General features: G+C 73.4%; 40 protein-coding genes. 33 read left to right on the forward strand and 7 right to left on the reverse strand.

Annotated features, from left to right (window positions below; genetic code table 11):
- The first annotated feature begins 244 nt into the window (after nt 1-244).
- From VM324_13600 to VM324_13675, 16 genes are all read left to right on the forward strand, one after another.
- Entirely contained in the window at nt 245-1,438 is a 1,194-nt protein-coding gene (locus tag VM324_13600) for an ATP-binding protein (GenBank protein ID HVM00321.1), read from the forward strand.
- A 32-nt stretch (nt 1,439-1,470) separates the two neighbouring features.
- Nucleotides 1,471-2,472, forward strand: coding sequence for an aldo/keto reductase (locus VM324_13605; GenBank protein ID HVM00322.1), 1,002 nt, complete (start codon nt 1,471-1,473; stop codon nt 2,470-2,472).
- Between the two features lie 19 nt (nt 2,473-2,491).
- Nucleotides 2,492-3,829: a glutamate-1-semialdehyde 2,1-aminomutase gene (hemL, locus tag VM324_13610; GenBank protein ID HVM00323.1), complete on the forward strand. Its 1,338-nt coding sequence runs from the start codon at nt 2,492-2,494 to the stop codon at nt 3,827-3,829.
- A gap of 71 nt (nt 3,830-3,900) precedes the next feature.
- Entirely contained in the window at nt 3,901-4,518 is a 618-nt protein-coding gene (locus VM324_13615) for a TlpA disulfide reductase family protein (GenBank protein HVM00324.1), read from the forward strand.
- A gap of 104 nt (nt 4,519-4,622) precedes the next feature.
- Nucleotides 4,623-5,087 (forward strand): hypothetical protein, encoded by a 465-nt coding sequence (locus VM324_13620; protein ID HVM00325.1) that lies wholly within the window; start codon nt 4,623-4,625, stop codon nt 5,085-5,087.
- Between the two features lie 105 nt (nt 5,088-5,192).
- The gene (locus VM324_13625) at nt 5,193-5,540 is read left to right on the forward strand and encodes a 4Fe-4S binding protein (protein HVM00326.1); all 348 of its coding nucleotides are present in this window, start codon (nt 5,193-5,195) and stop codon (nt 5,538-5,540) included.
- 21 nt (nt 5,541-5,561) lie between these two features.
- A complete protein-coding gene (gene extP, locus VM324_13630; protein HVM00327.1) occupies nt 5,562-6,329 on the forward strand; it encodes a selenite/tellurite reduction operon b-type cytochrome ExtP in 768 nt (255 codons plus the stop codon).
- Between the two features lie 52 nt (nt 6,330-6,381).
- A complete protein-coding gene (locus tag VM324_13635) occupies nt 6,382-7,224 on the forward strand; it encodes a hypothetical protein (GenBank protein ID HVM00328.1) in 843 nt (280 codons plus the stop codon).
- Nucleotides 7,225-7,234: 10 nt separating this feature from the next.
- Entirely contained in the window at nt 7,235-8,035 is an 801-nt protein-coding gene (locus VM324_13640; protein HVM00329.1) for a Rieske 2Fe-2S domain-containing protein, read from the forward strand.
- Between the two features lie 43 nt (nt 8,036-8,078).
- The gene (locus VM324_13645) at nt 8,079-9,029 is read left to right on the forward strand and encodes a c-type cytochrome (GenBank protein ID HVM00330.1); all 951 of its coding nucleotides are present in this window, start codon (nt 8,079-8,081) and stop codon (nt 9,027-9,029) included.
- Between the two features lie 27 nt (nt 9,030-9,056).
- Nucleotides 9,057-9,926 carry a hypothetical protein gene (locus VM324_13650; protein HVM00331.1) on the forward strand — a complete coding sequence of 290 codons (870 nt, stop codon included), beginning with the start codon at nt 9,057-9,059 and terminating at the stop codon, nt 9,924-9,926.
- Nucleotides 9,927-9,986: 60 nt separating this feature from the next.
- Entirely contained in the window at nt 9,987-10,568 is a 582-nt protein-coding gene (locus VM324_13655) for a TlpA disulfide reductase family protein (protein HVM00332.1), read from the forward strand.
- Nucleotides 10,561-11,340 (forward strand): cytochrome c biogenesis protein CcdA, encoded by a 780-nt coding sequence (locus VM324_13660; protein HVM00333.1) that lies wholly within the window; start codon nt 10,561-10,563, stop codon nt 11,338-11,340. The genes VM324_13655 and VM324_13660 overlap by 8 nt, the downstream gene beginning before the upstream one ends.
- A 34-nt stretch (nt 11,341-11,374) precedes the next feature.
- Nucleotides 11,375-13,000: a cytochrome c biogenesis protein ResB gene (locus VM324_13665; GenBank protein HVM00334.1), complete on the forward strand. Its 1,626-nt coding sequence runs from the start codon at nt 11,375-11,377 to the stop codon at nt 12,998-13,000.
- Nucleotides 13,000-14,148, forward strand: a complete 1,149-nt coding sequence (ccsB, locus tag VM324_13670; GenBank protein ID HVM00335.1) for a c-type cytochrome biogenesis protein CcsB — start codon at nt 13,000-13,002, stop codon at nt 14,146-14,148. The genes VM324_13665 and ccsB overlap by 1 nt, the downstream gene beginning before the upstream one ends.
- 6 nt (nt 14,149-14,154) lie before the next feature.
- The gene (locus VM324_13675; protein ID HVM00336.1) at nt 14,155-15,090 is read left to right on the forward strand and encodes a DMT family transporter; all 936 of its coding nucleotides are present in this window, start codon (nt 14,155-14,157) and stop codon (nt 15,088-15,090) included.
- A gap of 40 nt (nt 15,091-15,130) precedes the next feature.
- On the opposite strand, the gene VM324_13680 is transcribed toward VM324_13675, so the two are convergent.
- The 3 genes from VM324_13680 to VM324_13690 form a co-directional block, all read right to left on the reverse strand.
- The gene (locus VM324_13680) at nt 15,131-15,349 is read right to left on the reverse strand and encodes a hypothetical protein (protein HVM00337.1); all 219 of its coding nucleotides are present in this window, start codon (nt 15,347-15,349) and stop codon (nt 15,131-15,133) included.
- A 28-nt stretch (nt 15,350-15,377) separates the two neighbouring features.
- Nucleotides 15,378-16,712 carry an ATP-binding protein gene (locus VM324_13685; GenBank protein HVM00338.1) on the reverse strand — a complete coding sequence of 445 codons (1,335 nt, stop codon included), beginning with the start codon at nt 16,710-16,712 and terminating at the stop codon, nt 15,378-15,380.
- A 68-nt stretch (nt 16,713-16,780) separates the two neighbouring features.
- Nucleotides 16,781-17,131, reverse strand: a complete 351-nt coding sequence (locus tag VM324_13690; GenBank protein HVM00339.1) for a hypothetical protein — start codon at nt 17,129-17,131, stop codon at nt 16,781-16,783.
- 162 nt (nt 17,132-17,293) lie between these two features.
- On the opposite strand from VM324_13690, the gene VM324_13695 reads away from it, so the two are divergent.
- Entirely contained in the window at nt 17,294-18,181 is an 888-nt protein-coding gene (locus VM324_13695; GenBank protein ID HVM00340.1) for a hypothetical protein, read from the forward strand.
- Nucleotides 18,182-18,234: 53 nt separating this feature from the next.
- Here the strand turns inward: VM324_13695 and VM324_13700 are convergent, their stop codons facing one another.
- A complete protein-coding gene (locus tag VM324_13700) occupies nt 18,235-19,389 on the reverse strand; it encodes an AMP-binding protein (GenBank protein HVM00341.1) in 1,155 nt (384 codons plus the stop codon).
- A gap of 44 nt (nt 19,390-19,433) precedes the next feature.
- Here VM324_13700 and menB point away from each other — a divergent pair, with 44 nt between their 5' ends.
- The 6 genes from menB (at nt 19,434) to VM324_13730 (ending at nt 27,120) form a co-directional block, all read left to right on the forward strand.
- Entirely contained in the window at nt 19,434-20,249 is an 816-nt protein-coding gene (gene menB / locus VM324_13705; protein HVM00342.1) for a 1,4-dihydroxy-2-naphthoyl-CoA synthase, read from the forward strand.
- 19 nt (nt 20,250-20,268) lie between these two features.
- Nucleotides 20,269-21,129: a 1,4-dihydroxy-2-naphthoate polyprenyltransferase gene (locus VM324_13710; GenBank protein ID HVM00343.1), complete on the forward strand. Its 861-nt coding sequence runs from the start codon at nt 20,269-20,271 to the stop codon at nt 21,127-21,129.
- A gap of 102 nt (nt 21,130-21,231) precedes the next feature.
- Nucleotides 21,232-22,221: an o-succinylbenzoate synthase gene (locus VM324_13715; GenBank protein HVM00344.1), complete on the forward strand. Its 990-nt coding sequence runs from the start codon at nt 21,232-21,234 to the stop codon at nt 22,219-22,221.
- The gene (gene menD, locus VM324_13720) at nt 22,218-23,933 is read left to right on the forward strand and encodes a 2-succinyl-5-enolpyruvyl-6-hydroxy-3-cyclohexene-1-carboxylic-acid synthase (protein ID HVM00345.1); all 1,716 of its coding nucleotides are present in this window, start codon (nt 22,218-22,220) and stop codon (nt 23,931-23,933) included. The genes VM324_13715 and menD overlap by 4 nt, the downstream gene beginning before the upstream one ends.
- Nucleotides 23,930-25,003 (forward strand): GNAT family N-acetyltransferase, encoded by a 1,074-nt coding sequence (locus VM324_13725; GenBank protein ID HVM00346.1) that lies wholly within the window; start codon nt 23,930-23,932, stop codon nt 25,001-25,003. Before menD ends, VM324_13725 begins: the two co-directional genes overlap by 4 nt.
- 80 nt (nt 25,004-25,083) lie before the next feature.
- The gene (locus tag VM324_13730; GenBank protein HVM00347.1) at nt 25,084-27,120 is read left to right on the forward strand and encodes a beta-propeller domain-containing protein; all 2,037 of its coding nucleotides are present in this window, start codon (nt 25,084-25,086) and stop codon (nt 27,118-27,120) included.
- A gap of 31 nt (nt 27,121-27,151) precedes the next feature.
- Here the strand turns inward: VM324_13730 and VM324_13735 are convergent, their stop codons facing one another.
- From VM324_13735 to VM324_13745, 3 genes are all read right to left on the reverse strand, one after another.
- Nucleotides 27,152-28,381, reverse strand: a complete 1,230-nt coding sequence (locus tag VM324_13735; protein HVM00348.1) for an isochorismate synthase — start codon at nt 28,379-28,381, stop codon at nt 27,152-27,154.
- Entirely contained in the window at nt 28,381-29,142 is a 762-nt protein-coding gene (locus tag VM324_13740) for a MerR family transcriptional regulator (protein HVM00349.1), read from the reverse strand. The genes VM324_13735 and VM324_13740 overlap by 1 nt, the downstream gene beginning before the upstream one ends.
- A 95-nt stretch (nt 29,143-29,237) precedes the next feature.
- Nucleotides 29,238-29,957 carry a hypothetical protein gene (locus tag VM324_13745; GenBank protein ID HVM00350.1) on the reverse strand — a complete coding sequence of 240 codons (720 nt, stop codon included), beginning with the start codon at nt 29,955-29,957 and terminating at the stop codon, nt 29,238-29,240.
- Between the two features lie 184 nt (nt 29,958-30,141).
- Here VM324_13745 and VM324_13750 point away from each other — a divergent pair, with 184 nt between their 5' ends.
- The 10 genes from VM324_13750 to nuoH all read left to right on the forward strand — a co-directional run.
- A complete protein-coding gene (locus VM324_13750; GenBank protein HVM00351.1) occupies nt 30,142-30,858 on the forward strand; it encodes a class I SAM-dependent methyltransferase in 717 nt (238 codons plus the stop codon).
- 138 nt (nt 30,859-30,996) lie between these two features.
- Complete coding sequence (locus VM324_13755) at nt 30,997-32,319, forward strand: geranylgeranyl reductase family protein (protein HVM00352.1); 1,323 nt, start codon at nt 30,997-30,999, stop codon at nt 32,317-32,319.
- Nucleotides 32,320-32,405: 86 nt separating this feature from the next.
- Complete coding sequence (gene ndhC, locus VM324_13760; protein HVM00353.1) at nt 32,406-32,774, forward strand: NADH-quinone oxidoreductase subunit A; 369 nt, start codon at nt 32,406-32,408, stop codon at nt 32,772-32,774.
- Nucleotides 32,765-33,352, forward strand: a complete 588-nt coding sequence (locus VM324_13765) for an NADH-quinone oxidoreductase subunit B family protein (GenBank protein HVM00354.1) — start codon at nt 32,765-32,767, stop codon at nt 33,350-33,352. Before ndhC ends, VM324_13765 begins: the two co-directional genes overlap by 10 nt.
- A complete protein-coding gene (locus VM324_13770; protein HVM00355.1) occupies nt 33,349-34,002 on the forward strand; it encodes an NADH-quinone oxidoreductase subunit C in 654 nt (217 codons plus the stop codon). The genes VM324_13765 and VM324_13770 overlap by 4 nt, the downstream gene beginning before the upstream one ends.
- A 46-nt stretch (nt 34,003-34,048) precedes the next feature.
- On the forward strand, nt 34,049-35,362 hold the full coding sequence (locus VM324_13775) for an NADH-quinone oxidoreductase subunit D (protein ID HVM00356.1): 1,314 nt from the start codon (nt 34,049-34,051) through the stop codon (nt 35,360-35,362).
- Nucleotides 35,359-36,204, forward strand: coding sequence for an NAD(P)H-dependent oxidoreductase subunit E (locus tag VM324_13780; protein HVM00357.1), 846 nt, complete (start codon nt 35,359-35,361; stop codon nt 36,202-36,204). The genes VM324_13775 and VM324_13780 overlap by 4 nt, the downstream gene beginning before the upstream one ends.
- A gap of 192 nt (nt 36,205-36,396) precedes the next feature.
- Entirely contained in the window at nt 36,397-37,737 is a 1,341-nt protein-coding gene (gene nuoF / locus VM324_13785; GenBank protein ID HVM00358.1) for an NADH-quinone oxidoreductase subunit NuoF, read from the forward strand.
- 3 nt (nt 37,738-37,740) lie between these two features.
- Nucleotides 37,741-40,416 carry an NADH-quinone oxidoreductase subunit G gene (locus tag VM324_13790; protein ID HVM00359.1) on the forward strand — a complete coding sequence of 892 codons (2,676 nt, stop codon included), beginning with the start codon at nt 37,741-37,743 and terminating at the stop codon, nt 40,414-40,416.
- A partial coding sequence (nuoH, locus tag VM324_13795) for an NADH-quinone oxidoreductase subunit NuoH (protein ID HVM00360.1) occupies nt 40,416-41,587 on the forward strand: 1,172 nt, incomplete at its 3' end. The genes VM324_13790 and nuoH, both read left to right, overlap by 1 nt.

Below are 41,587 nucleotides of genomic sequence, written 5' to 3' on the forward strand. Positions count from 1 at the left end.
ATCGCCGCCGGGCAAGCCTGCTACGACCGCCAAGCAGCCGCCGGCGTTCAGCCTGAATCCGCCGGGGCACCCCCCGGCAAGAACCCGTGTATGCGCGGGAATCCTGGCTCTGCAAGCCAGCGCCGGACCGCCGGGGCCAACCCCTGGCAAAGAAATCCGCGTATGCGCGGAACCTCGGGTGGAAGCCGCGACATGAGCCCTACCATCCCAACCAACCCTTACCGCAGGATGGTAAAGTTTGGTCATGGCGGTAAACCGCGCACCCGCCGGGGGGCTCGAGCCGGCGGCGAACCCCTACGCCCCCGGGGCGGGGATCCGCCCGCCGCTGCTGGCCGGCCGGGACGCCGAGCTGAACGAGGCGGCCCGGCTCATCGGTCGGGCGGGACTGGGCTACGTGGACCAGCCCCGGCTCGCCGTCGGCGTCAGGGGCGTCGGCAAGACCGTGCTCCTCCTCGCGATCCGCGACGAGGCCCGACGCCACGACGCGGTGACCGTCCACGCCCAGGCGCGGGCCGGCGAGGGGTTCCTCCCGGCGCTGCTGCGCGAGCTCGACATCGAGCTCCGCCGCCGCCGCGGGCCCCGGGGCAGGATCGAGCAGGCGCTCGGGCTCGTGGCCTCGCTCGCGGTCACCGTAGGGGGTGTCCGGGTGACCGCCCGACCGGCGAAGGGGCGCGGTGACTCGGGCGACCTCGCCGTCGACCTCGTCGAGCTGTTCGCCGCGGTGTGCGACGCGGCGGGGACCCCGCTCGTCGTCACCGTCGACGAGCTCGGCGAGCTGAGCGACGCGCAGCTGTCGGCGCTGCTCGTCGCCCTCCAACGCGCCGGCAGCGAGCAGGTGCCCCTCGTCATGCTCGCCGCGGGGCTTCCGGGGGTCCTGCGGCGGGCCGCGGAGGTCGAGTCGTTCGCCGAGCGTCTGTTCGCGGTGTGGGACCTCGGCCCGCTGGCGGACGAGGCTGCCACCGCCGCCGTCGTCGACCCGGCGCGCGACGCCGGCGGGGTCGCGTGGGAGCCCGCCGCCGTGGCGCATCTCGTCGCCGCCGCCGGCGGCTACCCGTTCTACCTCCAGCACTTCGCGGCCACGACGTGGGACACCGCGACGTCCACGCCGATCACCCTCGAGGACACGCGCCTCGGCGTGGAGCGCGCGGAGGCGCGCCTTGCCGACTCCCTGGTCCGCTCACGCCTCGAGCGGCTGTCGGCCAAGGAACGCGAGTACGTCGTCGCGCTCGCCGACCTGGGTCCCGGGGCCCACCGGTCGGGTGCGGTGGCCGCCGCGATGGGCACCGACTCGAGCGCCGTGGCCACGACGCGCAGCAGGCTCATCAGCGCGGGCGTCGTCCACGCCCCCCGCTACGGGCAGGTCGCCTTCACCGTGCCGATGTTCGACCGTTACGTGCGCGAGCAGGGCAGGGAGGGGCGCCCCCGGGCACGGCGATAGGATCGGCAGCACACCCGAGCAGGAGCACCCCCATGCGTTACCGCGAGCTCGCCCCCGGCATCCAGGTCAGCGAGGTCGGCTTCGGCAACTGGACGATGACCACCGGCTGGTGGGGCACCTACACCGAGGAGCAGGCGGTCGACCTGCACCGCGCCGGCTTCGACGCGGGGATCACCTTCTTCGACACGTCGAACGCCTACGCCGAGGGGTACGCCGAGGAGGTCCTCGCCAAGGCGCTCGGCGGCGTGCGCGACGAGATCGTCATCGCGACGAAGTTCGGCTACGACCTCGAGGCGACCGGCGCCCGACGGGGGCAGCAGGAGCGGCCCCACCGCACCGACATCGCGAGCGTGCGCCGCGACCTCGACGACAGCCTGCGGCGTCTGCGCACCGACCGCATCGACCTCTACCAGCTCCACAACCCCCGCATGGGCCATCTCGACGACGACGAGCTGTTCGCCTTCCTCGAAGAGGCCCGCGGCGCGGGAAAGATCCGTGCGTACGGCATCGCCCTCGGGCCGAAGATCGGCTGGCGCGACGAGGGGGTGCACGGCATGAGCACCCGAGACCTCGCGAGCGTCCAGATGATCTACAACCTCCTCGAGCAGGACCCCGGCCGCGACCTGCTCACCGCCGCCCGGGAGCGCGGCACCCGCATGATCGTGCGGGTCCCGCACTCCAGCGGGATGCTCGAGGGCAACCTGACCGCCGACACGGTGTTCCCCGCGGGCGACCACCGCCGCCACCGGCCCCGCAGCTGGCTCGTCGAGGGCGTGAAGAAGGTGGAGCGCCTGCGGTTCCTCGAGGAGCCCGGCCGCACCCTCGGCCAGGCGGCGCTTCGCTGGGTCCTCGCCGACGACCAGGTGGCCTCGACCCTGCCGAACATCTACTCGCGCGCCGAGATCGAGGAGTTCGCCGCCGCCTCGGACGTTCCGGACCTCAGCGAGGACGAGCTCGCCCGCGTCGCCGGGCTCTACGCCGACAACTTCGGGGTCGTGCCGGAGAGCGACCGCACGACGAAGGTCAACGCCTGATGGGGGCGCGACCGGCGCCATGACCACCTCGACGCCGAGCACCGCCCTGAGCGAGGTGCTCTACGCCCGGGCACAGGCGGTGATACCGGGCGGGGTGAACTCGCCGGTGCGCGCCTTCCGCGGCGTCGGCGGCACGCCGCGCTTCATGGCGTCGGGGGCGGGGGCGGTCATCCGCGACGTCGACGGCAACGCCTACCGCGACTACGTGATGAGCTGGGGTCCGCTCATCGCCGGGCACGCTCACCCGGGCGTCCTGGCCGCCGCCCGCGACGCGCTCGAGCGCGGGTCGAGCTTCGGCGCGCCCACCGCCGCGGAGGTGGAGCTCGCCGAGGAGATCCGCGAGCGCTACCCCGCCGCCGAGCGGGTGCGTCTCGTGAGCAGCGGCACCGAGGCCGGCATGAGCGCCGTCCGCGTCGCCCGCGGCGCGACGGGACGGGACAGGATCGTGAAGTTCGCCGGCCACTACCACGGCCACGCGGACGCGCTGCTCGCCGCCGCCGGCAGCGGCGTGGCCACGTTCGGGCTGCCCGACTCGCCGGGGGTCACGAAGGCGGCCGTGGCCGACACGATCGTCGTGGCGTGGAACGACCGTTCCGCGGTCGAAGCCGCCTTCGCCGAGCACGGTGCCGAGGTCGCCGCGCTCGTGTGCGAGCCGGTCGCGGCGAACATGGGCGTCGTGCCTCCCGAACCGGGCTTCCTCGCCTTCCTCCACGACGTCACCACCCGCCACGGGGCGCTGCTGTGCTTCGACGAGGTCATGACGGGCTTCCGGCTGGCCCGCGGCGGGGCTGCGGAGCTCTACGGGGTCAGCCCGGACCTCGTGACGTTCGGGAAGGTCGTCGGCGGTGGCTTCCCCCTCGCGGCCTTCGGTGGCTCCGCCGAGGTGATGGACCACCTCGCCCCGGTCGGCCCCGTCTACCAGGCCGGCACCTTGAGCGGCAACCCCGTCGCCGTCGCCGCCGGCCAGGCACAGCTGGGCCTGCTCGACGGCGACGCCTACGCCCTGATCGACGGGCTCGCCGACCGGCTCGTCACCGGGCTTGCGGCTGCCTTCGCCGCCGCGGGGGTCGCCGCGGTCGTGCAGCGGGCCGGCAACCTCTTCGGGCTCTTCTTCACGCCCCCCGGCGGCGACGGCGGTCCGGTCCGCGACTACGCGGGAGCCCGCGCGGCCGACCACGCCCGCTACGCGGCGTTCTTCACCGGCATGCTCGCGCGGGGCCACTACCTGCCCCCGTCCGGCTACGAGGCGCTGTTCGTGAGCCTCGCCCACACCCCCGAGGACATCGACGCGACGGTCGCCGCCGCGGCCGAGGTCCTCGAAGCCGCCGGGTGGGACCGCGACCCCCCGGACCCGTGAGCGGGAAGGGTCCCCGGCGCGGGCCGGCTGCGGGCGCAACGACGACCGCAACCCGCGTACGCTGAAACCTAATGGACACCAGGTCGGAGGCGGGGCGCACCCCGTCGAGGGGGCGCGCGACCTTTCTGCTCAGCCTCGCCATGGGCATCGCCTTCGTCGTGACCGCGCTCGCCGTCACCGCGCTCGTCAGCGGCCGGCAGAGCGCCGACCCCGGCGTTGGCGCCGCAGAAGAGCCGGGCCTGGGGCCCATCAGCGGCCCGGCGTCCGCGCCCCTGCCCGACGCCACCCTCGAGGCCTTCGACGAGGGCGCCGACCCGGTGGCGCTCGGCGCGTTCCGGGGAAGCCCCCTCGTGGTGAACTTCTGGGCCACATGGTGCGCGCCGTGCGTGGCGGAGATGCCCGACCTCCAGGCGGTCGCGGAGGCGACCGCCGGTCGGGCGGTCTTCCTCGGCGTCAACTACCGCGACCCGGACCGGCAGGCCGCCCGCTCCTTCACCTCCGAGCTCGGCATCACCTACGCGCTCGCCGCCGACCCCCATGGACGGTTCCTCGCCGACGTCGGCGGGGTGGGGATGCCGACCACGTTGTTCGTCGACCCCGACGGCACGGTGGTGTACCGCCACACGGGCGCCCTCGACCGCGAGCAGCTCCAGGCGCTGCTCGCCGAACATCTCGACGTCGATGCCTGACGGTCGCCGGGTAGCCCGGAGGCGCGAGTTGGCGGTCAACCCGCCCCACCGGGTAAAGTTCGGGGCGCGGAGAGGTCGGTCGGACCGCGACAGAAGGGGCAGGCGTGGAGTGGCTGGGTGACTTCTTCCGCGCCCTGCCGCAGGCGCTGCAGGCGCTCTGGCGGTTCGGGGACGGCTTCTACGGTCTTGCGGTCATGCTCGGCTACGCGGGGCTCGCGCTGCTGTTCGTCTTCCTGGCGCTGAAGCTCCGCCCCACGCGCGGGTGGCTCTCGTCCATCTTCGGCATCATGGCGGCCACCATAGGGTTCTTCTGGGGGTTCGGCATCCTGCCGTCCGCATGGGTGTACTTCGCCGACGGCCACCGCGAGCTGCTCGAGGGCACCGTCATCCCCTCGGCCCTGCCGGGAGCGGAGAACTTCTACGAGGTCTTCCGCGACTCCGTCGTCATGGTGCTCACCGGACTGGGCGTCGCCGGCTTCTGCCTGGCGGCCCTCGCCATACAGAGGCGCTACCCGAGGGCACTCGTCGAGGGGGAGGAGGCTGGACCGAGGACGGGTGGCTACAAGTAGGGCAGAGTTGGGGCACCATGGGAGGGGACCGACGACCGCGGTCCCCCGGGACGGACACGGTCCTGCCCGGGACGCCACCAACAGCGATGTGAACAGGACGCCGAGATGGGACTGACCGACCAGGGCCTCCACCCGGAGATCTTCGACGACTACCGGATCGAGACCGTCGACCCGAACTGGTTGCAGGAGCGGGTGAAGCCCAAGCGCCACATCGGGCTCACGCCCGAGCTGTGCATCCTCTGCCGGGCCTGCGAGGACGTGTGCCCCTGGGAGTGCATCTTCATGATGGCGCCCGGCATCATCAAGGAGGCGGAGAACCCCGAGGTGCTCACGCTTGCCAACACCGCCTCCGCCGTCTTCGTCATCGACGACAACGAGTGCACCCGCTGCTCCATCTGCGTGGAGCGCTGCCCGTCCGACGCACTGTGGCTGGGCCGAGTCGCCAACAACTGAACAACTGATAGGAACGGCTGCGTGAGCAGGATCCCGTCGCCCGGCGAGCTGAAGAAGCGCGCGCAGGACAACGTCATATGGAAGTCGATCTTCCGGCCGGGCTCGATCTACCGGAAGGGCTATCGCGACACCTCGCGCGACCGCGCCCTCGCGGCCATGAACAACCTGCTCTACCACCTGCACCCGGTGAAGGTGAAGCGCCACGGGCTCAAGCTCACCTACACCTACTGTCTCGGTGGCCTGAGCTTCTTCCTGTTCATCCTGCTGACGATCACCGGCATCTTCCTCATGTTCTTCTACCGGCCCGCCGCCGGTCCGGGGAACGAGCTCGCCTACATCGACATGCAGAACCTCCGGGACACCGTCGCCTTCGGCGAGCTGGTACGCAACCTCCACCGGTGGGGGGCGCACGCCATGGTCCTCACGGTCTTCCTCCACATGGCGCGGGTCTTCTACCACGGCGCCTACAAGCCGCCGCGGGAGTTCAACTGGGTCGTCGGCATCATCCTGCTCGTGCTCACGCTCCTGCTGTCGTTCACCGGCTACCTGCTCCCGTGGGACCAGCTCGCGCTCTGGGCGGTGCAGGTCGGCACGAACATGGCCGGGTTCACCCCGGTGTTCGGTCAACAGGTGCAGTTCGTGCTCATCGGCGGCGTGGAGGTCGGGCCCGACACCCTGTTGCGCTGGTACGTCCTCCACGTCCTCGCGCTCCCGTTCATCCTCACGATCTTCCTCGCGGTGCACTTCTGGCGCATCCGCAAGGACGGCGGCATCTCCGGTCCCCTGTAGGAACAACTGACCTTCACCCTCCCCGTCACCACCCTCTCCCGAGGAACCCGCGATGGCTGAAGAAGTCGAGATGGACCAGCAGGTCTACGACGACCTGATCGCGCAGGGCAAGAGCGAGCGCATCGCCCGGGCGAAGGCCAAGGCTGCCGCCGTGCGGGCGAAGAAGGGCACCGACGGCGACGGGGCGGGCGCGTCCGAGGGGGCCAAGCCCGCAGCGGCCGCCGCATCCGCCGGGGGCGCCCCGCAGGCGGGCGGCGGCGAGTCCCCGGCCGGGGTGGCGACCCAGCCGCGCACGGGCACGGCGCTCACCCCCGAAGAGCGCCAGGCTCGGGTGAAGGCGGCGCTCGCCCAACGTGGCAACGGCGGAGGTCAGCAGACAGCCAGCCGCCTCGCCGACCAGCAGCACACGCACCGGCTGCTCGCCATGGTGCCGCCCACGGGCATCCAGCAGATCCGCTCCAAGCAGGAGGACAAGGTCTACACCTGGCCCCACCTCATCACCGCGGAGTTCCTGGCGCTCATGGCGGTGACCGCATTCCTCACCGTGTTCTCGCTCTTCATGAGCGCGCCCCTGCTCGAGCTCGCCAACGCCCAGGTCACCCCCGACCCGTCGAAGGCGCCGTGGTACTTCATGGGCCTGCAGGAGATGCTCGCCTACTTCCACCCGATGATCGCCGGCGTCACGATCCCCACGATCGGGATCATCATCGGCATGGCGCTTCCCTACATCGACAAGAACCCGTCGGTGCGCCCCGAGAACCGGAAGACCGCCATCGTGGGCTTCACCTTCGCCCTGATCTTCAACGCGACGCTCGTCACGGTCGGTTCGTTCTTCCGCGGTCCGGGGTTCAACTGGGTGTGGCCGTGGGTGGACGGCATGTGGTTCGTGCTGTAAGGAGTTCGAGATGTCAACCCTCGCGTTCGTGCTCACCGCCATGACGGCCGGTCTGCTCGCGCTCGCGTACTGGTGGATCCGTCGCTGCAACCCCGCGGCGGCCCTCGACGGCCCGCCGTCCCTCGCGCTGCGCCCGCTGTCGACGGACTGCGAGATCGGGCGCCAGCTGCAGATGGCGTCCGCCGCGGGGGCGGCCGGCGCCGGCACCCCGCGCGGGTCGGGCGGCGGCGCGGGTGCCGCCACGGCACCCCAGCGCAAGAAGCCCACGGGGCCGTCCCGGCGGGCGTTCCTGCGGGGCTCGCTCGCGTTCGGCTGGCTCGGCGTCCTCGGCGGCTTCAGCGCGGCGTCACTCGCCTACCTCTGGCCGGACCTGCGCGGCGGGTTCGGCGCGGTGCTCGACGCGGGCGACGAGGAGGAGATCCTCGAGGACATCCGCTCCAACCGCGAGCCTTACGAGTTCGGCCCCGGCCGGACCTACTTCGTCGAGTACAACGAGGCGGAGGACCCTGACGGCGTCTACGCCGACCTGACGAACGGCGCGCGCATCATGGCGCTGTACTGGACGTGCGTGCACCTCGGGTGCAAGGTCCCGTGGTGCGCGAGCGCGCAGTGGCTCGAGTGCGCCTGCCACGGCTCTGCGTACAACCGCTGGGGGGAGTACCAGGACGGACCCGCGCCGCGGGGCCTCGACCGGTTCCGCGTGGAGATCCAGGACGGGGTGGTCATGGTCGACACCTCGGTCGTCGTGAGCGGCCCCTCGCGAGGCGCCGGCGTGCTCGACCAGCCGCGCGAGGGCCCCAGTTGCATATAGCGGCGGCCGGCTCGCCTCCCAAGCTGCGCAAAGGCAGACACCTGTGACCTCAACGACCCTCGCGGTGGCGATCCTCGCCCTCGCCGGCCTTGCGGTGCTCGGCTTCATCGTCGTGAACGCCCGCCGGCCGAAGCGGGCGTTCGAGGACGTGCCGCCGGCCATGCGTCCGGGGTACTCCGACGAGGAGCTCGAGAAGACCGTCATCGAGCGCTACATGGCGTGGGGCGTCGTGCTGACCTTGTTCTTCGCGGTGTTCTTCCCCCTCTACTGGCTGAACGAGACCCGCAGGCTCAACACCGAGCAGCAGAACTTCTACGTGCAGTCGGTGGTGCGCGGCGAGGAGGACTACCTCCTGCTGTGCTCGCAGTGCCACGGCAGCCAGGGCCAGGGCGGCGCCGCGTCCGCCCCGGACGACCCTGCGAGCGTGTGGCCGGCGCCTGCCCTGAACAACATCGTCGCGCGCTACCAGGAAAACTCCAACATCACCGACATCGAGGACTTCATCATCTCCACGATCGAGCGTGGTCGTCCCGGCACCCCGATGCCCGCGTGGGGCCGCGCCTACGACGGCCCCCTCGTCGACGAGCAGATACAGAACATCACGAACTGGATCCTCGCCCACCAGATCGACCCGGAGGAGGACCCGGAGGCGATCACCCAGGCCTCCGACGCCATCGGCGTCGGCGGTGAGGAGCTCTACCAGAACAACTGCGCGAAGTGTCACGGCGCGGCGCTCGAAGGCGGCGTCGCCCCGTCGCTCGTCGGGGTGTTCGAGCGGCACACCGAGGCGCAGGTCCTCGCCATCCTCCGCCACGGCATCTACGTGCCGACTGGGGCGATCATGCCGCCGTGGCAGGAGGGCTACACGTACGAGGGCGCCCGGTACACCGACAGCGCGCTACGGCGCATCGTCGAGTACATCCGGGCCCAGCAGCCGGCTGAGCCCCCCCAAGGTGACGAGGACGCCAGCCCCGGAGCGGTCGCGGCGCGGTAGCGCGCCCAAGGCGGACAGGACGAGACGGTGCAGCTGCTCACAGACCTCACGATCTTCGGCGCGCAGGGCGTCCCGGGGACATCCCCCTCGGCCCGGCTCGCGGTCCCCCTCGGCATCCTCGTCTTCTACGGCAGCATCTACCTCCTGCTGCGCGCGAACCTCGGCACCCGTCGCGCGTACCTCGTCCTCGCCACGTCGTTCTTCGGCTTCATGATCATCATGAGCCTGTTCTGGACGCTCGGCGCACCCGGGACCCCCCAGGCGGCGGGCCCCACGTACCTGCCGACCCAGCCGTCGGATGCCTACCAGCCGACGTGGACGCCGTTCGCCGGCGACAGCCTCGTGGCCGAGCGTCCCGACTATGCGTTCGTGCAGGACTACCCCGACGGGTTCGGTGAGGTTCCCGAGGACTTCGCCCGCACCGGCAACGCCGGTGTGGAGTCCACCCTGAGCTTCTTCGCCGAGAGTGGCCGCCAGCCGGTCAGCGGCTTCGACTCCGACTGGGAGCCCGTGGAGGTTCTCTACGCCGAGGCGCCGAACGGCTTCCCGGTCGTGGCCGTCACCTTCCAGGAGCCGCCTCCGGAGGAGGGTGCCGAGGCGGAGGCCGGGGCGGAGCCGGACGCGGAAGCCGGGGGGGAGGCTGACGTCGAGGCCGCCCCTGAGGCCGAGGCCGAGGGCGACGACCCGGCGGGCGACCCCGCGGAGGAGCCGGAGACGGTTACGCTCTTCGCCTTCTACGACGAGGGGGCGCCGCTCTTCCCCGGGTTCGTGTTCATCGGCCTGTCGCTGCTCGGCTTCCTGCTGCACGCGGCCCTGCTGAACGCCGACGAGGGGCGGGAGCAGCGCGAGCTCGCCGAGCTGGCGCCCGAGGAGGAGAAGGTGCCCGCCGGCGCCTGAGGGTCCCGCCCGCCCCGGCGGCCTGCGCCGGCTGGGGGGGCCACTAAGATGGACGGTGCGATGCGTCTCCTCTCGCTCCGCCGTCTCTTCCTGTGCGTGGCCCTCACCGTGGCGGTGACCGCATGCGGGGTCGGCGGTGGGCAGGAGTCGGCGGCCGGCCGCTTCGTCGAGGGTGCGGGCGCCGCCGTCTTCGCGGTGTCCGACCGCGAGCCGGCGCCGGCCGTGGCGGGGGAGACCCTCGACGGCGAGCACCTCGAACTCAGCGACCTCGAGGGACCCGTGCTCGTCAACTTCTGGGCCTCGTGGTGCGGGCCGTGCGTGCGGGAGGCCCCGCACCTCGCCGCCATCGCCGAGCAGTACGCGTCCCGGGGCCTGCACGTCGTCGGCGTCAACGTGAAGGACCAGTCGGTCGCCAACGCGCGGAGCTTCGAGCGCGACCACGCCATCCCCTACCCGTCCTGGTACGACGAGGCGGCGGTCATCGCCGCGTCGTTCGGGGGGATCGGGCCGGGCGCGCTGCCCTCCACGCTCCTGCTCGACGCCGAGCACCGGGTTGCGGTCCGGCTCTTCGGCGCGGTCACCGCGATGCAGCTCGCGCCGCACCTCGAGGAGCTGCTCGCCGAGGGCACCGGAGATGATTGAGTGCGCGAACGCCGTCTGCGCGCTCGTCACCGACGCGAACGTCCTGCTCGCGGCGGCGGTGGCGTTCGCCGCCGGGGTCGTGTCGTTCGCCTCTCCCTGCGTCGTCCCGCTCGTCCCCGGTTACCTGTCCTACATGACCGGCCTGTCGGGCGCGGAGCTCGCAACGGGGCAGGGCCACAACCGCCTGCGCGTCCTCGGCGGTGGGCTGCTGTTCACGCTCGGGTTCGCGGTGCCGTTCACCCTGCTCGGCCTCGTCGGCGCCACCCTCGCCGTCACCCTCCAGCACCGCCCCTGGCAGATCGCGATGGGCGTGCTCGTCGCGATCCTCGGGCTGGCCTTCACCGGTCTGCTGCCGTTCGACCTCCTCGAACGCGAACGGCGCATCAGCGACGTCGCCATCGACCGGGGGATGCTCGGGGCGATGCCCCTCGGGTTCGTGTTCGGCGTGGGCTGGGTGCCCTGCGTCGGTCCGGCGCTCGGCGCCATCCTCACCCTCGGCGCGGCCACGACGGCGGCCGGCGGCACACCGGTGCGCGGTGCGGTGCTCGCCTTCGTCTACGCGCTCGGCCTCGGACTGCCGTTCGTCCTCTTCGGGCTCGCCTTCCACCATGCCGGCGGCGCGCTCGGCTTTCTGCGCAGGAACGCGCGGGCGTTCCAGGTGGGGGGCGGGCTGATGCTCACGGCGGTGGGCGTGGCGATCGCCACGGGCCTGTGGGACCTGTTCATCGACGCGCTGCGCCCGATGATCCAGGGCTTCGAGCCGCCGATCTGACCGCGCTCATGTACAGCAGCGACAGGCTCCCAAGGTGACCGAGACCACCGCGCCGGCCGAGACGCGCCCGCGCCCGCCGCACCCCGGCGGCGGCGGGCGCCTGCCGGTGATCCCGGGCCCATGGGAGACCGCCGTGCGGGCGTGGCGGCGGCTGCGCCGCATGTCCACGGCGCTCATGCTGCTGTTCGCCCTGGCGGTGACGAGCATCCTCGCCACCTTCATCCCCCAGCAGCCGCTCGTGCCGACGACGGTGGCGGACTGGCGCACCGGTGAGGCGGGGCCCGGCGCGGCGGTGGCGCAGGCGTTCGACGCCCTGGGCCTCTTCGACGTCTTCGGCACGTGGTGGTTCACGGCCCTGACCGTCCTGCTGTTCGTGAGCCTCACCGGCTGCCTCCTGCCCCGATGGCGCGCCTTCGCCCGGGTGGTGCGCCGCCGCCCCGTGGCCGGCCGCAACCTCACGCGCTTGACGAACCACCGCGAGATCGTGTCCGAGGCGACCCCCGACGCGGTGCTCGCCGCGGCAGACCGCCTGCTCGCCCGCAACCGCTTCCGGCGCCGGCGGCTGCCCGCCTCGCAGACCGCCTCGGGACGCCGGCAGGTCGCCGGCGAGCGCGGGCACTGGCGGGAAGGTGGCAGCCTCGTCTTCCACACCTCCTTCTACCTGCTGCTCGCCGGCGCGGTGATCGCCCACACGTACGGCTTCACCGGGCAGCTCAACATCGTCGAGGGCTCGAGCTTCGCCGACACCCGCATCTCCTACGGGCTGGCCCAGCCGGGCCGCTCGTTCGGCCTGGACGACCACCGGGGGTTCGTCGTCACCCTCGACGACTTCACCGTCCGGTACCACGACGCAGAGGTCGCCGGTGGCTGGCTGGCGAGCGACTTCGTGTCGACCATCACCATCAGCGAGGACGGCCGGGCGGTGCGCACCGAGCAGGTGCGCGTCAACCATCCCGTCAAGCACGACGGCATGAAGATCTACCAGGCGCGCTTCGGCATGGCGCCGCGCGTCGTCGTGCGCGCCGGGGACACGGTCGTCTTCGACGAGCGGGTCATGCTCTCCGACGCGGGCTCGGGGGTGTGGACCGGTGTGGCGAAGGTCTCCACCGGCGGGGGCAGCGGCGACGACGCACGCCCGCAGATCGCCCTCGACATGGTGTTCCTCGCCAACGCCGCCGTCGACGACAGCGGGGTGCCCTACAGCCGCTCACCCGAAGCGGACAACCCCCGCCTCATCGCCGACCTCTACGTCGGCGACCTCGGCCTCGAGCGGCCGGTTCCGGCGAGCGAGTTCGACCGGGAGGAGGGCACGCGGCTGGACCCACCGGCGATCCTCGCCGAGGGCGGATCGGCCGCCATGGCCGGGGGCAACCTCACCGTCGAGTTCCCCGAGCTCGCGATGTGGTCGGGTTTCCAGGTGAGCCACGCGCCCGCCCGGTGGCTGCTGCTGCTCGCCGGGATGCTCATGCTCACCGGGCTGCTACCATCCCTCTACAGCTACCGGCGTCGGCTGTGGGTGGAGGCCTGTGAGGCCGACGGCCCCACCCGCGTGACGATCGCGGGGGTGGCCCTCCAGCGAAAGACCGCGTTCGCCGACGAGTTCGCCCGTCTCGCCGGCGAGCTCGAGTTCCAACTCCAGGTGAAGGAGAAGGCCGGCTGATGGTCAACACGGCGCTCGCCGAGACGTCCACCACCCTCTTCCACGCGGCGTTCCTCACCTACATCGTCGCCATGGTCGGGTACTTCTTCCGCCTCGCGTTCACCCACGTGCGGGCCGACGGCACGGCGGCCGGCACCCGTGCCGGCACCCGCGTCGGCCAGCTCGGCACCGCCCTCGCAGTGCTCGGCGTCGCCCTGCACGCGGGCAGCGTCCTCACGCGCGGCTTGTCGGTCATGCGCGTCCCGCTCGGCAACATGTACGAGTACTCCTCGTTCATGGCCCTCGTCGCCATCGCCGTCGGTCTCCTCGTCGTCCAGCGGCGGATGGGCTACGGCCACGTCATGGGCTTCGTGCTCGCTGCCGGGATCCTCATGATGGCCTCGGGCCTGCTGCTGTTCGTCGAGGCCAGCCCGGTCATGCCGGCCCTGCAGAGCTACTGGCTGAAGATCCACGTGTCGTCGATGATGGCCTCCGGCGCGATCTTCATGGTCGCCTTCGCGGTCACGGCGCTCTACCTCGTCAAGGACACGGCCGAGCGCCGGGTCTTCCGCCAGGGGCGCATCGGGGCGTCGTCGGTCGGGGCGGCGAAGGTCGCGCCGCCCGAGGAGGACCGGCCCCCGGGCTACGAGGCGGACGGTGACCTCGACGGTCGTGGTCCGCTCGCGGCCCTCGCGCAACGCGACGTCCTGTCGCCGGTGCTGTTCCCGGTCGTGCCGTTCCTCGTCGTCGGCGTGTTCACCCTCGTGGTATGGCGCGCGCCGGCCGCGGCGCTCATCGCATCGAGCGTGGCGGCGCTGCTCGGCACCGCCGCCTGGTACGCCGTGCCGACGCTGCCGTCGGCCGCCCGGCTCGACAACCTCGCCTACCGCGTCATCGCGTTCGGCTTCCCGATCTTCACCTTCGGGGTCATCGCCGGGGCGATCTGGGCGGAGGAGGCATGGGGCCGCTACTGGGGCTGGGACCCGAAGGAGACCGGCTCGTTCTTCACGTGGACGCTCTACGCGGCCTACCTGCACGCCCGCTCGACGGTGGGTTGGCGCGGCCGGCGGGCCGCCTGGGTGGCGGTGACCGCCTTCGTGGCGCTCATGGTCACCTACTACGCGGTGAACCTCTGGGTCGTCGGCCTGCACTCCTACGCGGGCGTGTAGGTCCCTTTGGCGGCGCTCTTCGGGCTCCTCGCCGCCGCCGGGTACGGGACCGCCGACTTCCTCGGCGGATGGGCGTCCCGGCGTGAGGGCGTCCTACCGGTGGTGCTCGGGTCCCAGGCGGCGGGGCTCGTGGCCCTGCTCGTCGTGCTCGTCCCTTCGACGGCGGGGACACCGACGGCCGCGGCGCTCGGGTGGGGGAGCGCCGCGGGCACGATGGTCGCCCTGGGCCTCGTCGTCTACCTCCGCGCGCTCGCCGGCGCCCGCATGGGTGTCGTGGCGCCGACGACGTCGGTGGTGACGGTGGCCCTGCCCGTGTGCGTCGGCCTGCTGCTCGGCGAGCAGCCCTCGACCCTCCAGCTCGCCGGGATCGCCGTCGCGGTCGCCGCTGTGGCGCTCGTGTCGCTCGCGCCCGCCCCGGCCGGTGACCCTGTCGCCGTCGCGCCCGCGGGCCCCTGCCCCCCCGCGGTCGCACCGGCTGTCCCGCCGGCCGTCCCCTGCTCGCCGGACCAGGCGGGCGGGCGGCGCGGCGCACGTCCTCCCGGAGTCGTCGGCGCGCTCGCGTCCGGTGTGCTGTTCGGCCTCTTCTTCGTCTTCATGGACCGCGCCGGGCCCGGGTCGGCACTGTGGCCGTTGCTCGCCGCCAACGTCGCCTCGTTCGCTGTCGTCGCCGGGGTCGTGGCGGCGAGACGTCGACCGTGGCGCCCGGGGGCGGGCTCCCTGCCCGCGATCGTCGGCGCGGGCGTGATCGGCACCGCCGCGAGCCTCGCGTTCCTGCTCGCCGTGCGCCGGGGCATGCTGTCGCTCGCCAGCGTGCTCGCGTCCCTGTCACCGGCGACGACGGTCGTCCTCGCCCGAATCGTCGTGCGTGAGCGCCTGGCGCCGCTCCAGCTCGCCGGGCTCGGCGCAGCCGTCGCCGGGGTCGCGCTCATCGGGGCCGGCTGACGGGGCGCCGCCCGTCGCCGGGCGGGGGCACCGCCGGCCGCTACTCCTCGTCGAGCAGGTGCGCCGGAGGAGGCGGCAGGTCGGTGCGGGGAAGGCTCGCCCGGTCGACGGCGTCCGCGCCGTCCTCGGGGCACACCGGCTCCCATGGGTGCAGCAGCCGCCGGCAGCGTGGACAGGCGCGCTCGTCGAGGTCGACCTCGAGGCCCGAACCGCCGCCGGGGCGCTCGTCGTTGGTGGGTTTCCTGGCGAAGATGCCCATCGGCCCAGTCTAGGGGGCGGGGCATCCTTCACTCGTAGAGCATCGCGGGCGTCAGCACCCCGCGGCCGTCACGCGCGACGACGTGGAGGTCCGGGGGCACCCCGTAGGGCGATGCGCCGAGCGTCGCGCGGAGCCGCCCGCGTTCGGCGTCCCCGTCGACGCCGGTCGCCCAGAACGCGGCCGCGGCGGCCACGGCGGTGGTGCCGCGCAGGGCGAGGGCGTCGACGCCGACCTCGGAGGCACCCGACGCCCACCACGGGCCGCACGCCGTCCCCTCGCGCGCGCCGAGCCAGTTGCGGGCGATCGTCGCGAGTCCTTTCGCCTGGCTCGCCGCCACGACGTCGCGGCTGGCCGCAAGCACCCCGGCGCCGCGGCCGAGCTCGAACGCTTCGCGGTGGGGCCCGACCACCGCCATCCACAGCCGAAGGAACGGATCGCGGACCTCGTAGCGCACCCGCCGGGTCCGCCGCGGGTCCTCACCGATCGGGGTCAGCCGATCGAGCAGGCTCAGCCGCTCGAGTGCGGTGAGCGCCTCGCTCGTCGTGGCCGGCGCGAGCCCCGCGCGTTCACGCAACGCGGTGAAGGTGTCCGCCCCGAGCGCCACGAGCTCGAGCAGCCGTGAGGGTGCCGACCCCACCGGCAGCTCCTGGAGGACGACGGTCATCTCGTCGCCGAGCGGCGCGCCGGGCCCGTCGAGCAGGTCGGCGAGGTTCGTGAGCGCGTCGTGCCGGGGGTCCCACAGCGCGAGGTAGCGGGGCATCCCACCCACCGTCGTGTACGCCTCGACCCAGGCGGCGGGATCGTCGCCTCCGATCAGCAGGCCGGCCTCGCGCCACCCGAACGGGGCGAGGCGCAGGTGCGCGTCCGCGCGCCCGAACAGCGGCGCGTCCGCGGCGACCAGCTCCTCCATCAACCCCACGTGGCTGCCGGCGAGGACGACCGACAGCCTCGCGTCGCCGCGGTGGTCCCAGCGGGCCTGCAGCGTCGAGGCCAGCGCGGGGTCGGACCCGCAGAGATAGGGGAACTCGTCGAGGACGAGCAGCAGCGCCTCGCTCCGCCCGCGGGCGAGCAGGTAGCCGAGGGCAGCGTCCCACGACTCGAGGTGGCCGAGGTCGAGCAGGTCGCCGGGGGCGGGCGGCACCGCGGCCCGGATGCGCTCCTCGAGCCGGCGCAGCGCCTCGCTGACCGGCGCGCGGGTGCCTGGCAGGAAGATCGCCGGCCGGTCCGACGCCTGGCAGAAGCGGTCGAGCAGCGCGGTCTTGCCGACCCGCCGGCGGCCCGAGACGATCGCGAGCCCCGGCTGCGCGCCACAGGCCCGGTCCAGTGCCGCGAGCTCCCGTTCACGATTAACGAAGTTCGCCATAGGCGAAGTTTGGCACAGCCGAACGGAAATCCGGGGAGGTGGTTCGGGCGCGGGACGGCGGGGCCGGCTCAGGCCTCCGTATCGACCGCCGAGGTGCCGGGGCCGCGCTCGAGACCGCCGCGGCGGGTGTTACCACCGGCCCACACGCCGCCCGCGACGACGAGGCCGATGCCCGCTGCGAGGGCGACGCCGCTTGGGAGCCCGAAACCGAGGATCGCGAGCACGACGCCCACGGCGACCACGACGAGCGGCAGCCGCTGCGGGCCCGCGTCGATGCCACCGTGGGGTCCGCCGCCGGGGCGGGGGATGGCGTCGACCTCCTCGTCGGGCAGGCGCGCGAAGTCCGACTCGTAGCCGCGCTCGAGGATGCGCTCGTTGTTCTCCTGTGCGGGTCCCGGCACCTCGCGCTGCTCGCTCACCGTCGCTCCCTTCGTCCTCCGTGCGCGTTCGTACCCGGTTGGCGTCACGCGCACCCCCTCTGCACCGCTTGCCCGTATCCTTCGACCGGACGCCAGGGGACCCGCCCGCTGGGGAAGCCGGTCCGCATCCAGGCGTCAGCCAGCCGAGGATCTGGAGAGTTCATGCGCGTCAAGGCCCTGCTGCTCGTGCTCGCCCTCGCTCTCGCGGGGACCGGCTGCGACCGCGGCGAGGACAGGCCCGGTAGGCCGGAGGGCACGACCGCGCCGGGCGAGACGTCCCCCGACGGGCCCGCGACCGATGAGGCGCTCGAACGCGTCGCCGAGGCCGCCCAGAACACCCTCGACGAGGGCACGGCGCGGTTCACCCTCGTCGTCCACGCGGACGACATGGGCGCCGCCACGGGACAGCCCACGACGATCGAGGGGGAGGGGGAGGACGACTTCGGCGCGGACCGGCGGCGGCTGAGCGCGGGCGCCGAGGGCGAGCAGGAGATCATCGTCGACGGCGCGGAAGCGTACTTGCTCCTGCCCGCTCGCGGGGTCGAGCAGTGGGGCCGCCTCGACCTCGGTGAACGGTCGGCTGGGGCAGCGGGCGCCCTCGGTGGCGCGGGCCCGCTCGCGCTGCGCAACAGCCGCGGGATCCTCGCGCTGCTCACCGACCAGGCAACGGAGGCGCGGGATGCCGGCGAGGACGACGTCGACGGGCAGGAGGCGACGCGCTACGAGGTGACGGTCCCGCTCGCCGGCTCCGGTCGGGGCGAGGGCGGTGACGCGGCGGGCGGCGAGGAGCTTGCCATGGACGTCTGGGTCGACGCCGACGACCGCGTCCGCCAGGTCGCCTACACCACGCAGGTCACGCCGGCCGCCCCGCCCGACGACGCGGGCGGGGACGCGCCCGACGACGCGGCCGACGACGCGGGCGGGGACGCCGCCGACGACGCGCAGGCCGAGGGGTACGCCGTCGCGGTCACCCTCACCTACGTCGAGTTCGGCGTCGAGGTCGAAATCGAGCTGCCCGAGGAGGAGATGATCTTCGACCTCGGCGGGTAGGCGGGCCGGGAGCCGGGCCCCGGGCGGGCCGGTCGGCGGTCAGGTCTCGACGGTCAGGTCTCGGCCGGGGGGGCGACCTTGCCGAGCGCCGAGCGGGACAGCGCGTCGACGACGGCGAGCTCGCGGGGTGCGGCGTAGGCGGCTGTCCGCTCGGCGACGAAGGCGCGCAGCTCGTCGAGCCGGGGCGGCCGCGCCGGGTCGGCGGGCACGACCGTGGCGACGACCCGCTGACCCCACTCGGGGTCCGGTCGACCGGTGACCGCCGCGTCGGCGACGAGCGGGTGGGTGCGCAGCAACGCGGCCACGCCGTCGGCGGCGACGTTGTGCCCGCCGGTGACGATGACGTCGTCGGCGCGCCCGCGCACCTCCAGGCGCCCGTCCGGTCGGAGGCGTCCGACATCGTTCGTGCGAAACCAGCCGTCGACGAGCAGGCCGTCCCGCGGGTGGCCCCGGTAGCCGGACAGCAGCACCGGTCCGCGCACCGCGATGCGCCCGTCCTCGTCGACGGTGACGTCGACGCCGTCGAGGGGCACCCCGTCGTACACGCAGCCCCCGCACGTCTCGGTCAACCCGTAGCTCTCGACAACGCGGGCGCCCGCCGCCCGCGCCCGTGCGAGCAGGCCAGGGGGTGGCGCCGCCCCGCCGAGCAGGATCGCCCGGAAGCGGCGGAGGTCGGCTCCCGCGTCGAGCAGCCGATGGAGCATCGTCGGCACGAGCGAGACCATCGTCGCGTCGGCCACCGCCACCGCAGCCGGGTCGAACCGCGGATGCACGACGGGGGCGGTGCCGAGCAGGCGCGCGCGCATGAGCACGCCGATGCCGGCGACGTGGCTCGTCGGCAGGCAGCACAGCCAGCGGTCCCGTCCGGCCGCCGCGCCGAGGCGGGCGACGCTCGCCCGCGCCGACGCCGCGAGCGCAGCGCCGGACAGCTCCACGCCCTTGGGCTCTCCGGTCGAGCCAGAGGTCGCGACGACGAGGGCGGTCCCCGGCGCCACCGGCTGGCCGCCGTCGAGTCGCCGCTCACCCGCCTCGTCGACGATGGCCGTGGGGCGCAGGGCGGCCAGCGCGCGCGCGAGCGCCGGGGCGGGCAGGTCCGGAGCGAGCGGGGCCGCCGCGTCCCCGCGGGCCCACACGGCGTCGAGGGCATCGACGAATGCGGGACCGGGTGCAACGCGCAGCGCGACGAGCTCGGGTTCTATCCTGTCCACCGCTGCTACCGTACCTTTCGAGCGAGCACTCTAGGAGCGGTCACTTGATCGATTGGAAGGCCTCCGGGGACTACACCGACATCCTCTACGACACCGCCGAGGGGATCGCGAGGATCACCATAAACCGCCCAGAGGTGCGCAACGCCTTCCGACCGACGACGCTCTTCGAGCTCTCGCACGCGTTCAACGTCGCACGCGACGACCCGGAGATCGGCGTCATCATCCTCACCGGTGCCGGGGACAAGGCCTTCTGCTCGGGCGGCGACCAGCGCATCCGCGGTGACGACGGCTACCGCGACCCGCAGGGCATCGGGCGGCTGAACGTCCTCGACCTGCAGATCCAGATACGCCGCACGCCCAAGCCGGTCATCGCGATGGTCGCCGGCTACGCCATCGGCGGGGGCCACGTCCTCCACGTCGTCTGCGACCTCACGATCGCCGCCGACAACGCCCGCTTCGGTCAGACCGGCCCGCGGGTCGGCTCCTTCGACGCGGGGTACGGCGCCGGTCTGCTCGCGCGCACCGTCGGGCAGAAGAAGGCCCGCGAGATCTGGTTCCTCTGCGAGCAGTACGACGCGCAGGAGGCCCTGGCCATGGGCCTCGTCAACACCGTCGTGCCGCTCGACGAGCTCGAGGCGACGACCGTCGAGTGGGCCCGCAAGATGCTGGCGAAGAGCCCGCTCGCCCTGCGCATGTGCAAGGCGGGCCTGAACGCCGCCGACGACGGGCTGGCGGGCCTCCAGCAGCTGGCCGGGGACGCGACGCTGCTCTACTACATGAGCGAGGAGGCCCAGGAGGGCCGGGACGCCTACGTCGGCAAGCGTCCACCGGACTTCAGCCGGTTCCCCAAGCGCCCGTGAACGTGACGGGGTCCCGGGCGTGAACGTCTACGTCGAGGCGGCGCGGCCGCGGACGCTGCCGGCGGCGGTCGCTCCGGTCCTCGTGGGCACCGCCGCGGCTGACGCGTACGTCGCGTGGCGGTTCTTCGCCGCCCTCGTCGTCGGCGTCGCGATCCAGGTCGGGGTGAACTACGCCAACGACTACTTCGACGGCGTGCGCGGGGTCGACACGGCCGAACGTGTCGGTCCGCGCCGCGCGGTGGCCGCGGGGCTCGTCGTCCCCGCGCGCATGCGGGCGGCGATGGTCGGCGCCTTCGCGGTCGCCGGCGTCGCCGGCCTCTCGCTGGCGGCCGCGGTCGACTGGGAGCTCATCGCCCTCGGCGTGCTCTGCCTCCTCGCCGCCGTCGGCTACAGCGGCGGGCCGAGGCCCTACGCGTCGGCGGGCCTGGGTGAGCTGTTCGTGTTCGTGTTCTTCGGTCTCGTCGCCACGGTGGGCTCCGCCTACGTCCAGGACGAGGCGATCGTGCCGGCGAGCGTCGTGGCGGCGGTGTCGATGGGGCTGCTCGCCACCGCGCTGCTCGTCGTGAACAACCTTCGGGACATCCCCACCGACGAGGCCGCCGGCAAGCGCACCCTCGCGGTGCGCCTCGGCGACGAGGGCACGCGCGCCCTGTATCTGGGCATGCTCGCGGCGTCGTTCTTCCCGCTGCCGCTGCTCGCCGGGACGACGGCGAGTCCCTGGCCGCTCATCGCGTTCGCGGCCCTGCCCCTTGCCGTCCACGCCGCGCGCATCGTGCGGGCAGCCGACCGCCCGCCCGCGCTCGTGCGGGGACTTGCGGCCACCGGCCAGTGCCAGCTCGTCTTCGGGATCCTGCTCGCCGTCGGCCTCGCGGTCGGTTGAGCCCACGTGCGGCTGATGCGGCGCGTCGCGGTAGCGTTCTGCCATGGTGACGGTGCCCGGAGGGCGGACCCCCGTCGGCCCCGTGGGCGCTCCGGCCGCGCGGTGAGCCGGCCGGGCCGGGCACTCGTGCCGTTCCGCATCCCGCTGCGCACCCGCTTCCGGCGCGTCGACGCGCGGGAGGGCGTGCTCGTGCAGGGGCCCTGCGGGTGGGGCGAGTTCTCGCCGTTCCCCGGGTACGGGCCGGAGGTCGCCGCGACATGGCTCGCCGCCGCTCGCGAGGCCGCGTTCCACCCCTGGCCGGTCGGACTGCGCGACAGCGTGCCCGTGAACACCACCGTGCCCGCCGTCGGACCCGAGCAGGCGCACGCCATGGTCACCGCCTCGGGCTGCGCGACGGCCAAGGTGAAGGTCGCCGACCCCGAAGGCCCCGAGCCGGGCCTGACCGCCGACCTCGCGCGACTCGAGGCGGTACGCGACGCGCTCGGCCCGGCCGGGCGCATCCGCGTCGACGCCAACGCCGCGTGGGACGTCGACACGGCCGTGCGCGCCCTGCGGGCTCTGGACCGCTACGAGCTCGAGTACGCCGAGCAGCCGGTCGCAACCCTCGAGGAGATGGCCGCGTTGCGCCGCCGCGTCGACGTGCCGCTCGCCGCCGACGAGTCGATCCGCAACCTCGTGGGGGGAAGCCGCCCGGAAGGCGTCGCCGCGCGTCGAACCGCGGTGCGGGAAGCCGCCGACATCGTCGTCGTCAAGGTGCAGCCGCTCGGGGGCGTGTGGACCGCCCTCGAGCTCGTCGAGGTCATCGGCCTGCCCGCCGTGGTGTCGTCGGCGGTGGAGACCTCCATCGGTCTGGCCGCGGGACTCGCCCTCGCCGCGGCTCTGCCCGAGCTGCCCTACGCCTGCGGCCTCGGCACCGCGACGCTGCTGCGGGCCGACGTGGTCGCCGACCCCCTCCTGCCGGTCGGCGGGCGCCTCCCCGTGCGCCGTCCGGTCCCCGATCGCGCCGCACTCGCCCGCGCGGCCCCATCGGAGGGTGAGGCACGGCAGCTGCTCGACCGTCTCGAGGCCGCAAACCGGGTGGCCGGCGCGTGAACCCTTCGACCGCGCTCGCCCGGACCGTCGTGGACGAGCTCGCGCGCGCCGGCGTCAGCGACGCGGTCATCGCCCCGGGGTCCCGCTCGGCCCCGCTCGCGATGGCGCTGCACAGCGACGCGCGCCTGCGCCTGCACGTGGAGATCGACGAGCGCTCCGCCGCGTTCCTCGCCGTCGGCCTGGCGAAGGGCAGCGGGCGGCCCGCCGTGCTCGTGTCGACGTCGGGGACCGCGACCGCGAACTTCCACCCGGCCGTCGTCGAGGCCGACCACGCGCGGGTGCCCCTGCTCGTGCTCACCGCCGACCGCCCCCCGGAGCTGCGCCACACCGCCGCCAACCAGACCATCGACCAGGTCAAGCTCTACGGTGGAAGCGTGCGCTGGTTCGTCGAGGTGGGCGCACCCGGCGACAGGCCCGACGTGGCCTACTGGCGGTCGCTGGCCGCCCGCGCCGTCGCCGTCGCGGCCGGCCGCCCGCCCGGTCCCGTCCACCTCAACCTCGGTTTCCGCGAGCCGCTCGTGCCCGACCCCGGCGGAAGGCCGGACGACGGCCTCGACGGCCTCGACGGGCGCCCCGGCGGGCAGCCGTGGACCGCCGCCAGCCCCTCGCCCGGCCCGCCGCCGGCCGAGGAGCAGGTGGAGCGACTCGCGGACCGGGTCGCGACCGCCGAGCGCGGCATGCTCGTCGCCGGTGACACCACCGCCGCGCCCGAGCCGCTGCTCGCCCTGGCCGCCTCGGCCGGCTGGCCGGTAATCGCCGAGCCGCTGTCGAGCGCGCGCAGCGGCGACCAGGCGATCTCCACGGCCCACCACCTGCTCGCCTGCGAGCGCTTCGCCACCGCGCACCGCCCCGACCTCGTCGTCCGCGTCGGCAGGATCGGCCTGTCGCGGGCGTTGCTCGCCTACCTCGACGTCGGTGTCCCGCAGGTGCTCATCGACCCCGACGGCGCCTGGCTCGACCCGACCCGGGTGCTGACCGAGGTCCTCGCCGTGGACCCCGCCTCCCTGTGCGCCGCCGTGGCCGAACGCCTCCCCGCGCCGCGCCCCGGGCCCTGGCTCGCGGGCTGGCAGGCCGCCGAGCGGCGCGCCCGCGCCACCGTCGACCGCGTCCTCGACGCCGAGGTCGCCCCCAGCGAGCCGCGAACCGCCCGCGACCTCGCCGCCGCCCTGCCCGACCCCGGCGTGCTCGTCACCGCGTCGAGCATGCCGGTCCGCGACCTCGACCAGTTCATGGTTCCCCGCCGCGGGCTGCGCGTGCTCGGCAACCGGGGCGCGAGCGGCATCGACGGGTTCGTCTCCACCGCCCTCGGCGTGGCGCTCGCCGTCCCGCACCCCACCGCGGCGCTCGCCGGGGACCTGTCGGTGCTCCACGACCAGAACGGCTTCCTGGTCGCCGACCGGCCGTCCCTCGTCCTCGTCGTGGTGAACAACGACGGGGGCGGGATCTTCTCGTTCCTGCCCCCCGTCGACCACCCGGCGAGCTTCGAGCGGGTGTTCGCCACCCCGCACGGGATCGACTTCGCGCGGCTGGCGGCCGTCTACGCGATCGCCCACACCCGGGTCGAGCGGGCCGCCGACCTCGTCCCCGCGGTCCGCGACGGCCTCGTACGCGGCGGCGGGGTCCACCTCGTCGAGGTGCGGACCGACCGGGCCACGAACGTGACGCTGCACCGTCGCGTGACCGCCGCGGTCGGGGAACAACTCCGTCCGTGACCGTCCGCTCCATCAGCGCGAGCCAGACCCGCCGCCTGCGCCAGGCCATCCTGCGCCCCGGCCAGGCGTGGGCGGACACCGCCTACCCCGGCGACCCCGACGCGTCGACGCTGCACGTCGGCGCGTTCGCCGGCGACGCGCTCGTCGGCGTGGCCTCGGTCTACGCCGAGGCCCCACCGGGCCAGCAGGACCCGGCCGCCTGGCAGCTGCGCGGCATGGCCACCGTTCCCGCCGTTCGCGGGCAGGGGCACGGGGCGGCCCTGCTGCGGGCCGTGGTCGGGCACGTCGCCCGCATGGGCGGCGTGCGGCTGTGGTGCAACGCCCGCACCCCCGCCACCGGCTTCTACGCCCGTCACGGGTTCGCCTCCCGCGGCGAGGAGTTCGTCATCGACGGCATAGGACCCCACGTCGTCATGGAACGCGCCGTCGCACCCGCCGACGAGCGCCTCGGCCTCCCGCCGGACCCGGCGGCGCAGCGGGTGGAGACGCCGCGGCTCCTCCTGCGCCGATGGCGGACCGCCGACCTCGAGGCGTTCGCGTCCGTCAACGCCGACGCGGAGACCATGCGCACGGTCGGCTCGGGCCGGCCCCTGACCGCCGAGGAGTCCGCGCGTGCGCTCGAGGGACTCGTCGGCCACTGGGAGGTCCACGGCTTCGGCCTGTGGGCCGTGGAGGAGCGCGCCACCGGGCGTCTCATCGGTCGGGCCGGACTGTGGCACCCGCCGGACTGGCCGGACCTCGAGATCGGCTGGCTCATCGCCCGCGACCAGTGGGGGCGGGGGTTTGCCACCGAGGCCGCCCGCGCCGGCCTCGCCTACGGCTTCGCGCAGCGCCGGGCCGACCGTGTCGGCAGCATCATCCGCCCCGGCAACGTCGCGTCGGAGCGCGTCGCCACCCGCGTCGGCATGCGCTCCGCCGGCGACACCACCTGGCGCGGCAACCCCGTGCGCACCTACACGATCACCCGGGCCGAGTGGGACGCCACCGCCCACGCTGGCGGCGAGGGCACGCTCCCGCTGCCGGAACGACGGCTGCCGGGGGGGAACCCGCCCGGGCCGCGGCGCGTCTGACCCCTCGACGTTTCCGTTCGGCGCAGGCTCGCCGAGGCGCAGGGCAGGCGACGCTCCGGCTCGCCAGGGAGGTGCTCGACATGCACAACGCGAAGGTGCTGGCCGCAGCCTATGTGGCGGTGCTCGCCGTGAGCGCTCTCGTGGCGGGCCTCGCCGTCCCCGACGCCCCGATGCGGATGCCCGACGTCGAGCTCGCCGCCGCCCTCACGCCCTTCGACGAGTGCGGTGACGCGCTCGCCTACTTCACCGAGACCGCGGCGGCGCAGGCCGCGACCCGGGACCGGCGAGGCGGGTGGTTCGACCAGATGGCCGTCGAGGACGCCGGCGAGGAGTCCGCGTCTGCCGACGGGGCGGCCCGGGCGGCGGCGCCGACCGCAGCCGACGCGGCGGGGGGGGAGTTCTCGGGCACGAACGTGCAGGAGGCCGGCGTTGACGAGCCCGACCTCGTCAAGACCGACGGGCGGCGCATCGTCACGGTGGCCGGCGGGCGCCTGCACGTGATCGACGCGACCGCCGCCCCGCCGCGCCTCGTCGCCACCCTCTCGCTGCCGGGTGAGGCCTGGGGCCAGGAGCTGCTCCTCGACGGCGACCGGGCCCTTGTGTTCTCCACCACCTGGTCGGACCGCCCGCTCGCCGACACCAGCCGCCCGGCCCCCGGCGGCAGCCCGCAGAGCGTGCTCACCCTCGTCGACCTCGCCGAGACCGCCACACCGCAGGTGGCGTCCACGTTGACCATGGAGGGTGAGTACGTGTCGGCCCGCATGGTCGACGGGGTCGCCCGGGTCGTCCTGCGCAGCTTTCCCGGACCGGTCGCCGACCTCTCGATGCGCGGCGCGCCCGCCGGCTCCGGTTGGGCGGAGGAGGCCCTGGCCGACTCGACGATCGCGGACTGGGTTCCGTCGTACCGCCTCGAGGGCGCGACGACCGTCACCGAGCCGCTCGTCGACTGCGAGCGGATCCACCGGCCCGCCGAGCCAGCGGGCACCGGGCTCGTGACGGTCCTGTCGGTCGACCTCGCCGGACAGCTCGAGCCGGGCGCGGCGACGAGCGTCGTCGCCGACGCCCAGACCGTCTACGCCTCGGCGGAGACCCTCTACGTGGCGTTCGGCCGGTGGGGCGAGGCGCCGGAGTCCACGGAGATCCACGCCTTCGACATCACCGACCCGGCCGCCGCGGTGTACCGGGCGTCGGGTGCGGTCCCCGGCCGCCTGCTCAACCAGTGGGCGCTGTCCGAGCACGACGGTCACCTGCGCGTCGCGACGACCGAGGGGGACACCTTCGCGGGCGACGCCATGACCATCGAGCCGGCACCCGGCGTCCCGGGCATGCCCGCCCCGCCGCCCTCCGCACCGTCGCAGAGCGCCGTGACCGTCCTCGCCGCGCAGGGCGCGGAGCTCGTGCGTGTCGGCCGCGTGGAGGGTCTCGGGCCGACCGAGCGGATCTACTCGGTGCGGTTCATGGGCGACGTCGGCTACGTCGTCACGTTCCGCGAGACGGACCCGCTCTACACCCTCGACCTGTCCGACCCCGCGAACCCCCGGGTGGTCGGCGAGCTGAAGATCCTCGGGTACTCCGCCTATCTCCACCCCGTCGGCGACGGGCTGTTGCTCGGTGTCGGCCAGGACGCCACGGAGGAGGGACGCGTGCTCGGGACCCAGCTGTCGCTGTTCGACGTGTCCGACCTCGCCCGTCCCACGCGCGTGCACCAGACCACCCTCCCCGGCGGCCACTCGAGCGTCGAGTCCGACCACCGGGCGTTCCTCCACTGGCCGCCGACCGGCACGATCGTCCTGCCGCTGGAGATCTACCCGGTGGAGCCGATGCCCGAGCCGCTGATGGAGGGGGACGGCTCGGTGAACGTCGAGCGGGCCGTGACGGCGGGCGACGTGTTCGCCGGTGCGGTCGCTTTCACCGTCGATCCGGCGTCCGGCTTCACCGAGATCGGGCGCCTGTCCCACGCCTCCAGCGCCGCCGACCCGTGGATGTCGGGCATCCGCCGCTCGCTCGTCGTCGGCGACACCCTCTACACGGTGTCGGAGGTGGGGGTGCAGGCGGCCGACCTCGCGACCCTCGCCGAGCGGGCCTTCGTCGCTCTGCCGGGCGGGCAGGGACGGTGACGCGCCGGAAGCGGTGGCCTTGCTGCTCCCCCTACTCGCCTTCGAAGGCCGATTGCATGGCCCGCAGCTTGAGGCGGGTCTCCTCGAGCTCCTCCTCGGGGAGGGATCCGGCGACCAGACCCGCGCCGGCGAACAGCCGCGCGCGGGCGCCGGCGAGCTGGGCGCAGCGCAGCGCGATGCCGAACTCCCCGTCGCCGCGCGCGTCGACCCACCCGACCGGGCCCGCGTAGCGCCCGCGGTCCATGCCCTCGAGCTCACGGATGACGTCGAGGGCGGCTGCTGTGGGGGTGCCGCACACCGCCGCGGTCGGGTGCAGCGCGCCGGCGAGCGCGAAGGCGGTCGGCCAGGGCGGGCCCGCGAGCGTGCCGCGAACGCGCGTGGCGAGGTGCTGGACGTTGGCGAGTCGCAGGAGGAATGGCTGGGCGTCGACGGCGAGCTCGACACAGCGTGGCGTGAGCACGTCGGCCACCGAGGCGACGGCGAAGGCGTGCTCGCTGCGCTCCTTGCCCGAGGAGAGCAGCCGCTCGCCGACTGCGGCGTCGTCGGCTCCGTCCGTGCCCCGTCGAGCCGTTCCCGCCAGCACGAGCGACTCCACCGACGCGCCGGTGCGGCGCACGAGCAGCTCGGGGGTCGCCCCGACGAGCCCGTCGACGACGAAGGCGTAGCAGTCGGGGTAGGCCCGGGCGAGCCGCCCGGCCAGGCGCCGCGCGTCGAACGGCGCCCGCGACCACACCGCCTGGTCGCGCGCGAGGACGACCTTGTCGAGCCGGCCCGCGTGGATGCGCGCCGTGGCGGTGGCGACGGCCTCCAGCCATCGCACGTCGGGGATCGACGACCCGGCGTAGCGGATCCGACGGTCGACCCCCGCGTCCGCGGGCGCGTCGCCGTCGACCGTGTCGACCTCGGCGACGCTCGTCCTCCACACCCGCCCACCCCGGCGGAGCGTCACGACCGCCGGCACCACGAGCACCGACCCGGGCGAGCGCGGGTCGAACGTCGCGCTCACGAACGCGACCGGGCCTGATCCGGGCCCGCCGGTCGGGCCGTGCGCCACCGCACCCGCGAACACGTCGTCGAGCTGCGCGGCCGCCCGCGCGAACCGGCCGGTGCCCGTGCCGACGTCGAGGCGCAACGCCTCGCCGCGGCCGACGAGCCCCTCGGCGCCCCGCACCCAGAGCGCTCCGCGCCGGGGAGGCAGCTCGGCGACGAGGTCGACGTCCTCGCCGATCTCCTCGGAGGTCGCGACGAGGGGTCGGGGCACTAGCCGCCCTCGAGGCGGGCCGTCTCGCTGCGGGCCACGGCCACCTCGGCGGCGTCGCCCTCGGCGACGAACCGCGCGCGCGCCCGTTCGATGAGCAGTCGGCGGAAGTGGTGGGCGACCACCGCGCTCGTCGCGGGCAGCATCCGGCGGAAGGCCGTGACGAGGCGCTCGGACGCCTCCTGCTCCGAGGCCGCCGAGCCCTGGATCGGGTCCCGGACGAAGCGGGCGAACAGTTCGACGGCGTCGTCGGCGATCCCGCGCATCGCCTCGTCGTAGCGACGGGCGAGGTCGAGCAGCTCGCCGAGGGGCACGCCGGCGTCGAGCAGCTCCAAGCCGGCCGACACCGCCTCGGCGTCGCCGACGGTGTAGCGGGGCTCCCCGTCGACCCGGCGCGGCAGCAGCAGCCCTTCCCGTTCCATGACCTGCAGGAGGGCGGGGGAGACCCCGGTGCGCCCGGCGACCTCGTCGGGGGTGAGCAGGGCGGTCTCCGCCTCGTCCGGCAACGGATCGGCCAGCGCGGCGGCCAGCGCCTCGTCGCCACCGTCGAGCTCGCCTGAAAGCACCCGGCGGATCGTGCTGAGGGGGAAGCCCTTGGCCTTCAGTTCGCGGATCTGCTCGAGCCGGGCGGCGTGCCCGTCGTCGTACCAGGCGGCGCGGCCCTCACGGACCGGGGGGTCGAGAAGGCCGAGTCCCTGGTAGTACCGGACGGTGTCCACGCTGACGCCGCAGCGGGTGGCGAGGTCGTCGACTCGGTAGCGCATGAGCCACCACTCTACGAGTGGTCGCTCGAAACGACTGCCGCGCACAAGGTCGCGGAGACCCGCCGGCGCCTCCGTGACGCCGGCGGCCCCTCCGGTTACGCGGGAAAGGCGTACAGGGCGGTGGCGAAGCCGGCGACGGCCGCGAGGAAGCCGCTGCCGAGCAGCGCGGCAACGCGCCGCCGGACGGCCTCGACCTCCGCGACCTCTGCCTCCTCGTCGACGAACTCGGTGCGCGTCGGCGCGGGCGGCGCCGGCGGCGGAGCGGGCGGCAGTTCGGCGAGGGACACGTCGAGGACCGACGGCGGCGGATCGTTCCAGGACAGCAGGGCGCCGAGGGCCGATTCGAGCTCGCCGACCGAACCGTTCAGGAGCGGCGGGGACGTGGGGGCTGGTGCGCGGACGCCGGGGCCAGGCGCGGCGGCGGTCGCGAAGGCCGGCTGGACGGCGGCTTCCCAGGCGAGGACCTCGTCGTAGGGGTGCGCGAGGTGATCGTCTGCCGGGGTGGTCGCGGGGACGACCGTCTGCACGGCCATCGGCGGCGGACCGGCGAGGGGGCTGCCCGCCGGCGCGGGGTCGGCGACGGGGCTCACCGCGATGGGCGCGGGGTCGGCGACGGGGCTCACCGCCGTGTGCTCATGGTCGGGCACGGGGCTCACCGCCTCGACGACCGGCTGGTGACTGGTCGCCGGACGTGGCGATGCGACCCGGTGACCGAGGAGGCAGCGCCCGTCGGGACCCACCGTCACCGTCGTCCCGCACATGCGGCAGCGGCGCGCGTCGATGTTCGTCTTACCCTTGCGCTTGCGGATCGTCATGGTCGCTCCCGTGTGTCCGAAGGCTCCTCCGCCAGCATCGGCACGTCGGGTGCTGAACTTGAGGCGATGGTGGCCCGCCCTCGCGTGGACGCCCGCCTTTGCGACCCCGCCTAGACTGCGCGCCCGTGACCGCCGTCCGCTGCCTCACCGGCGCCCCCCGCCCCGGCGCCGGCCACCGTCGGGCGTGACCGTGCTCCCCGACCCGCGTCCGGGCCCCGAGAAGCAGGCCGCGCTCGTCCAGCAGATGTTCGACCGGGTCGCGCCGCGCTACGACCTCGCGAACAGCGTGCTCTCGCTCGGCCAGGACCGCCACTGGCGCAGGGTCACCGTCGCGGCGGTCCGTCCCCGGCCGGGGGAGGTGATCCTCGACGCGGCGGCCGGCACGGGGCCGCTCGCCGCCGAGCTCGCGGCCGCCGGCGCCTCGGCCATCGCGCTCGACTTTAGCTGGAACATGGTCCGCACCGGGGCGGAGCGACAGCGTGACCGCGGGCTGCTGTGGTGCAACGGCGACGCGACCCGCTTGCCGCTGGCCGACGGCGCGGTGGATGCGGTCACGATCGGGTTCGGGCTGCGCAACCTGCCCGACACGTCGGCGGGCCTGCGGGAGCTGGCCCGCGTCACCCGCCCCGGTGGGCGCCTCGCCGTGCTCGAGTTCAGCACGCCGGTGTGGCCGCCGTTCGCCGCCGTCTACACCCGCTACCTCACCCGCCTGCTGCCGCTCATGGCCCGCTTCGTGACGAGCGACCCGGCCGCCTACCGCTACCTCGCCGACTCGATCCGGGCATGGCCCGACGCCGACGGCCTGGCCCGACGGATCGCGGACGCCGGCTGGACCGGCGTGCGCTACAAGCGGCTGTCCGGAGGCATCGTCGCCCTCCACCACGCCCTGCGCGCCCGCTGACACGCCCATTGTTGCAGCACCGGAGGCCGCATCTAGACTGAGGCTTGAGAAATTCTTCACAAGGCACCTCCCTGTGCACCGCCGCGACCCGGGTAGGCTGCCGTCACGACCGACCCCGCTTCCGGGAGCATGTGTGCGATGACCGTCGAGCAGCACCGTGGAGGGCGGTCGATGACCCGCCGGCCGTCGGGCGGGGTGACGCACGCCGACGCCGTCGTCGTGGGGGCGGGACCGGCCGGTTCGGCGGCGGCGACGTTCCTCGCGCAGGCCGGCCACGACGTCGTCCTGCTCGAAAAGGAGCGGTTCCCCCGCGTGAAGGTGTGCGGTGACGGCCTCACGCCCCGGGCGGTGAAGGCGCTGCGCGCGCTCGGCCTCGACGACGAGGCAGAGGGTGGGGTCGAGGGCTGGGACCGTCAGCAGGGGCTGCGCATGTACGGCGGGGGAGTGGTCCTCGACCTGCCGTGGCCCGAGCTCGACAGCTGGCCGTCGCACTCGCTCACCGCGACGCGCGAGCTGTTCGACGAGACCCTCGCCCGCAACGCGGTCAAGGCGGGGGCGCAGCTGTGGGAGGAGACGGAGGTGACCGGGCCGGTCTACCTCTCGGGTGCGCACCGCCGCGTCGCGGGAGTGACCTACCGGCGCGGGAGCGCCGCGGGGGGGACGGACGCGACGGGGACGATCCGCGCACCGATCGTGCTCGCGGCCGACGGCGGGTCGTCACGCCTCGCCGTGCAGCTCGGCCTCCACCGCGACCGCAGCCGCCCCATGGGGGTGGCCGTGCGGGCCTACTATCGCGCGTCGCGCCCGCTCATCGGGATGATGGAGGGCTTCCTCGACCTGGAGCGCGACGGCGAGCTGCTGCCCGGCTACGGCTGGATCTTCCCGCTCGACGACGGGCTGCTCAACATCGGCTGGGGCCTACTCAACACCTCCGAGCACTTCCGGTCGACGAACTACCGCAAGACCCTCGACGAGTGGGTGAGCGGCTTCCCGCCCGAGTGGGGCGTCAGCAAGGAGACGATGGTCGGCAGGCCCCGCAGCGCGGGGCTGCCGATGGGGCACAACCGGCGCCCCCCGGTCTACAAGGGCGTCATGCTGGTCGGCGACGCCGCCGGCATGGTCAACCCCTTCAACGGCGAGGGGATCAGCTACGCGATCGAGGCCGCGGCCCTCGCCGCCGAGGCGGCCGACGTCGCCATCGAGCGCCGCTCGGACGAGCCGCTCGGGGCGTACGAGCGCGGTGTCGACGGCGCCTGGGGCAGCTACTACGCGATGGGCCGCATGTTCGTCGACCTCATGGGGCATCCGAGGGTCATGCGCTTCTGCGTCGAGTTCGGTATGCCGCGCCGGCGGATCATGCTGTTCGTCTTCCGGCTGATGGCCCACCTCACCAACACGCAGACACGCGACAACGCCGACCGCGTCATCCACGCCCTCGAGCGGGTGGTTCCCGCGCGATGACCCTCACGGCACGCGCGATGATCCTCACGGCACGACCGAAGGTGACCGCTTTGGTGCCGTTGCCGGTACCGACCTAGGCTGCACGCGTGTTGCTCGTCGACTACCTCCCCATCGCGATCCTCTTCGCCCTTGCCTTCGGGTTCGTCGGCGTCTCCGTGGCGGTGTCGAGCCGCCTCGGACCGAACCGTCCGAACCCCACGAAGGAGGCCGCCTACGAGTCAGGGATCATCCCCGAGGAGGAGACGAACGTGCGGGGAACCCGCTTCCCGGTGAAGTTCTACCTCGTCGCCATGCTCTTCATCATCTTCGACGTCGAGGCGATCTTCCTCTTCCCCTGGGCCGTGGTCCTCCGCGACCTCGGGTGGTACGGCTTCGGTGTGATGGCCGTCTTCATCGTCCTGTTGTTCGAGAGCTACTACTACGTCCTGCGCCGTGGAGGCCTTGAATGGGACTAGAGACGAGGCTGCCGAGCGGCATCCTGCTCACGAGCGTCGAGAAGTTCGTCAACTGGTCGCGCGCCGGGTCGCTGTGGCCGGCGACGTTCGGCCTCGCGTGCTGCGCGATCGAGATGATGTCGACCGGGGCGGCCCACTACGACCTCGCGCGCTTCGGCATGGAGGTGTTCCGCGCGTCGCCCCGCCAGTCCGACCTCATGATCGTCGCCGGACGCGTGAGCCAGAAGATGGCCCCCGTCGTCCGCAACATCTACGACCAGATGGCGGACCCCAAGTGGGTCATCGCCATGGGCGTGTGCGCGTCGACCGGCGGCATGTTCAACAACTACGCGATCGTCCAGGGCGTCGACCACATCGTGCCCGTCGACATGTACGTGCCGGGCTGCCCTCCGCGCCCGGAGATGCTCATGGACGGCATCGTGAAGCTGCACGAGAAGATCAGGAACGAGCAGTTCGTGGAGCGCCCCCGCAAGGGCGAGTCGATGGAGGACTTCCGCCGCCGCACCGGCTGGGCCGATCCCGTCCCGGCGGACGAGTCGCAGATCTCCTCGGCGAGCCCCGGAGGTGCCGGGCGGTGAGCGACAACCCCCGGATGGCGCACCCCGACACCGCGGCTGCGGAGCGGGCGCACCTCATCGAGCACGCCATCGAGCCGCAGCTGTCCGAGCGGCTCGCCCGCGTGCGCGACCGCATCGTCGCGCGGTTCGACGACCTCGAGGTCGCCGGCTTCCGCGGCGAGCTCACCCTCGTCGCCGAGCCCGGCCGCATCGTCGACCTCCTGCGGTTCTGCCGGGACGACCCGGAGCTGCGCTGTGAGCTGCTCGCCGACCTGTCCTGGGTGCACTGGCCGGGCGGCGTGCACCGGCGCATCGCGCAGGAGACGACCGGCTGGCCGATCTACGAGGAGGTGGTCGAGCAGGGGCGCATCGAGCTCGACTACGTCCTGTACTCGGTCACCCACAACCACCGCCTGCGGGCGCGGGTGTACCTGCCCGACGAGGAGCCGGAGATCGCGAGCGTCACCGACCTCTACGCCTCGGCGAACATGATGGAGCGGGAGGCCTTCGACATGGTGGGCGTGCGGTTCACCGGCCACCCCAACCTCGTCCGGGTGCTCATGCCTGACGACTGGGAGGGCCACCCTCACCGCAAGGACTACCCCCTCGGCGGCGTCGACGTCCAGTACAAGGGCGCGGTCGTCCCCCCACCCGACCAGCGGCAGTACTAGAGAGTGTCCTCATGACCCTCAGGCAGCGGCGCGTCAGGGAGCCCCGGTGAGCGACACGACCCGGCCCCGCAACGAGCTCGAGCCTCGCCACGAGTACACCGTCGTCTCCGGCGAGTGGCAGGACCTGCCCGAAGCGGTGCCCGACGACCTCATGATCATCAACATGGGCCCGCAGCACCCGTCGACGCACGGGGTGCTGCGCATGGTGCTCACCCTCGACGGCGAGACCGTCGTCGACAACCAGCCGGTCATCGGCTACCTCCACACGGGGATCGAGAAGAACGCCGAGTACCGCCCCTGGGTGCACGGGGTGACGTTCGTCACCCGCATGGACTACCTGTCGCCGCTGTTCAACGAGCTCGGCTACTGCCTCGCCGTCGAGCGCCTGCTCGGCATCGTCGACGACGTGCCCGAGCGCGCGCAGGCAATCCGCGTGATCATGACCGAGCTCAACCGCATCTCCAGCCACCTCGTGTGGCTCGCGACGACCGGTATGGAGCTCGGCGCCATCAGCGCCATGATCTACGGCTTCCGGGAGCGCGAGGCCATCCTCGACATCTTCGAGTTCGTCACCGGCCTGCGGATGAACCACGCGTACATCCGTCCCGGGGGTCTGCAGGCCGACGTCCCCGAGGACTTCGCCGACCGGGTCCGCGTCGTGCTCGCCGACATGCCCAAGCGCATCGGCGAGTACGAGGACCTCCTCGGGGAGAACCCCATCTGGCTCGAGCGCAACGTCGGGGTCGGGGTCCTGTCCGTCGAGGAGTGCCTCGACCTCGCCGTCACCGGCCCCGTGCTGCGCAGCGCCGGAGTCGCACACGACCTCCGCAAGGCCGCGCCCTACTGCGGCATCGAGCAGTACGACTTCGCGATCCCCACCGCCGACACGTGCGACGCCTACGGGCGCTACCTCATCCGCCTCGCCGAGATGCGCGAGTCGCTGGGGATCGTCGAGCAGGCCCTCGACAGCCTGCCGACCGGTCCCGTCATGATCGCCGACAAGAAGATCGCCTGGCCCGCCCAGCTCGGCCTTGGGCCGGACGGGCTCGGCAACACGAAGGCGTACGTCGACAAGATCATGGGCCAGTCGATGGAGGCCCTGATCCACCACTTCAAGCTGGTGACGGAGGGGTTCGTCGTCCCCCGCGGGCAGGTGTACACCGCCATCGAGTCGCCGCGGGGCGAGCTCGGCTACCACGTGACGTCCGACGGCACGAACAAGCCCTACCGGGTCCGCGTGCGCGACCCGTCCTTCATCCACATCGGCACGCTGCCCCGCCTCACCCGGGGGCTGCTCATCTCCGACGTCATCGCCGCCGTGGCGAGCATCGACCCCGTCATGGGCGGGGTGGACCGGTGACGTTCTCGGCGGAGCTGAGGGAGCGGGCGCTCGAGCTCGTGGGGCGGTATCCCGTCGGACGCAGCGCGCTGCTGCCGTTGCTGCACCTCGTGCAGGTCGAGGACGGCTATATCTCGCCGGAGGGGATCGCCGCGTGCGCCGAGCTGCTCCGCCTCACGAAAGCCGAGGTCGGCGCCGTCGCGACCTTCTACTCGATGTACAAGCGCGAGCCGCTGGGGGAGCATCTCGTCAGCGTGTGCACGAACTTCTCGTGCAAGGTCCGCGGCGGCCAGGAGGTCTACGACCGGCTGTCCGACAAGCTCGGCGTCGGCCACAACGGCACGACGCCGGACGGCACGTTCACCCTCGAGCACGCCGAGTGCCTCGGCAACTGCGAGGGGGCGCCGGTGGTGAGCGTCGACTACCTGAACTACGAATGCGTGTCCGCCGACGCGGCCGAGAAGCTCGTCGACCGGATCGCCGCCGGCGACGTGCCCCCGCCCACGCGCGGGATGGTCCCGCCCGGTGTGCGGACCGTGAGCTACCGCCTCGCCGGGCTGGGGCCCCGCGACCCGTCGATGCCCGGCGCACCGAGCAGCCACGCGCGCGCCGACGACGGGGCGGTGCCGCAGCCCGACGCCGGCCCGGGGGTCACCCCCGTCACGGTCGAGCCGTCGCTGTCGGACGCCGACATCGCCGAGCGCGCGGAGGCCCGCCGGCAGGTCCGCGAGGCCGGCTACGGTGACGAGGCCATCGAGGGCGAGGCCGGTCCGCGCTCGCGGGAGTTCCCCACACGACCGCAGGAGGGCGACCCGATCATCGACGACCCCACCCACCCCGGCCCCTCCGGGAAAGACCGATGAGCCGGCAGGTGCATGCCTCGGCCGCCGCCCAGGCGGCCAGCCCATCCCGGAGGGATCATGCCTCGGCCGCCGCCCAGGCGGCCAGCCCATCCCGGAGGGATCATCCCTCGGCCGCCGCCCAGGCGGCCAGCCCATCCCGGAGGGATCATCCCTCGGCCGCCGCCCAGGCGGCCAGCCCATCCCGGAGGGATCATGCCTGAGCCCGTCAGCGTGCTGACCCAGCGCTACACCGTCGAGGACGCCCACACGCTCGACGGGTACACGCGCACGGGGGGCTACGACGCCCTGCGCGAGGCGCTCGGCACGGCCCCCGAGAACCTCGTGCAGCTGGTCAAGGACGCGGGTCTGCGCGGGCGCGGCGGCGCGGGTTTCCCCACCGGGGTGAAGTGGGGTTTCGTGCCGAAGGACACGGGCAAGCCCGTCTACCTCGTCGTGAACGCCGACGAGGGGGAGCCGGGGACGTTCAAGGACCGCGAGCTCATGGAGCGCGATCCCCATCAGCTCATCGAGGGGATGATCATCTCCTGCTGGGCGCTGTCGAGCCACCGGGCGTTCATCTTCCTGCGGGGCGAGTATCTGTGGTCGGGGATACGCCTCGAGGAGGCCATCGCGGAGGCCTACGGCGCGGGCTACCTCGGCAAGGACGTCCTCGGCGGCGGGTTCGACTGCGACATCACCCTGCACTACTCGGCGGGCGCGTACATCTGCGGCGAGGAGACCGCCCTGCTCGACGGGCTCGAGGGGCGCCGCGGCCAGCCGCGGCTGCGCCCGCCGTTTCCCGCCGTCGCCGGGCTCTACGCATGCCCGACGGTGGTCAACAACGTCGAGACGATCGCCAACGTCCCCCACATCGTGTCCCGGGGCGTCGAGTGGTACCGCTCGATGGGCACGGAGAAGTCGCCGGGCCCGAAGCTGTTCTGCGTGTCGGGCGAGGTCGTGCGGCCCGGCAACTACGAGTGGCCGCTCGGCACCCCCGCCCGCCAGATCCTCGAGGAGTCCTGCGGGGGCATGCTGGAGGGCCGGGCGTTGAAGTTCTGGGCCCCCGGCGGGTCGTCGACCCCGCTGCTCACCATCGAGCACATCGACGTCGGCATGGACTTCGAGTCGGTCATGGCGGCCGGTTCGCTGCTCGGCACGACCGCCATGATGATGTACTCGGCGCAGACCAGCGTCGTCGACGCGTGCCTGAACTGGACCCGGTTCTACGAGCACGAGTCGTGCGGGAAGTGCACCCCTTGCCGGGAGGGGACGTTCTGGCTCGCGCAGATACTCGAGCGCATCCTCCACGGTCGTGGCACGAAGCAGGACATCGACATCCTCGACGACGTGTGCGACCAGATCTTCGGCCGCTCGTTCTGCGCGCTGGGGGACGGGGCGACGAGCCCGATCAAGTCCGCCCTGAAGTACTTCCGCGACGAGTTCGAGCACCTCGTCGAGCACGGCCGCCTGCCCGAGGGCGTGACGACCGCGCACGCCGGCGTCGTGACCGACAACAGTGGGCGTCACCGCCCGACCCTCTTCGGAGCCGCCTGACCCATGGCCGACGTCACCTTGACGATCGACGGCAAGGAGATCACCGTCCCGGTGGGGACGCTCGTGATCCGCGCCGCCGAGCAGCTGGGCATCACCGTGCCCCGGTTCTGCGATCATCCCCTGCTCGACCCGATCGGCGCCTGCCGCCAGTGCATGGTCGAGATCGAGGGTCAGCGCAAGCCGTTCACCGCGTGCACGACCCAGTGCACCGACGGCATGGTCGTGAGCACGCACTGGACGTCGGACGTGGCGGCGGCCGCGCAGCAGGCGCAGCTCGAGTTCCTCCTGCTCAACCACCCGCTCGACTGCCCCCAGTGCGACAAGGGCGGCGAGTGCCCGCTGCAGGACCAGACGCTCGCTCACGGTCCGCCCGACAGCCGCATGCTCGACCGCAAGCGGCGCTATGAGAAGCCCCTCCCGATCTCGACGCAGATCGCCCTCGACCGCGAGCGCTGCGTGCTCTGCGCACGGTGCACGCGCTTCTCCCAGCAGATCTCGGGCGACCCGTTCATCGAGCTTTTCGAGCGCGGCGCTCTCGAGCAGGTCGCCATCTACCCCGACGAGCCCTACGACAGCTACTTCTCCGGCAACGTCGTGCAGATCTGCCCGGTGGGGGCCCTCACCGCCACGAGCTACCGGTTCAAGGCCCGCCCGTTCGACCTGCGCACCTTCGAGGGCGTGTGCAACCAGTGCAGCGCCGGCTGCAACCTGCGCGTCGACGTCCGCCGCGGTGAGATCCAGCGCCAGCTCGCCCGCGACAACATGGCGGTCAACGAGTCGTGGAACTGCGACAAGGGCCGCTTCGGTTTCGAGTTCGTCGCCCACGCCGACCGTCTGCGCGAGCCCGCTGTGCGTGACCGCAACGGTGACCTCGCCCCGACGTCGTGGGTGACCGCGCTCCGGCGTGCCGCGGCCGGGCTGTCCGCCGCGCTCGAGGCCGGTGGCGGGCAGGCGGTCGGTGTGCTCACCGGTGGGCGGGTCACCGACGAGGACGCCTACGCGGTGAGCCGGTTCGCACGCGACGTCCTCGGCACCGACAACGTCGACTTCCGCCTGCGCCCCCGGACCGACGCGGAGCGCGACGTCCTCGCGGCGGTGTCGGGCACCGTCGGACCGACCTACGACGACGTCGAGGCCGCCGACGTCGTCGTCGTCGTCGGCCTCGACCCCGAGGAGGAGGTGCCGATCCTCTTCCTGCGGCTGCGCAAGTCCTGGCGCAGGCGCGCGCAGCGCATCATCGCGGTGGGGCCCGTTCTCGGGTCGCTCGAGGAGATCGCCTGGCGCTGGGTGCGCACCGGCGCCGGGCAGGAGGGCGGCGTGCTGAGCGCCCTCGCGGCAGCCGGCGACCACTCCGCCGACGGTGAGCTCGCCGACGTCGAGGAGGCGCTCGCGGGGGCCGGCGGGGCCGTGGTGCTCGCCGGTGAGCGCCTGGCTCTGTCGCCCGGAGCGTTGCCCGCCGCCGCGCGCCTCGCCCGCGACCGCGGCTTCGGGTTCGCCTGGGTGCCCCGGCGCAACAACGCCCGGGGGGCCGTGGACGCAGGCCTCCTGCCGGGCCTGCTGCCCGGCGGCCGGCGCCGCACGTCCCCCGGACCGGTGGCCGAGTCCTGGAACCGGCTGCCCGGGGCCGACGGCCTCGACACCCGCGGCATGCTCGAGGCCGCCGCCGCGGGTGAGCTGAAGGCCCTCTACCTCGTCGGCGTCGACCCGGCCCGCGACTTCGAGGACCCCGCCCTGGCGGCGCGGGCCCTCGAGCGTGTCGACACCCTCATCGTGCAGGACCTCCTGCCGACCGCCTCGATCCGCCACGCCGACGTGGTGCTGCCGGCAAAGGCGGGGCAGGAGCGCGTCGGCTCCTACACCACCTGGGAGGGCCGCCGCCAGCCCTTCCCGCAGGCGGTGCCGGCCCAGGGCCTCGGGCAGGAGGACTGGGACATCGTCGGCCAGCTCGCGCGGGTGCTCGGCACCGACCTGGGCTGGCAGCGCGCCGAGGACGTGCGGCGGGAGGCCGCGCCGCTCATGGCGATCGACGAGCCCGCCCTCGAGCGACTCGGGGATCCCGAGGTCCCGCCTCCGACGTCGCCCGCGTCGGCGGACGACCCGGGGGGCGACGCCGTCACCGACGGGTTCGGTGTGGTGATCCTCGACGCGCTCATCGGCGAGGGCAGCATGCTGCTCGGGGCCGGGACGCTCCGCGCCTCCGCGCGCCCCCCCGCGGTGCTCGTCAACGAGGCGGACGCGCGACGCATCGGGCTCGGCCACGGCCAGCTCGTCGCCGTCGTCGGCCCGGGGGGACGCCTCGAGCTGCCAGCCAAGGTCACCGGGTACATCACCTCCGGGGTCGTCGGCCTTCCCGGCAACTCGACCGCCCAGCCACCCACCACCCTGCGCGACCCCGACGCCCCCGCGCACGAGCCGCTGCGGGTGCGCCTGGAGCCGGGCGCCGGCACAGGCCCCGTCGACCGCCCCGCCCCGCAGCAGCCGAGCGCGTACCTCGAGACGGAGCGCAAGCGGTCGGCGGCCGCCGGCCCGCCCCCAGCCCCTTTCCCGCCTCCCGCACCCGGGACGGTGGTGGAGCCGGCGGAGGTCGGTGATCTCGGCAGCCGGGGCAGCGGTCCGGAGGAGGCAGGCTCCGGCGAGCAGCCCACGGACCGACGACCCGACCGGGGGGGCAACGCCTGATGGACACCGTCGACGTGCTCATCACGCTGGGGGTCGCGGTGGCCGCCTTCGCGCTGTGGCTGTCCGCCACCGCCCTCACCATCTGGGGGGAGCGGCGCCTCGTGGCGAAGATGCAGTCACGCCTCGGCCCCAACCGCCTCGGTCCCGGCGGGATCCTCCAGACGATCGCCGACGGTGCGAAGCTCTTCTTCAAGGAGGACATCACCCCGTCGAACGTCGACCGGTTCACCTACATCGCCGCGCCGGTCGCCTCCGCGGTCGTCGCACTCGTCACCTACGCGGTCATCCCGTTCGGCGGGACCTTCGAGGTCGGGGACCGCACCGTCACCCTGCAGGTGTGGGACCCCGACATCGGGCTGCTGTGGATCCTCGCGATGAGCTCCATCGGCGTCTACGGGATCGTCCTGGCCGGCTGGTCGTCGGGGTCGAAGTACCCGCTCCTCGGCGGTGTGCGCTCCAGCGCGCAGATGATCAGCTACGAGCTCGCGATGGGCCTCGGCCTCGCGGCGGTGTTCATCTTCGTCGGGTCGCTGCGCGCGAGCGACATCGTCGCCAACCAGGCCGGCAGCTTCTTCGGCTTCTTCCCCGCGTGGCACATCATCCCGATGGCTCCCGCCTTCATGTTGTTCTTCACCGCCGCGGTGGCCGAGACCCAGCGGCCGCCGTTCGACCTGCCCGAAGCGGAGGGCGAGCTCGTCGGCGGCTTCCAGACCGAGTACTCCGGCGCGAAGTTCGCGATGTTCTACCTCGCCGAGTTCATGAACATGATCACGATGGCGGCGGTGACCGTGACGCTGTTCCTCGGCGGCCCGTCGGGACCGCTGTTCGGTCCCGCATGGCTGCAGGCGGTCCTGCCGACGGTGTACTTCGCGCTCAAGGTCTTCCTGTTCATCTTCATCTTCGTGTGGCTGCGGGGGACGTTGCCCCGGTTCCGCTACGACCGGCTGATGGACCTCGGGTGGAAGGTCATGCTTCCCCTTGGCCTCGTGTGGGTCCTGCTCACCGGCTTCTCCGTCGTGCTGCGGCAGACCGCCGACCAGGCAACCGTCGGACGACTCGCTGTGGGGGGCATCGGCGTCGCGCTCGCCCTGTACCTCGTCGCGCCGCTGTTCCGCCGGCGCGATCGGCCCGCCGGGACCGAGGGTGGGGGCGGCGGCGGGCCGATCGCGCC

Source organism: Egibacteraceae bacterium, assembly GCA_035540635.1.
Lineage (GTDB): Bacteria > Actinomycetota > Nitriliruptoria > Euzebyales > Egibacteraceae > DATLGH01.

What these genes read in the sequence shown, in the direction of transcription:
- VM324_13790 (HVM00359.1), top strand. Translation starts at nt 37,741, where the DNA reads ATGGCCGACGTCACCTTGACGATCGACGGCAAGGAGATCACCGTCCCG.
- VM324_13600 (HVM00321.1), top strand. Translation starts at nt 245, where the DNA reads ATGGCGGTAAACCGCGCACCCGCCGGGGGGCTCGAGCCGGCGGCGAAC.
- VM324_13695 (HVM00340.1), top strand. Translation starts at nt 17,294, where the DNA reads ATGCGCGTCAAGGCCCTGCTGCTCGTGCTCGCCCTCGCTCTCGCGGGG.
- VM324_13660 (HVM00333.1), top strand. Translation starts at nt 10,561, where the DNA reads ATGATTGAGTGCGCGAACGCCGTCTGCGCGCTCGTCACCGACGCGAAC.
- VM324_13685 (HVM00338.1), bottom strand. Translation starts at nt 16,712, where the DNA reads ATGGCGAACTTCGTTAATCGTGAACGGGAGCTCGCGGCACTGGACCGG.
- VM324_13615 (HVM00324.1), top strand. Translation starts at nt 3,901, where the DNA reads ATGGACACCAGGTCGGAGGCGGGGCGCACCCCGTCGAGGGGGCGCGCG.
- hemL (HVM00323.1), top strand. Translation starts at nt 2,492, where the DNA reads ATGACCACCTCGACGCCGAGCACCGCCCTGAGCGAGGTGCTCTACGCC.
- VM324_13765 (HVM00354.1), top strand. Translation starts at nt 32,765, where the DNA reads ATGGGACTAGAGACGAGGCTGCCGAGCGGCATCCTGCTCACGAGCGTC.
- VM324_13625 (HVM00326.1), top strand. Translation starts at nt 5,193, where the DNA reads ATGGGACTGACCGACCAGGGCCTCCACCCGGAGATCTTCGACGACTAC.
- VM324_13635 (HVM00328.1), top strand. Translation starts at nt 6,382, where the DNA reads ATGGCTGAAGAAGTCGAGATGGACCAGCAGGTCTACGACGACCTGATC.
- VM324_13730 (HVM00347.1), top strand. Translation starts at nt 25,084, where the DNA reads ATGCACAACGCGAAGGTGCTGGCCGCAGCCTATGTGGCGGTGCTCGCC.
- VM324_13740 (HVM00349.1), bottom strand. Translation starts at nt 29,142, where the DNA reads ATGCGCTACCGAGTCGACGACCTCGCCACCCGCTGCGGCGTCAGCGTG.
- ccsB (HVM00335.1), top strand. Translation starts at nt 13,000, where the DNA reads ATGGTCAACACGGCGCTCGCCGAGACGTCCACCACCCTCTTCCACGCG.
- VM324_13640 (HVM00329.1), top strand. Translation starts at nt 7,235, where the DNA reads ATGTCAACCCTCGCGTTCGTGCTCACCGCCATGACGGCCGGTCTGCTC.
- VM324_13680 (HVM00337.1), bottom strand. Translation starts at nt 15,349, where the DNA reads ATGGGCATCTTCGCCAGGAAACCCACCAACGACGAGCGCCCCGGCGGC.
- VM324_13655 (HVM00332.1), top strand. Translation starts at nt 9,987, where the DNA reads ATGCGTCTCCTCTCGCTCCGCCGTCTCTTCCTGTGCGTGGCCCTCACC.
- VM324_13605 (HVM00322.1), top strand. Translation starts at nt 1,471, where the DNA reads ATGCGTTACCGCGAGCTCGCCCCCGGCATCCAGGTCAGCGAGGTCGGC.
- VM324_13745 (HVM00350.1), bottom strand. Translation starts at nt 29,957, where the DNA reads ATGACGATCCGCAAGCGCAAGGGTAAGACGAACATCGACGCGCGCCGC.
- VM324_13755 (HVM00352.1), top strand. Translation starts at nt 30,997, where the DNA reads ATGACCGTCGAGCAGCACCGTGGAGGGCGGTCGATGACCCGCCGGCCG.
- nuoF (HVM00358.1), top strand. Translation starts at nt 36,397, where the DNA reads ATGCCTGAGCCCGTCAGCGTGCTGACCCAGCGCTACACCGTCGAGGAC.